Here is a 57,671-nt window from a genome sequence, read left to right as displayed (position 1 = left end):
GCGAACGCCTGCTCCAGTTGCCGGCGATCGAGAGCCGGCCGGCCCAGCGCGTCGAAACGCGCGAGTACCCGCGTGCTCTCTTCGTGGCTCAGCGCGTGCCCCATCGCGTCGATGTCCACGCTCTGCAGCATCGACTGCTGGAAGGCGACCATGCGCTCGAGGTCATGCTGGCGCTGCTCGGCCAGCCGCTGCGCGGCGCGTGTCTGCGCCAGCGCGAGCAGCGAGGCGGTGAGCCCGGCCAGCACCGCCGCCAGCACCATGCCGGCGGCGGCCAGCGGCCAGCGGTTGCGCTGGACGTAGCGACGCAGCCGGTACCACTGGCGCCCGCGACGGGCCTTGACCGGCCGCTGTGCCAGGTAGTGGCGCAGGTCCTGGGCAAACTCGGCCACGCTGGCGTAGCGCTGGCTGACCTGCCGTCGCAGCGCCTTGAGCACGATCGCGTCGACGTCGGCGGGAATCGGCTTCCTTGGCCGGCGCGGATCGGCCGGCGCGGCGCGCAGGCTCCGGCTGGGCGCCTCCATCTGGCCGCCGACGATGGCGTTGGACAACAGATGCGGCGTGACCAGGTGCTGGTAGGGCCGGCGTCCTGCGATCAGCTGGTACAGCACGACACCCAGCGAATAGACGTCCGCGCCGGTGGTCAGCGGCTGCTGCTCGATCTGCTCGGGGCTGGCGTAGGCCAGCGTCAGCGCGTGCGCCGCGGTAGCGGTGGCGAGGACCTGCCCACCGTCCTCGATCAGCCGCGCGATGCCGAAGTCCAGCAGCTTGGGCGAGCCGTCGGCGCCGACCAGGATGTTGGCCGGCTTGATGTCACGATGGATCACCAGGTTGCGGTGCGCGAACTCGACCGCGTCGCATACCTTGAGGAACAGCAGGATCCGCTCGTTGAGCGACAGCGCGTGCGCGTCGCACCACTCGTCGATGCGCCGTCCCTCGACGTACTCCATCGCCAGGAACGGCTGGCCGCCGTCCATCACGCCGCCATCGAGCAGGCGTGCGATGCCGGGGTGTTCCAGCCGCGCCAGCAGCCGGCGCTCCTGGCTGAAGCGCTCGTGCAGGATCGGCGAGCCTTGCGCGGACGCGTGCAGGAACTTCAGCGCGACCTGCTGGGTGAACCCCTCGTCGCAGCGCTCGGCCAGGTACACCATGCCCATGCCGCCCTCGCCAAGCAGGCGCAGGATGCGGTAGTTGCGCGGTGCGGTGGCCTGCGTCTGCTGGCCGCTGAGGTCGGGCGGCACGGCCGCCGGCGAAAACGGCAGCGTGGCGGTATGCGTGCGCTCGATCGCCTCGAGCATCCAGCGCACCTCGCGCTCGAGTTCGGCGTCCTCGCCCACATGCCCGTCGATGAGCGCATCGCGCGCGGACGCAGGCACGTCCATCGCCGCCATGGCGATGCGCTTGGCTTCGACGTAGCGATCGGTCAGCTGCCCTGCCATGCGATCCCCCGGTCCCGGACCGGGATTATGGCGCCGGTTTCACGTAGAAATCACATGTCGTGGCACGTAGGGCCGCCGGGCTGGTGGGTCTTCCCGCGGCCTCTGCGCCCAAAGGCGCCCCCATCCGCCTGTCGGCCCTTCTCCCGCATCCACGGCGGAAGGCGCGGGAGGGGGAGCCGTCGCGCCTTGCCCGATCCTTTTACCGCGTGGCGCGGTGGCACGTCGCAGGCTGTACCTTCCCCGTTTACGAGGATGTGCCCGGAGCGCGGACAGGGAGGCCCCGCGGCATGCTCAGACCTTGGCGAGGATCCGCACGTCGGCCGAACCGCCGGCGCGGAAGGCGACGGTGCGCGAGCCGATCCGCTCGAAGCCCAGGTCGATGGTGTCGCCGCCGACGTCCAGGCGGTGCAGGGTCAGCCGGTCAAGGCCCTCGGGCAGGCGCGGCCGGTCGATCCGCACTTCGCCGCGACAGCCGTCGACGGTCACGCCCAGGCAGGCCTGCAGCATCATGAAGACCGAACCGGCGGCCCACGCCTGCGGCAGACAGGCGACCGGGTAGGCGATCGGCGGCTCGCCGGTGGCGCGCGGGAAGCCACAGAAGAGTTCCGGCAGGCGCATGCCGAAGTGCACCGCCGCCTCGAAGGTTTCGCCGAGCAGGCGCACCGCGTCCTCGCGCTCGCCGTAATGGGCCATGCCGGCGGCGCAGATCGCCACGTCGTGCGGCCATACCGAGCCGTCGTGGTAGGACATCGGGTTGTAGCGCGCCTGCTGCATCGCCAGCGTGCGGACGCCCCAGCCGCTGTCGAACGGCGCGGAGCGGAACTGGCGGATCACCTTCTTCGCCCGCCACAGCTTGGGCAGGCCCACGTAGAGCAGGTGGCCGACGTTCGACGCACGCACGCGGCAAAGCGTGCCGTCGCCGTCGCGGGCGATGCCGTAATTGCACATCTCCTCGTCCCAGAAAAGCTCTTCGACCGCCTTGCGCATGGCCAGCGCCCGGTGGCGCCAGCCCGCTGCCGACTCGTCGTCGCCGCGCCGCTCGGCCAGGCGGGCCATGGCGATGAGTGCGGCATACACGTAGCCCTGCACTTCCACCAGCGCGATCGGCGCCGGCGGGATGCGTCCGTCGGCATGGAACACCGAGTCCTCGCTGTCCTTCCAGCCCTGGTTGAGCAGGCCGCCCTTCTCGCCCTGCGCGTAGGTGAGGAAGCCGTGCGGGTCGCGGTCGCAGGTGCGTTCGATCCAGCCCATCGCGGCGGTGAGCGCGGGCCACAGCTTGTCGATGAAGACGTCGTCGCCGGTGCGCTCGGCATACGCGCCGGCGAGCATCACGTACAGGGGCGTGGTGTCGACGCCGCCGTAGTAGCGACCGAAGGGCACTTCGCCCAGGTCCGCCATCTCGCTCTTGCGCGTCTCGTGCATGATCTTGCCCGGCGCCGAATCGCGGAAGGTCGAGGTCTCGTGCGCCTGGTGCTCGGCGAGGTAGCCCAGCACGCCGCGGGCCAGGCCCGTGTCCAGCCACAGCAACTGAAGCGCGGTGATGATGCCGTCGCGCCCGAACGGCGTGGCAAACCACGGAATCCCCGCGCATGGATAGGGTCCGGTCGGGAACTCGCTGGTCAGCAACGCGATATCGGCGCGCGAGCGCTCCAGCCATGCATTGAACAGCCGCGCGTTGCTGCGCGGGCGTGCGCCGTGGCCGCGGCGACGGCGCATCGCGCGGCGTGCCTTGGCGGCGGCGGCGCGGAAGCGCTGGCGACTGGGCTCGACGCGCTCCGGCCCGACTTCCACGTAGAGCTCGGTGTTGCTCAGCCGCGGCAGCGTCAGCGCAAGCTCGGCCGTGTTGCCGTCGAGCCGGTCCGGGGGAGTCGACAGGCAGATCACCGAACAGCGCGCGACGCCGTCCAGGCCGTCGTAGCGCAACGCGACGGAGCTCTCGCCGACCTCCGGCGGATGCAGCGTGCCGCGCTTGCGCCGTGGCGTGCCGCGCACCTCGAAGATGTCGCGGAAGTCGGCGGCGAAATGCAGCGTGAGCGTGACCTGCACTTCGCTGTCGCCGTAATTGACGCAGGCGATGCGCTCGTACATCCGCGCGTCCCAGAGGAAGCGCGTGCGCTGCAGGTGGATCACCCCCTGCGGCGTGGCGCGCTCACCCATCGGCGGCAGCGGCTTGTTGGACAGGTTGGCGGTGAACAGCACGTTGTCGTGGGAGATCGCCGCGCTGAGCAGCGAGGGCGGCTTGCCCCCCAGATCCAGCGCGAAGGCGGACAGCAGCCGCGTGTCGTTGTGGAACAGGCCGCTGGAATCGCCGCGGATGTCGCCGAAGGCATCGCAGACGACGAAGGTATCGCCGGACTTGAGCGAATATTGCCCGCGCGAGGTACCGGCCGAAGGGTTTTCGTCGTCTTGCGTCGCTTCGCTCATCGTGCCGCCTCCCAGGCCACCGGCCACGCCGGCAGCGCCGGCGCGACGCGGCAGCGTCGTTCGTAAAGATCCACGTAGTTGCTTGCCATGATCTCGGCCGAGAAACGCCGCTCGAAGCAGGCGCGCACCTCCCGCCGGTCGATCTGCGGGAGCCGGCGCACGGCCTCCACCGCCTCGGCCTCGCTTTCGACGATGAAGCCACTGAGGCCCTCGTCGACCACCTCGGGCACCGAGCCGCAGCGCCAGGCGATCACCGGCGTGCTGCAGGCCATCGCCTCGATCATCACCAGGCCGAATGGCTCGGGCCAGTCGATCGGGAACAGCAGCGCAGCGGCGTTTCCAAGGAAATCCTCCTTGTCCGCATCGCCGATCTCGCCGATGAACTCGACCAGCGGATCGTCCAGCAGCGGCTGGATCACCTCGTGGAAATAGGCGCGATCGGCCAGGTCGACCTTGGCGGCCATCTTCAGGGGGATGCCGCTGGCGCGCGCAATCGCGATGGCACGGTCGGGCCGCTTCTCCGGCGAGATGCGGCCCAGGAATGCGAGATAGCCGCCCCCCGGGTGCGGGTGCGGGCGATGCAGGTCCTCCGGCAGACCGTGGTGCACGGTGCCGGCCCAGTTGGCGAAGTGCAGCGGCTGGCGCTGATGGTGCGAGATCGAGACCAGCGGATAGTGCGGCCAGCGCCGGTACACCTCGGCCAGGTCCTTCAGGTCCAGCCGCCCGTGCAGCGTGGTCAGCGTGCGGCCGGCGCAATCCTCGAACATCGGAAAGTGGAGCATGTCGACGTGGAAGTGCAGCACGTCGAATTCATCCGCGCGCCGGCGCACCTCCTGCAGCATCGAAAGATGGGCGGCCAGCTCGGACTTCGCCGGCGTGGGGTCCAGCCGGATCGCCTGGTCGCGCACCGCGACCAGTTCGGCGCGGGTGCGCGCGTCGGCACTGGCGAACAGGGTGACCTCGTGGCCCAGCTCTACCAGCGTGTCGGTAAGCCAGGACACGATGCGTTCGGTGCCGCCATAAAGACGCGGCGGGACCGATTCGCAAAGCGGGGTGATCTGGGCGATGCGCATGGGGATCCTCGGCACCCGGGCCTTCCCGGCCATGGGCACGTTCAAGAACCTTGGGCACGCCGCATTCGCCGGATGCGCATCACGTACAGGCGCATCAATTACAATCGGCGGATGTCCCTGATCCAATTGCAGCGCGTCGATTTCAGCATCGGCGGTCCCCTTCTGCTTGCCGATGTCGACCTGTCGATCGAGCGCGGTGAACGCGTCTGCGTGGTCGGCCGCAATGGCGAGGGAAAGTCCACTCTGATGAAGTTGATCGCCGGGGAATTGCACCCGGACGACGGTGAAGTGAGGGTGCAGAACGGCACCGTCGTGGCGCGCATGGCGCAGGAAGTTCCGCAGTACACCGCCGGCTCGGTGTTCGACGTGGTGGCCGAAGGCCTGGGCGATCTGGGCCAGTTGCTGGCGCGTTACCATCATTTGCTGGCTGCTGGCGACCTCGAGGCGCTCGGCGAGGTGCAGCAGGCGATCGAGGCGCGCCAGGGCTGGGATCTTGACCGCCGGGTGAACGAGGTGATCGCGCGGCTGGAGCTGCCGGGCGAAACCGACTTCGCCGCCCTCTCCGGCGGAATGAAGCGCCGGGTCCTGCTGGCGCAGGCGCTGGTGCAGAAGCCCGACGTGCTGCTGCTGGACGAGCCGACCAACCACCTGGACATCGAGGCGATCGACTGGCTCGAGGGCTTCCTGAAGTCCTTCGATGGCTCGATCGTGTTCGTCACCCACGATCGCAGTTTCCTGCGTGCGCTGGCCACGCGCATCGTGGAGATCGACCGCGGCCAGCTCACCGACTGGCCGGGCGATTACGACAACTACCTGCGCCGGCGCGAGGAGCGCCTGCATGCCGAAGCGCAGGCCAACGCGCACTTCGACCGCAAGCTGGCGCAGGAAGAGGTATGGATTCGCCAGGGCATCAAGGCCCGGCGCACCCGCAACGAGGGCCGCGTGCGCGCGCTCAAGGCGATGCGCCGCGAGCGCGCCGAACGGCGCGAGCTCTCCGGCAACGCGAAGATGACGCTGGCCAGCGCGCAGGCCTCGGGCAAGAAGGTCGTCGAGCTGGACCACGTGCACCAGGCCTACGGCGGCCGCGTGCTGATCGACGATCTTTCGACCACGGTCATGCGCGGCGACCGCATCGGCATCATCGGCCCCAACGGCGCCGGCAAGAGCACGCTGCTCAAGATCATGCTCGGCGAACTCAAGCCTGACCGGGGCACGGTCGAGCTCGGCACCGGCATCCAGATCGCCTACTTCGACCAGCACCGCGTGCAGCTGGACGAGAGCCTCAACGCGCTGGACAACGTGGCGCAGGGCCGCGAATACATCGAGCTCGGCGGGCAGCGCAAGCACGTCATCGGCTACCTGCAGGATTTCCTGTTCTCGCCCGAGCGGGCACGTGCGCCAATCACCCGCCTTTCCGGCGGCGAGCGCAACCGCCTGCTGCTGGCCAAGCTGTTCGCCCAGCCGTCCAACCTGCTGGTGATGGACGAACCGACCAACGACCTGGACGTCGAAACGCTGGAGCTGCTCGAAGAGCTCCTGACCGAGTACACCGGCACGCTGCTGCTGGTCTCGCACGACCGCGCGTTTCTGGACAACGTGGTTTCGAGCACGCTGGTGCTCGAGGGCGAAGGACGGGTCGGCGAGTACGTGGGAGGCTACAGCGACTGGCTGCGCCAGCGCCCCGCGGTACCGACACCGGCACCGGCCCCGGCGACGAGCCCCCCGGCCCCGGCGGCCGCCGCTCCCGCCGCGCCGCCCCCGGCACGCCGCAAGCTCAGCTTCAAGGACCAGCGCGAGCTGGAGCAGTTGCCGGCACGCATCGAGCAGCTGGAGACGGACATCGCCGAGCGCACCTCGGCGATGAACGAGCCGGCGTTCTTCCAGCAGGACAGCGCCACCATCGTGCAGGCCAACGAAGCCCTCGCGAAGCTGCAGACCGAACTGGACGCCGCCTACGCCCGCTGGAGCGAGCTGGACGGCTGAGCGGGCACGCCGCAGGCACCGGCCTGAAGACCTCAACCGGTGTTCTGCAGTCCCTGCGAAACGCCGTTGACGCAGGCGACCAGCGCGCGCAGCAGGGCGTCGTCCCCGCTGCCGCCGGCGCGCCAGCGCGCGAGCAGGTCGACGGTGAGCAGGCTCATGGGGTCGACATAGGGGTTGCGCAGGCGGATCGACACGGCCAGGCGCGGGTTGTCGGACAGCAGCGTGCTGCCGCCCTTGAGCCTGCGCAGCCAATGGTGGGTGCGCTCGTATTCCTCGCGGATCAGCCCGAAGAACGGCGCGTGCAGCTCGCCGGCCAAGCGCGAGAACGCCTCGGCAATGTCCAGGTCGCACTTGGCCAGCACCATCGCCACGTCGTCCAGCGCGTTGGCGAAGAAGGGCCAGTCCCGCGCCATGTCGGCAAGGGCCTGTTCGCCAAAGGTGCCGGCGCCCTGCTCCAATGCGCTGCCGAGCCCGTACCAGCCGGTGATGATCGAGCGGCACTGGGTCCACGCGAACACCCACGGGATCGCGCGCAGGTCCTCGACGCCGCGCATGTTGCGCCGGCTGGCCGGACGCGATCCCAGGGTCATGCGCTCGACCACGTCGATCGGCGTGGCGGTGCGAAAGTAGTCGACGAAGCCCTCGCGCTCGACCAATGTGCGGTAGTGCCGGCGGCTGTGCGCGGCGAGCACCTCCATCTGCTCGCGCCAGCGGGCCTCGCGCGGCTCCTGCCCGCGCGGGCGCAGCGAGGCGCGCAGCACGGCGCTGACCGTCTGCTCCAGGTTGCGCAGGGCCAGCGCGCGGATGCCGTACTTGCGATGGATCACCTCGCCCTGCTCGGTCACCCGCAACACGCCGGCCACCGAACCGCGCGGCGAGGACATCAACGCCGGCGCGATGCGCGAGCCGCCGCGGCTGGCCGAGCCGCCGCGGCCGTGGAAGAAGGCCAGGTGGATGCCGGCTTCGTTCGCCACCTCGAGCAGTTCCACCTGCGCGCGTTGCAGCGCCCAGCGCGAGGCGAGCGTGCCGCCGTCCTTGCCGCTGTCGGAGTAGCCGAGCATGACCCACTGCCGATCGCCGCGGGCGCGCAGGTGGGCGCGGTAGACGGGGTCGTCGAGCAGGGCGCGGAGCGTGGCTGGGGCTTGCTTGAGGTCGTCGACGGTCTCGAACAGCGGAGCGATGTCCAGGGGTATCGCGTTCCCAGCTTCCTCTTCCCTCCGGGGAGAGGATTGAGGTGAGGGGCCGGGGCTTGCGGGGGAGCTCGCTGATGCAAACGCTTCCTCGCCGGTTCCCCGCGAGGTTGTCCCCTCATCCCGGTCCTCTCCCCGGAGGGGAGAGGTAGCAGAGGCGGGTGCTTCGTTGCCGGCTCCCCGCGAGGTTGTCCCCTCACCCCGGCCCTCTCCCCGGAAGGGAGAGGGCGCAGAGCCCCGCGCTTCGTTGCTGGCATCCGGCGAGAGTGGCCCCCGGCCAGAATTCCCTTCCCTGAGGGGAGCCGGCTGCACAAGCCCGCCGTAGCGCGCCAGCGCCAGCACCGCCAGCACGTCCGCCGCCGAGCGCGCCATGCTGATGATGTACAGCCCGACCGCCTCGCTGCCGTAGCGGCGGCGGGCGTCGCCCAGCGTGGCGAACACGTCGTAGAGCGCGATCACCGATTCGGCATGGCTGATCGCGAAGCGGTCCTTCCCGGCGGCATACGCCGACAGCGCGGCCGCCCGGTCGGCCGCCGCACGGCTGGCCCAATCGGCATCGTCGAGCAACGCCGCCAGTGCGTCGTCGTGCACACGCGAGTCCTGCCGTACGTCCAGCCGCGCGAGGTGGAAGCCGAAGGTGCGCACGCGCCAGACCAGCCGGCGCACGGCATAGGCACCGGCGTGCAGGCCGCAGTGGCCGAGCAGGCTGTCGTCGATCAATTGCAGGTCGTCCAGCAGCTCGGCTGCCGAGGCGTAGCCTTCCCCGCCATTTTCGCCGGTCGCCTCCAGCCGCGCGCCGATCAGCGTGAGCAGGCAGCGGTAGGGCATGTCCGCATGACGCGGGCGAATGCGCGCCGCGGCCTGCGGGAAGCGTTCGCGGTAGTCGGCCAGGCGCGCGGTCAGCGCGGGGTCGACGGCCACCCGACCGGCGGTCTGGCTGAGCAGTCGCGCCAGGCTGGCGACGTCGGCGATGTAGCGCTCCAGCACGTGCGCGCGCTGGGTCGCCAGCGCAGCGGCAATCGTATCGGCACCGACGTTCGGGTTGCCGTCCATGTCGCCACCGACCCAACTGGCGAAGCCGAGCAGCCGCGGCAGCGGAACGGCGATGCCGTAGACCGCCTGCAGCGCCCCGGCCAACGATTCGTAAAGCGCCGGCACGATGCGGTAGATCGGGTTGGACAGGTAGAAGCCGACGTGGTCGTGCTCGTCCTGCACGGTGGGACGCACCGGCGAGGCCTCGGCGGTCTGCCAGCCGGTGGACAGTGCCATGTAGATGCGGTCCTGGTCCTCGGCGCGCTCCTGCGGGGTGCGACTGGTGTCGAAGCCGTCGACCAGCGCGCCCACGATCGCCTGCTCCTTCTCCAGCAGCGAGCGGCGCATCGCCTCGGTGGGATGGGCGGTGAACACCGGCTCGATCCACAGCCGCGCAAGCCAGCCCAGCAGTTCTTCAGCGCCGACACCTTCGTGCCTGAGCCGGCCCAGCACGTCCAGCAGCGACTCGGGCTGCGGCGGGCCGCCCTCGCGCTGGTAGTCGCGGCGGCGGCGGATGCGGTGCACGCGCTCGGCGATATTGACCGCCTGGAAGTAGGTGGCGAAGGCGCGCGCCAGGGCTTCGGCCTGGTCGGTATCCAGACCTTCGAGCGCATGCGCCAGGGTGGACACGGGGTCGCCTTCGCGACGGCGGTGGATGGCCGCCTGGCGCACCGCTTCGACCCGCTCGAAGAAGCGCTCGCCACCCTGCTCGGCAAGCATCCGGCCGACCAACTGCCCGAGCCGGCCGACGTCCTCGCGCAGGGGGCCGTCGTGCGGCAGGTAGTCGGTGTCGCGGCTGGCTTCCATGGGCGGCTCTCCGGGAGGGGTCCCCAAGACTAGCGAATCGCCCGCCAAGCCCTTGTAGGAGGGGACCTGGTGCGCGGCCGCGGGCCTTCCGGTCGCGCACAGGGTGCGCTCCTACAGGATGCATCCGGGGACGGTATAATGAGCGACTTACGTGCCCGCCGAGGGGCGCTGCGACCGTCGTGGGACGGCCAGGCTCGGCATGGCATGCGCAACAACGGCGCTCACCCATGCGGACCTTTCGCCCGCAGTGGCAAAGGTTCCCCAAAGAACCGGAGACAAGCATGAACGCCGCCATCCAGGCCCACCCCGAACACGACTACAAGGTCCGCGACATCTCCCTGGCCGAGTTCGGCCGCAAGGAGCTGGACATCGCCGAGCACGAGATGCCCGGCCTGATGTCGATCCGCCGCAAGTACGCCCCGCAGGCCCCGCTCAAGGGCGTGCGCGTGACCGGCTCGCTGCACATGACGATCCAGACCGCGGTGCTGATCGAGACGCTCAAGGACATCGGCGCCGACGTCCGCTGGGCCTCGTGCAACATCTTTTCCACGCAGGACCACGCCGCCGCGGCGATCGCCGCCACCGGCACCCCGGTGTTCGCCTGGAAGGGCGAGACGCTGGAGGAGTACTGGGACTGCACGCTCGACGCGCTCTCCTTCCCCGACGGCAAGGGCGGCTTCCTGGGTCCGCAGCTGGTGGTGGACGACGGCGGCGACGTCACGCTGCTGATCCACAAGGGCTACGAGCTGGAGAACGGCAGCGACTGGGTGAATTCCCCCTCGGGCAGCCACGAGGAGCAGGTGATCAAGAACCTGCTCAAGCGCGTGCACAAGGAGCGCCCGGGCTACTGGCATACCGTGGTCAAGGACTGGAGGGGCGTCTCCGAAGAGACCACCACCGGCGTGCACCGCCTCTACCAGCTGGCGCAGGAAGGCAAGCTGCTGATCCCGGCGATCAACGTCAACGACTCGGTCACCAAGAGCAAGTTCGACAACCTGTACGGCTGCCGCGAGTCGCTGGCCGACGGCCTAAAGCGCGCGATGGACGTGATGCTCGCCGGCAAGGTCGCGGTGGTGTGCGGCTACGGCGACGTCGGCAAGGGCTGCGCCCACTCGCTGCGGGCCTACGGCGCGCGCGTGGTGGTCACCGAGATCGACCCGATCAACGCCCTGCAGGCGGCGATGGAAGGTTTCGAGGTCAACACCGTCGAGTCGACCCTCGGCCGCGGCGACATCTACGTCACCACCACCGGCAACAAGGACGTCATCCGCCTGGAGCACATGCAGGCGATGAAGGACCAGGCGATCGTCTGCAACATCGGCCACTTCGACAACGAGATCCAGGTCGACGCCCTGAACGCCTCCGGCGCCGAGCGCCTCAACATCAAGCCGCAGGTGGACAAGTACACCTTCAAGAACGGCAGCTCGATCTTCCTGCTGGCCGAAGGCCGGCTGGTGAACCTCGGCTGCGCCACCGGCCATCCGAGCTTCGTGATGTCCAACTCGTTCGCCAACCAGACGCTGGCACAGATCGACCTGTGGGCGAACAAGGACAGCTACGAGCCGAAGGTCTACATCCTGCCCAAGAAGCTGGACGAGGAAGTGGCGCGGCTGCATCTGGAAAAGATCGGCGTCAAGCTGACCACGCTGACCGCCGAGCAGGCCGCCTACCTCGGCGTCCCGGTGGAAGGCCCGTTCAAGGCGGATCATTACCGCTACTGAGCGCCCCTCCCCGGCACGTCCGGGAGAGTGGCACTCCACGAAGGAAGGGCCGCAGCGATGCGGCCCTTTTTTGTTTCCCGCGAGCCCCGGCCCCTCACCCCAACCCTCTCCCCGGAGGGGAGAGGGAGCAGAAGCAGGTTCCGGCAGCGTTTTCGTGTGCCGCGAGTCTGGCTCCCTCTCCCCTGCGGGGAGAGGGTTGGGGTGAGGGGCCACAACTTGCGCAAGTGTTGGCTGTGTCCTTGTGCGAGCTCCCCTGATGGGGCCGCCACACGACTGCACAAGGGCGCGCTAGAAGGCCATCTGCTCACGGAACTCGCGCGCCTGCCGGCGCGACAGCTCCACTTCGCTGCCGTCCTTCAGCGTCAGCACGTAGCCGTCGCCCACCGACGGCTCGACCGAACGCACCATGCGCAGGTTGACCAGTGTGTTGCGGTTGGCGCGGAAGAACAGCGCCGGGTCCAGCCGGGCCTCCAACGCGTTGAGGCTGCGCGCCAGCAGCACGCACTGGTCGCGGAACCACACGCGGGCGTAATTGCCGTCGACCACGATGCGCTGGATCTCGCCCAGCGTGACGAACCAGCAGCGCTCGCCTTCGCGCAGGAACACCCTGTCATCGGCGCCGAGCAGTTCACGCGCGGGCGGTGCCGGTGCCGCCGCGCCTGCGCGCTCCAGCGCTGCGCGCAGGCGCTCGGGCGCAACCGGCTTGACCAGGTAGTCCAGCGCATTTGCTTCGAAGGCGCGCACCGCGTATTGGTCGTAGGCGGTGGTGAAGACCACGGCGGGCAGCGGTTGCACGCCCTCTATCACGTCGAAGCCGCTGCCCGAAGGCAGCTGGATGTCCAGCAGCAACAGGTCCGGCCTGAGCGCGGCGATCGCCTCGCGCGCGGACGGCACGTCGTCGGCCTCGCCCACGCAGTTGGCGCCGGGGATGCCGGACAGCATGGTGCGCAGTTCCTGCCGCGCAAGGCGGGCGTCGTCCACGATCAGGATGCGCAGGCTCATTGGGCGATCTCCAGGCGGGCCAGGACGCGGCCTTCGTGCTCGGTCAGTTCGAAGCGGCCCTGGTGCCCGAGGTGCGTGCGCAGGTAGGCCAGCCCCACGCCGTGGCCGCGGTTGCCCGTGCCGAGCCGGCCGGGATTGGCCACCTCCAGCCGCAGCATGCCGTCCTCACAGCGCGCGCGCAGGTCCAGCTCGCCGCCGCCGGGCGTCACGGCGATGCCGTGGCGGATCGCGTTCTCCACCAGCAACTGCAGCGCCATCGGCGGCAGCCGCGCATCCAGCGCGGCGGGCGCGATCTGGCGGTTCACGCGCAGGCGTTGCTCGTAGTGCACCGCCTCGATCGCCAGGTAGTCATCGACTACCGCCAGTTCCTCGCCCAGGCGCACGCGCTCGCGGTCGTTCTGTTCCAGGGCATGGCGCAGGGTGTTCGACAGCCGGGTGACCATCTCGCGGGCGCGCTCGGTGTCTTCGTTGATCAGCGCGCGCAGGTTGTTCAGCGCGTTGAACACGAAGTGCGGGTTGAGCCGGGCGCGCAGCGCGTCGCGCTCCAGCGCGCTGCGCTCGGCCTCGGCGCGCAGTCGTGCGATCTCGCTGTGGCGGGCGCGTTCCAGTACCCGCGCACCGGCCCAGCCGGCGGTCCACAGACCCAGCACGATGGCGGCGTTGAACCAGTAGACCAGCACCGCGGCGGGGCGGTAGTCCAGCCGCCCGCCCGGCATCGCGACCCCGTGCAGCGCCACCGCGGGCACCATGACCAGCGCCACCAGCGCCTGCACCACCAGCGCACCGATCAGCACGCCGGCGAGCAGGCGGCCGCTCAGCGCCCAGCCGTCCCGTTGCAGCCACCCGCGCCGCAGGGCGAGCGTGCGCAGGCCGCCGGAGACCAGATAAAGCGCCAGCGCGATCGTCACGAACAGGAGCAGCACACCGGAACCGGACATGCCGTAGCCCGCGCCGAAGGCCAGGCTGATCGCCAGATAGATCGCCCACGGCACCAGGTTGATCCACCCGAACCACCGCCGTCCGTCGCGCACCGTCGTCCCCCGCTCGAGGGCCGCGCTCAGCGCGCAGCCGTGGTCTTGCCGTCGATGAAGCCGCGCAACTGCGCCTGCAGCCACTGCGGGTCGTCCCACATCAGGAAATGGTAGCCGGCCTGGCTCATCTCCACGCGCACGCCGTCGAGCTTCGCGTACTGGCTGCGGAACAGCTGGGCGGTCGACTCCCTGGTGGCGCCATAGGGCGCGTAGGCTGCCCACGAGGCGAGCACCAGCGTGGGCGCCTTGATCGCGCCAAGCGCCGGACGCAGGTCGGTGGTCATCATCTCGCCCATGGCTTCGGCCGTGGTGGCGCGGTCGCTGGCCATGCCCCAGCCCACGATCTGCGCCACGCGCGCGGGGGCATGCACCATGCCGCGCGCCGCCGCTTCGGCCTGGGCGCGGTACGCGACATCGTCTGCCTTGAGCAGCTGCGCGCGCAGGCCGGCGACCACCGGCTGCATGGCCTGCACAGTGGCAGCCGGGTTCTGCGCGGCGGGCAGGAACGGCAGTGCGTCGACGATCACCAGCTTGCCGATCGCCTGGGGCCGCGCGATCGCCATCTTCAGCGCGACCACGCCGCCGAGGCTGTGGCCGACCACCACCGGCTGCGCGAGGTGGTGCCGGTCGAGGTAATCGAGCAGGGCCTCGCTCATGTCGTCCAGGTAGTGCCCGCTGGCGATCGCCGGCTGTCCGGCGAAACCCGGCAGCTGGGCGATCAGACACTGCACATGGTCGCTCTGCAGCGCGGCGCAGGTCTCCTTCCAGGTGTCGGCGCCGCTGTTGAGGCCCGGGATCATCAGTACCGGCCGCCCTTTGCCCACCACCGTGACAGCCACGCCGTGGTCGGCGGCGTCGGCAGCGTGGGCGGCCAGGCTGGCGGCGCCAAGGGCGAGGGCCAGCGTGGCCAGGCGGATGCCGCGGCGGATCAGGGCAAGGCGGTACATGGCAGATCTCCTGTCGGGTCGGGATGGGAGAAGCCTGCGCGCCCGCGAACCCTCGCTGGCGAAAAACATGACGAGCGGTCAGCCGTGGCGATGAACGGTTGTGCAGGCGGGTCGGCGGGAGGGCGGCGGGCGGGCGACCAGCTTTGGTCATCTATCCTTTTATCGCGATGAACGGATAGAATGGCCGCCTGCCTGCAAGGACCTGTCGCCCATGCCCGCGATCAGCTTCGAATTCTTCCCGCCCAAGACCGATGAGCAGCGTGCGCAACTGGATCGCGCCGCGCAGACGTTGAAGGCGTACGCGCCGGACTATGTCTCGGTGACGTTCGGCGCGGGCGGCTCGACGCTGAGCTACACCGGCGACACGGTGGCGCGGCTGCACCGCGAACACGGACTGCCGGTAGCGCCACACCTCTCGTGCATGGGCGGTACGCGCGCCGAGATCTCCGCGCTGCTCGATGGCTACCGTGCCGCCGGGTACCGGCGCATCGTGGCACTGCGCGGCGACCTGCCCTCCGGCATGGCCTCGCCAGGCGACTTCCGTTACGCGGCCGAGCTGGTCGCGTTCATCCGCGAGCACTCCGGCGACCATTTCCAGATCGAAGTGGCCGCCTATCCGGAAGTCCATCCGCAGGCGGAGGATGCGCTGCGCGACCTGGTTCACTTCAAGGCCAAGATCGATGCGGGCGCCAATGGGGCGATCACGCAGTACTTCTTCAACCCGGATGCGTATTTCCGCTTCGTCGACGACGTGCGCCGGCTGGGCGTCGGCGTGCCGATCGTGCCGGGCATCATGCCCGTCACCAACTTCAGCCAGCTCAAGCGCTTCTCCGACGCCTGCGGCGCGGAGATCCCGCGCTGGATCGCCAAGCGCATGCAGGCCCACGGCGACGACGCCGAAGCGATCCGCGCGCTGGGTGCCGAGGTCGTCGCGCAATTGTGCCGGCGCCTGCTCGACGGTGGCGCGCCGGGGCTGCACTTCTACACGCTGAATCGCGCCAGGGCGACGCAAGCGGTCCTTGCGCAACTGCACTGAAGCTTCCGCATCGGGCCACTATGCTCGGGCGATGCTGCGCCTCGCCCTTTTGCTGTTGCTGGCCATCGCCGCCCTGCCCGCCCGCGGGCAGTCGCCGATCTACCACTGCATCGCCGCGGACGGCCATCCGGTGTTCACCGATCAACCCTGCGCCAATCTGCAGGCCACGCCTGCGCCCACGTCATCAGCGGCGGCCGAGGCGCCTTCGTTGCGCCCGCCCGCGGTCACATGCGCCGTCGACGTGGACCAGCTGCGCGGCGCGGTAATCGACGCGTTCGCCAACGCCGACGCCAACCGTCTGGCCGGACTGATCCTGTGGGGCGGTTACGGCGAGCACGCCGTAGTGGCCGACATCCGCGCACTGGCCGCCTTGATGCGGCGACCGCTGGTAGGCATCGACCTGCCACCCGACGGCAGTGGCTCGGAGCTGGTGGTGAGCACCGTGCCCGAGGACGGCAGCGACCAAGCCGACCAGACGCGCTTCGCGATCGAGCCACGCGCCGGCTGCCTGTGGCTGCGCCCGGAGTAGGCACGCGCGGGCAACGGCGCCCAACGGTTATCATGGGCGGTCCCCTGCAAGGAGAATCGCCATGGCGCAGCAGTACCCCGAGTGGATCTGGCAGAACGGCACGATCAAGCCGTGGCGCGAGGCCACCACCCACGTGATGTCGCATGCGCTGCATTACGGTTCGTCCGTGTTCGAAGGCATCCGCAGTTACGCCACGCCCGACGGCGCGGCGATCTTCCGCCTGACCGACCACCTCAAGCGCCTGTACCAGTCGGCGCGCATCTACGACATGGTGTTGCCCTACTCGCAGGACGAGCTGGCCGCGGCCTGCCGCGAGGTGATCAAGAAGAACGGCCTCACCGCCGCCTACCTGCGCCCGGTGGCCTACCGCGGTCTGGGTGGCTTCGGCCTTTCGGCCGAGACGCCGATCGACGTGGCCGTCGCTGCCTGGCCGATGGGTCCGTACCTCGGGCCGGAGGCGCTGGAACAGGGCATCACTGCCTGCGTATCGAGCTGGCAGCGCTTCGCCCCGAACACCATCCCGGCCGGCGCCAAGGCCGGCGGCAACTACCTGTCCGGCCAGCTGATCGCGCGCGAGGCGCGCCGGCTGGGCTTCGGCGAAGGCATCGCGCTGTCCAACACCGGCCTGCTCAGCGAAGGCGCGGGCGAGAACCTGTTCCTGGTCTTCGACGGCGTGCTGCACACCACGCCGGCCAGCGCCTCGATCCTGACCGGCATCACCCGCGACACGCTCAAGACGCTGGCGCACGAGGACGGCATCGAGGTGGTCGAGCGCGACCTGCCGCGCGAGTACCTGTACCTGGCCGACGAGGTGCTGATGTGCGGCACCGCGGCGGAGGTCACGCCGATCCGTTCGATCGACGGCAAGCAGGTCGGCAACGGCACCGCCGGCCGCGTGACGCGCCGGCTGCAGGAGCTGTACTTCGGCCTGTTCGATGGTCGCACCAACGACCAGTGGGGCTGGCTGGAACCGGTCTGAGCGACCACAGCGCCTCGCTGAAAAAAGGGCCGCAACGTGGCCCTTTTTTTATCCGATGTTCCCGCGAGCCCCGCCCCTCACCCCAACCCTCTCACCGGAGGGGAAAGGGAGCAGCTCTAGGCGGGTTCGAACACCAGGCTGGCGATGGCGCCGTTGGCGTCGCCGCGCGGACGCATCGAAACCTGCCATCCATACAGGTCGCACAGCCGCCGCACGATTGCCAGGCCGAGACCGGCGCCGCTGCCGCCGGCGCCCTCGCCGCGCACGCCGCGCTGGAACAGCCGTTCGGCATCCTCCGGCTTGATACCCGGGCCGGTGTCGATCACCTCGATGCGGCCGTTGCCTACCTCGACCTTCACCAGGCCTTCGAGCGTGTACTTGATCGCGTTGCCGATCAGGTTGGTGAGCGCGACGGAAAGCACCGAGGCCGGCGCGTTCACGCTCACCGCATCGCGGATGGTCAGCTCGATGTCCAGCGGCTTGTCGCGCATCTGGGGACGCTGGCTCTCGATCACGTCGGCGGCGACCTTGGCCACTTCCGTGGTCTCGCCACGGGTGGGACCGCGGCGTTCGGCGCGCGAGAGCAGCAACAGGGCCTCGATCAGCTCGGTGGCCTGGCGCGAGGCGCGCTCGATGCGCTTCAACCGCTCGCGCAGCTTGTCGGTCAAATCGGGCGAGCCCTGCAGCAGCTCGGTGGTGCTTGCGATCACCGCCAGCGGCGTGCGCAGTTCATGGCTGACGTCGGAGTTGAATTCGCGGTCGCGCTCGACCATCGCGGTAAGCCGGGCGGCGTATTCGTCCAGCGCCAGCGCCAGCTCGCCCACTTCGTCGTCGGCGAAATGCGATGCCAGCGGCTCGGCCTTGCCAGCCTTGCGGAAATCGCGCAGGCGCGCCGCCAGTTCGCTGACCGGCTTCAACACCTTGCGCGAGAGCCACAGGCCGATCGCAAGCGAGAGCAGGCCGAACAGGAACACCGCTGCGATCACGCTGATCAGCAATTGCTGCTTGCCCAGCTCCTCGCGCGTCACGTCGTAGCGGACGAAGCTGATGATGTGGTTTTCGCGATAGACCGCGAGCTTGTAGTGGTGCTGCTTGCCATCCTCGCCCTGCTCGAAGATGTCATGCACACCGGTATCCAGGCCCTGCCAGGCCAGCGGCGCCTTGTAGAGCGTGCGGTCGCTCTTGGTCATGCCGGTGATCAGCTGCGAACCGGGGCCCGGCGCGTTGGGATGCTCCTGGGCGTAATGGTTCGCGTACCGGGCGTCGTCGAGCAGGCTGGCGTTGACCAGCTGGTCCTCCACCCGCGTGCGGATGTTGAGCGCCGCAAAAGCAAACAACGCGCTGAGGCCGAAGCCGAACAGCGCGAAGGAGACGATCAGGCGGAACCGCAGCTTACGCCTGGACAGCATCCGGCTCGACCATGCGGTAACCGATGCCGTGGCGCGTGTGGATCAGCGGCTTGTCGAACGGCTTGTCGATCGCCGCGCGCAGGCCGTGGATGTGCACGCGCAGCGAATCGGAATCGGGCAGCTCCTCGCCCCACACGCGCTGCTCCAGGTCCTGGCGGGTGACCACCGAGGGGCTGGCCTCCATCAGCGCCTGCAGAAGCTTCAGGCCGATCGGGTTCAACTGGATCGACTTGCCGTCGCGGCTGACGGTGAGCGTGTCCAGGTTGTAGGTGAGGTCGGCGACCTTCAGCACGCGGCTCTGCGGGCCCTTGCCGCGGCGCGCCAGCACTTCCAGCCGCGCGGCCAGTTCCTGCAGCGCGAACGGCTTGGTCATGTAGTCGTCGGCGCCGGACTCGAAGCCGGTGAGCTTCTGTTCCAGCGCATCGCGCGCGGTCAGCATCAGCACCGGGGTCTGCTTGTGCGCCTCGTGGCGCAGCTTGCGCGCCACGTCCAGGCCGTCCATGCCCGGCAGGGTGAGGTCGAGCACGATCACGTCGAAGTCGTGCACCACGGCCAGGTGCAGGCCGGTCACGCCGTCGCCGGCGAAGTCGACCACGTGGCCGCGGTCTTCCAGGTAGTCGCCAATGTTGGTCGCGATATCGCTGTTGTCTTCGATCACAAGGACACGCATGCGCCACTCCAAAGGCCACTGGTCGATCAAGGCGGCAAGCTTAACAAGCTTGCCGTACGGGTGGCCGGCTGTGCCGGACCACGGGCAATAAAAAGGCCCAGATGCCCGACTCGTCGTCGCTGCACCTGGGCCCAAGCTTACTGCCCCGATACCGAATCTGCCGGTGTCGACCGAGCGGTCGCCGCCAACACATTGCAGTGGAGCCTTTATAGGGCCCGGGCGGTTACGGTGCGGTTAACCGCGTCTCATACGGCCGTTAACGGACGTGCCCGGCGCGCACGTTCTAGTGCAGCACGCGTGAAGAAAAGCTCAGGCGCGTGCCTGTTCTTCCAGGTGCCGGATGATGTGGCCGGAGACGTCCACGCCGGTGGCCGTCTCGATCCCCTCCAGGCCGGGCGAGGCATTGACCTCCAGCAGCAGGGGGCCGCGATCGGAGCGCAGCAGGTCCACGCCGGCGATGCCCAGCCCCAGCGCGCCGGCGGCGCGGATGGCGATGCGCTTCTCTTCCGCGCTCAGGGTGGCCTTCACCGCGGTGCCGCCGCGGTGCAGGTTGGCGCGGAAGTCGCCCGGGCTCGCCTCGCGCTGCATCGCCGCGATCACCTTCTTGCCGACCACGAAGCAGCGCAGGTCGCTGCCCTTGGCTTCGGCGATGAACTCCTGCACCAGGAAGTTGGCGTACAGGCCGCGGAAGGCCTCGATCACGCTCTGCGAGGCGCTGCGCTTCTCGGCCAGCACCACGCCGGTGCCCTGGCTGCCTTCGTTGAGCTTGATCACGTGCGGCGGCTCGCCAAGCATCGCGAGCACGTCGTTGGTGTCGTCAGGGTTGTCGCCGAACACCGTCACCGGCATGTCCAGCCCGTGCGAGGCGAGGATCTGCAGGCAGCGCAGCTTGTCGCGTGCGCGCAGCACCGCGTCGGACGAATTGGGCGTGTACACGCCCATCATCTCGAGCTGGCGCAACACGGCGGTGCCGTAGAAGGTGGTGGCGGTGCCGATCCGCGGGATCACCGCGTCGATGTCGCGCAGCGCCTTGCCCTTGTAACGCACCGACGCCTGCCCCGGCGCGATGCGCACGTAGCAGCGCAACGGGTCGAGCACGCGCACCACGTGGCTGCGTTCGCGCGCGGCCTCGACCAGGCGGCGGGTCGAGTAGAGCCGCGTATTGCGCGAGAGGATCGCGATCTTCATGGAAACTGGCCGTGGTGAGGTTCGTTGGCGACCCGTGCCACCGACTCGGCCGCAAAGGCCGGGCGCGGCCGTGGCTGGGTGTAGGAAAGCGAGGGGTCGACGGCGAAACGCCCGAGCAGTGCGCTGCGGCCCAGCAGCATCGGGAACAGCATGTGCCGGCGGTCGGTCAGGCTGATCTCGATCGGATAGCGTTCGCCCGCCAGCAGCACGTCGGTACGTACGAACCAGCGTTCGGTGCCGTGCCCGCCGGTGTCGGTGACCAGGCGCCGGCCCAGCGCAGGCGCCTCGCACTGCACGCTGCGCGGATGCAGGCGTCGGCCGACCGTCATCGAGAATCGCAGCCACGTCGCGCCATCGCGCGCGAAGGCTTCGAGCGTGTCCACGTGCAGGGAACTGGAACGGGCGCCGGTGTCGAGCTTGGCCTTGAGCATGTCGATGCCCAGTTGGGGCAGTGCCAGTCGTTCCCGCCAACCGAGGGTGATCACGTCTGTCATCGCTGCACGGATGGTGTGGGCAGAGCCGGAAAGCGTGGCGGGCCGGCCCCTCAAGGGGAGGTGAAGTCAACCCGGCCGTCCGGCCGGGTTGCGTGCAGGCTGGAGCGGGTGAAGGGAATCGAACCCTCGTCAGTAGCTTGGGAAGCTACAGCTCTACCATTGAGCTACACCCGCGTTCGCCGACGATGGTAACCCGGGAGGCGGGAGTTGGGGAACGGGGCGCCATGTCCCCGCCGGGCGCGCACTACCCGCACGGCGCATGAACCGCACATGGCGGCCGGCTGAACCGTGGGCGACCCGGCGCGCTGAGGGATGACACGCCAGCCCATAATCGAGTCATCGCCTCGTGACGTCAGCCGTTTCCATGGCGCGTACACGGCGGAGGGAAAGACCCATGCGTGCACTTTCGAAACTGCAGCTGTTCTGGCGCTCCTGCGCCGCCACCCTGCTGCTGTGCGGCGCCGGTGCCCTGCACGCGCAGGCGACCGACGACACCGCGGGCGATCCGCCCGACCGGGTCGCCCGCCTGTCCTACCTGGAAGGCGACGTGGGCCTGCTGCCCTCGGGCGCGCAGGCCTGGGGCGATGCCGGAATCAACCGCCCGCTGACCACCGGCGACCGGCTGTCCAGCAACAGCGGCGCGCGCGCCGAGCTGGAACTGGACGGCGCCGCGGTGCGCCTGGATGGCGGCACCGACGTGGGCTTCCTGCAGCTGGACGACCAGCTGGCGCAGCTGGAACTGACCCAGGGCACGCTCAACCTGACCGTGCGCCGGCTCGACGACGGCCAGAGCTACGAGATCGACACGCCCACCGTGGCGCTGGTGGTAGACCACCCGGGCAGTTACCGCGTCGACGTCGACCGCGACGGCCGGGGCACGCGGGTCACCGCGTTCGACGGCAGCGCCACGGTCTACGGCGAGAACGACGCGCAGCGGCTGGTGATCGCCGGGCGCAGCTACCGCTTCGCGGATTCGGCCCTGGCCGACGTCGACGTGGAAGATGTGGCCGGCGGCGACGACTTCGATGCCTGGTGCGACGAGCGCAGCCGCCGCTACGCCGACTCCGGATCGCGCCGCTACGTGTCCGAGGACGTGATCGGCTACCAGGACCTTGACCGCTACGGCGACTGGCGCAGCGACCCCGAGTACGGCCAGGTCTGGTACCCGTCGCAGGTCGACGCCGGCTGGGCGCCTTACCGGGACGGCCACTGGGCCTGGGTCGGCCCGTGGGGCTGGACCTGGGTGGACGACGCGCCCTGGGGCTTCGCGCCTTACCACTACGGCCGCTGGGCCTGGCGCAGCCGCGGCTGGTGCTGGGTGCCCGGCCCGATCGGCTGGCGCCCGGTGTACGCGCCGGCGCTGGTGGCCTTCGTGGGCGGCAGCCACTGGCGCGTGTCGGTGGGGGATGCACCGGTCGGCTGGTACCCGCTCGGCCCGGGCGACGTCTACGACCCGTGGTACCGCGGCAGCCGCCGCTACTACACCCAGGTCAACGTGACCAACATCCACGTGCACAACACGGTGATCGTCAACCGCGTCGACCGCCGCTACCGCGACTGGCACCGCGGCATCGCCCCGCCGGTGCGCGCGCTGCATGATGGTGGCCCGCGCGGCTTCACGGCGGTGCCGGGACGCGTGTTCGCCGGCGCCGACCGCGTGCAGCGGCATCGCCTGGACGTCGATCCGCGCAAGCTCGCCGGCGCCCGCCTGCTGACGCGCAACGCCGCGCCGAAGCCGACGCAGCACAGCTTCGCCCCGCCGCGCGGACCCAAGGCCCGGCCGCTGCCGGCACAGGGCTTCCGGCGCGAGGTGGTGGCGCGCCATGCACCCCGCGCGGAGCGCATGGCCGACCGCATCGACGCGGCCCGGCCCCGCGCGGCTTCGCCCTCGCACGTGCGCGTGCTGCGGCCGCATGCGCAGACACTGCCCGCGGTCGCGCATATCGCCCCGGCCCGTCGCGCAGACGCGCAGCCGGAAGTGCGCCGCGCACCGGTCCGCACCGACCTGCGCGGGACCCACGCCGACACACGGGATACTCGCGGCGACGCACGTGAAGCCCGTGGCGTGAACAACCCCGCGCGCATGCCCCCCCGCGAAGCCCCGTTGCGCCCGGGCGAGCTGCGCTCGGCGCGCTTCGTGCGCACCCCTCCCTCCCGCCCGGTGGCCGAACCCCGTCCGGGCGTGAGCTTCATTTCGACCGCCGAGGCCGACCGCGAACGCGCGGCGCGCGCCGCGCCGACGTTGCCGCAGGTGCCACGCTTCGAGCGCGCGAATGGGCCGCGAGCACCGGTGCGCCGACCGGAGGCGGACGCCGGCCCCCGCTTCCAGCGCGCGCCCGAGGCCGCGGTGCAGAACCGCATCGTGCGCGCTCCCCGGCCGGATGCACGTCGCGAACCTGCCTTCCGCAACGACGACCGCCCGGCGCAGCAGGCCAACATGCGCCGGCCGGATTTCGATCCGCCCTTGCGCGCACGGTCGGCCCCGCCGCCTCAACGCTTCCAGCGTCCGCCGGACTTCCGCCAGCGGCAGCCCGTGCCGCACGCCGCTCCGGTGCAGCGCGAAGCCGCGCCGGCGCCCCGGCAGGCCCCCGCCCGCTCGCAGGCACCGGCGCCGCAACCACGGCATGCATCGGCGCGGCGCTTCGATCCCGAACACTGACCTTTTGGCGGCGCCCTTGCGGCGCCGCCGCTACAATGCGCCCCCCGCGGCATGGCACGCCCGCCGCCATGCCATCGCACCCCAGGCGCATGCCGTGAACGACCAGCCCGAACACCCCGCCAGTTCCCCCTACCTGCGCCGCATCCGCAGCTTCGTGCTGCGCGAAGGCCGCATGACGCCTGCGCAGCAGCGCGCCTTCGATGCCCACTGGGCGCGCTTCGGCATCGATTACACCGGCGCGGTGCAGGACTTCGGCGCCCGCTTCGGCCGCGTCGCTCCACGCGTGCTGGAAATCGGCTTCGGCAATGGCGAGGCGCTGGCGTGGGCCAGCGAACACGATCCGGCGCGCGACTACATCGGCGTGGAGGTGCACGGCCCGGGCGTCGGCCGCCTGATGAACGCGCTGACCGCACGCGGGGCCGGCAACGTGCGCCTCTACAAGCACGACGCGGTGGAAGTCCTCGAACACGAGATCGCGCCGGACACGCTGGCCGAGGCGCGGATCTGGTTCCCCGACCCGTGGCACAAGAAGCGCCACAACAAGCGGCGCATCGTGCAGCCGGACTTCGTCGCGCTGCTCGCCTCGCGCATGGCGCCCGGCGGGCTGCTGCACCTGGCGACCGACTGGGAACCCTACGCCGAGCACATGCTGGAAGTGATGGAAGCCGCCCCCGCCTGGCGCAATGCCATCGCGCCGGGCCAGTACGCCGAGAAGCCGGCCTGGCGCATCGAGACCCATTTCGAGCGGCGCGGGCTGAAGCTCGGACACGGGGTGTGGGACCTGCTCTACCGCAGGGCCTGAGCCGCCGCCTTCGGTTCCGGGAAGCCTTCTGCAGAAACGTCAGCGTCACCCACGCAAGCGGTCGCCTGTCCGAAGGGGAAGCCGTTGCGGGGCCTGGGCTCGGATCTCCTCCGGAGAGCGTTGGGCCCGCAGGCTTTTTTGCAGGGAAGGGACCGGGGCATCCGGATGGAGTCCCCGGCTGAGCACTTCGTCCATCAGCTTCGCGCGAGCTCCGGCCGGCACTCCGCCCTCTCCCCGGAGCACAGACTTCCAACTCGTGCCGACGCGCGGGCCCCGCGATTCACCAGCCGCCGCAATGCCCCGCTTATACTTCGCCGACAGACAGGGACGGGCCCGGCCGCGTGAGGCATCCACTGCACAATCCCATCCGCTTCCACCACCAGCCCCTCCTGGACGCTAGCTAGTGGCCCTCGCGCTCACCCCCGAAATGATCCTGGTACTCGGGCTGGTGGGCTTCACCATGCTGATGCTGGTGCTGGAGTGGATCCGCGCCGACATGGTCGCGCTGCTGGTGGTGGTGGTGATCGGCCTGACCGGCCTGATCCCGTCCGAGCGCGTGTTCAACGGTTTCGCCGGCAACGCGGTGATCGCCATCATCGCGATCATGATCATGGGCGCGGGACTGGACCGCGCCGGCGTGCTCTCGCTGACCGCCAGCTTCGTGATGCGCATGGCGCGGGGCAAGGAATCACGCCTGGGCGTGGTGATCAACTCGGTGACGAGTCTGTTCAGCGCGGTGATCCCGAGCCAGGCGCTGGCCGCGCTGATGATCCCGGTGACCAGCCGCCTGTCCGCGCGCACCGGCGTGCCGATCTCGCGGCTGCTGCTGCCGATGGGTTTCTGCATCCTGACGGCGACCAACACCACGCTGATCGCCAACTCGCCGCTGATCGTCCTCAACGACCTGATCGCCAGCGCCAACGCCAACCTGCCGCCCGGCGCGCACACGATCCCGAAGTTCGGCCTGTTCAGCGTGACCCCGGTAGGTCTGGTGCTGGCGCTGCTGGGCATCACCTACTTCTGGCTGTTCACCCGCAAGCTGCTGCCCGAGCGCGAGGACGAGCGGCTGAAGGTGACCCCCGGCCGCACCGAGAGCTACTTCGCCGAGACCTACGGCATCGGCGGCGAGACCGCGGAACTGACCGTCACCGCGGAGAGCCCGCTGGTCGGCATGAGCATCGGCGAGGTCGAGCAACTGCACGGCGCGCCGCTGATCCTGGCGATCAAGAGCGGCAACGACGCGCGCATGGCGCCGCCGGTCGACTACGTGATCTGGGTCGGTTCCGTGCTCGGCGTGCTGGCGCCGCGCGAGGAGATCAACCACTTCGCCAACAACCAGCTGTGCAAGGTTTCCCCGCGCATGCGCCAGCTGGGCGAACTGTTCAACCCGACCCGCGCGGGCATCTCCGAGGCGGTGCTGCCGCCGTCCTCGCGCTTCCTCAAGCAGAACGTGGGCGACCTGCGCCTGCGCAAGCGCTACGGCATCTCGGTACTGGCGATCAACCGCGGCGACCAGGTATTCCGCGACGACGTGCGCGGGGTCAACCTGCGCGCCGGCGACACGCTGGTGCTGCACTCGAGCTGGCGCGACCTGGCCCTGGCGGCCGAGGACAAGGACCTGGTCGTCGTCACCGACATCCCCAAGGAAGAGCAGCGTCCCGGCAAGATCTGGCAGGCGGTGGGTTTCTTCCTGCTGGCCAAGTGCCTGGCGCTGTTCACCCACCTGGACCTGTCGGTGGCGATGATGACCGGCGCGATCGGCATGCTGCTGACCGGCGTGCTGAACATGGACGAGGCCTACAAGGCGGTGAACTGGAAGACGATCTTCGTCACCGCCTGCCTCATTCCGCTGGGTTGGTCGATGGACGCCACCGGCACCGCGGCCTGGCTTGCGCAGGAGGTGCTGGACAAGCTGGGCGGCGCCTCGCCGTGGGTGCTGCAGACGTGCCTGGCGGTACTCACCCTGCTGTTCTCGCAGGTGATGTCCAACGTGGGCGCGACGGTGATGATGGTGCCGATCGCGATCAGCGTGGCGGTGGCCACCGGTGGGAACCCTTCAGCCTACGCTCTGATCGTGGCGGTATCCTCGTCCAATACCTTCCTGCTCAGCTCGGGCCATCCGGCGCTGATGATGGTGGCCGGTCCCGGCGGCTACCGCGGCAAGGATTTCCTGCGCGTCGGCGTGCCGCTGACGCTGGCGATGCTGGTGGCCACGCTGGTGGTCATCAACCTGCTTTTCCACTGATTCTTCACTGAATCCGCAAGCGGCCGGGACAGGCCCGTGGCGCCTTCCTTGCAGGCAAAACACCCCTGCCTACTGTTGACGAGAATTGCACTGGGGCCTGCCTACTCTGTCCGGAAGCTCCTTCGCGGGAGCCAGGGAACGGGGATATCCGGTTATGCCTGCGCATGCAGGTGGTGCCGTGTCAGCGACGGGATAGCTACGTCTGCAGGCATGGCCTGATCAGGACGATGGGACTAGCCACTATGCAGTACTCCCGGATACTTATCGCTTGTCTGACGGCTGCCTGCGTTTCCGCGCTGGCGATCGCCATTCTCTATCGGTTCGCCGGGGCCTGGGGCCTGGTGGACCGCCCGAATGAACGCAAGCATCACGTGGGACACATCCCCTTGATCGGCGGACTGGCTGCCTTCATCGGCGTGCTTGCCGGCGCCGTGGTCGACGGGCAGGCGCCCCTGTTCACCAGCGTTTTGCTGGGCACGGGCGCGGTGCTCGCGGTGGTGGGTGCACTGGATGACCGCTTCGACCTGAGCGTCCGCGCGCGGCTGCTGGTGCAGACCGCGGCAGTGCTGGCGATGGTCGCGGTCACCGGCGTCCAGATCCACACGCTCGGCCACCTGTTCGGCCACGAGTTCGAGCTCGGGGTCTTCGGCATCCCGCTGACCGTGGTCGCGGTGATCGGCCTGCTCAATGCGTTCAACATGATGGACGGTATCGACGGCCTCGCCGGCATGCTGGCACTGGTCAGCATCGCCGCGATCATCCTGTACCAGGGCCAGCCGCAGTGGCCCGGCGTGATCGTGCTGGTGCTGCTGGCCGGCGCCCTGGTGCCTTACCTGGCCGCGAACCTCGGCCTGGTCGGCAAGAAGATTTTCCTGGGCGACGCCGGCAGCATGGTGGTGGGCTACATCCTGGCGTGGACGCTGATCCACCTGAGCCAGAGCGGGAACAACACCGAGCTGTCTACCATCGACGTACTCTGGTGCGTGGCGCTGCCGGTGCTCGACACGCTGCAGGTGGTGGTACGCCGCATCCGCGAAGGCAAGAGCCCGTTCAAGCCCGACCGGGGCCACATCCACCACATGATGCTGCGTGCCGGGCTGGGACCGCGTACCACGCTGGTCGCGCTGGTGATGCTGGCGATCCTGCTCGCGCTGACCGGCATGCTGACCCATTCACTGGCCCCCGGCAGCAACCTGCTCGCCTTCGGCGCGCTGACGGCTATCTACGTGACCGCGACCGGGCGCCTGTGGCAGAAGCAGCAGGCCGCACCTGCGGTTCCCCAGCCGCAGCCGCAGCCGCAGCCGCGAGCCACGCTGGAACCGGCGGAGCTGCCCAGCAACGTGGTGCGCCTGCGCTCGTCGGTCACCCTGCTGTCTCCCTACGGCAAGAACAGCCGGGGTCCCAAGCACGGGTCGGCCGCCAAATAGGGGGCGTTCGCGGCGCGTCCGTCCCGCCCCGCCCGGCCCCCGGCCGTCCCGCATCGAACCACATGCGGGGCGGCTGCCCTCGGCAAGCTCCGTTCCGTTCCGTCGCCGTGCGATCGGCAGCCACCCACGGGCACGCATGCACCCGCCCTTCCGTGACATTGCACGCTGCATCGACCACGCGCGCCCAACAATCACGTCATCCCTCTCTCATGGAAATCGCCAGAACGTGAGTTCGACCGCCCATCCGAAAACGCAGGACAGCTTGCCGCCCTGGCTGCAACAGCGGGACGGCGGACAACCCGGGGCGGGGAGCGATCACGGACACCCCGTCCCGCAGCAGGCAGCACGATGACGCGCAAGCTCAAAGCCTTCAGGGAACAGGTGTCGCCGCTGGTGATGGCGCTGCCTGACTGCGCCTTCTACCAGTACAAGTACCTGATGACGCACGGGCGGCCCTGCCACTTCGAGCAGCCGCGCCGATTCTCCGAAAAGATCTTCCACCGCATGCGCTATCCCTCGCCGCTGTTCTCGCGGCTGGCCGACAAGGTCGAGGTGCGCGGCTACGTGGCCAACGCAGTGGGCTCGCAGTACCTGGTGCCCGCCTACCTGATCGCCGAAAAAGTCGGGCCGGAAACCTTCGACTCGCTTCCCGGCAGCTTCGTGATGAAGGCCAACCACAGCTTCGGGCAGCTGCGCATCGTGCTGGACAAGCGCGACGAGGACCCGGTGGTACTGGCGCGCCTGGCCAACGAGTGGATGACATCGGAGTTCCCGATGCGGATGCGCGAGAAGCACTACCGCTACATCCGCCCGCGCATCATCTTCGAACATGCCCTGCTGACCGACGGCCGGCCCCCGGCCGACTTCAAGTTCAACGTGTTCAACCCGGGGGCGGGGCAGAAACCCTACGTGTTCATCCAGCACATGCAGGGCCGCTTCGAGCACCTGACCCAGGATCTCTACCTGGAGGACTGGCGCCCGGCACCCTTCCAGCTGCTGCACCAGAAGACCAGCGGCCGCATCGCGCCGCGGCCGGAGCAACTGGACGAGATGCTGCACGTGGCGCGCAAGCTGGCCGAACCGCTGGGCTATATGCGCGTGGACCTCTACCTGCACCAGGGCCGCGTCTACGTGGGCGAACTGACGCTCACGCCTGGCGCGGGCCGGTACGTGTTCGACCCGAAGGAGTGGGACGAAACCCTGGGTGCCAAGTTCGGCTGGCCTGAGCCCAGCCCCTACGGGAAAGACCTGCCGCCGACCGGGAGGAGCGCCACGGCGCCGCCGACGCATGTGGCCAGCACCCTCGATTGAGGCCACGATCAACCGGCCCCCGCCCCTCCGGGGAGGGCTCAAGAGCAGGTACACGCGGGTCAGATACCCGAGCCACCGGCTCCCTCTCCCCGCCGGGGAGAGGGTTGGGGTGAGGGGCCGCACTGGCCTCGGGCCCTGCTCGTCGAAGAAGCTCTGAAGAGCCCTTTCACCACCACCCGCACCACGAGCCCCGGCCCCTCACCCTGCCCCCAAGGGAAGGGTTCAAGAGCAGGTACACGCGCGTCAGATATACGAGCGACCCGTTCCCTCTCCCCTCCGGGGAGAGGATTGGGGTGAGGGGTCGCACTGGCCTCGGGCCCTGCTCGTCGAAGAAGCTCTGAAGAGCCTTTTCCCCACCACTGGCACCGCGAGCCCGGCCCCTCACCCCGCCCCCAGGGGAGGGGTTCAAGAGCAGATACACGCGCGTCAGATATACGAGCGACCCGCTCCCTCTCCCCTCCGGGGAGAGGGTTGGGGTGAGGGGTCGCACTGGCCTCGGGCCCTGCTCGCCGAAGAAGCTCTGAAGAGCCCTTTCACTCCCACCGGCACCACGAGCCCCGGCCCCTCACCCTTCCCCTAGGGGGAGGGGTCCAAGAGCATCAAAGGCGAGCTCTCGCTGGCGGCATGCCCACGAAAAAGCCCCCTCCCGGAACGGGAGGGGGCTCGGTACCGCAGGTCGGGTTGTAGTGGCCACAAGGGCCCGCGTCACTGCCCCAGCAGACCGTCGATGATCCGCTGCGCGAGCTCGTCCACCGAGGCACCCATGGTGTCCAGGTGCATCTCCGGATTTTCCGGACGCTCGTAGGGCGAGTCGATGCCGGTGAAGTTGCGGATCTGGCCGGCCTTCGCCTTCGCGTACAGGCCCTTCGGATCGCGCTGGGCACACACTTCCAGCGGCGTGTCGACGAACACCTCGCGGAACTCGCCGTTCTCGAACAGGCTGCGGGCCATGCCACGCTCGCTGCGGAACGGGCTGATGAAGGACACCATCACGATCAGGCCCGCATCGACCATCAGCTTGGCCACCTCCGCCACGCGGCGGATGTTCTCCACGCGGTCCTCGTCGGTGAACCCCAGGTCGCGATTGAGGCCATGGCGCACGTTGTCGCCATCGAGCATGTACGTGTGGTAGCCCATCGCGTGCAGGCGCTTCTCCACCACGTTGGCGATGGTGGATTTGCCGGAACCGGACAGGCCGGTGAACCACAGGCAAGCCGGCGTCTGGCCCTTGATGCGCGCACGCGCCACGCGATCGACGTCGGTGTGCTGCCAGTGGATGTTGTCGGCGCGGCGCAAGGCGAAGTTGAGCGTGCCGGCGGCCACCGTGGCATTGGTCTGGCGGTCGATCAGGATGAACGCGCCGAGTTCGCGGCAGTCCTCGTAGGACTCGAACGCGATCGCGTGGTCCAGGCTCAGGTTGCAGAAGCCCACCTCGTTGAGTTCCAGGCGCTTGGCGGCACGCTTCTCCTGCGTGTTCACGTCGACCCGGTGCTTGATCTCGGTCACCTGCGCGGTGACCATGCGCGCGCCGATCTTCATCCAGTACGGACGGCCCGGCAGCAGCGCAGAGGCGTCCATCCACAACAGGTGCGCGGCGAACTGGTCGGCCACCTGCGGCGGCGAGGAGATCGACGCGATCACGTCGCCGCGGCTGATGTCGCGCTCGTCCTCGAGCTGGATCGCCACGGCGTCGCCGGCGGCCGCGCGCGGCAGATCGCCGTCGGCGGTGACCAGGCGCGCCACCCGCGAGCGCACGCCGCTGGGCAGCGCGACGATCTCGTCGCCGGGCGCGATCGAACCGGCCACCACCTGGCCCGCGTAGCCGCGGAAGTTCTGGTTGGGACGACACACCCACTGCACCGGCATGCGGAAACCGAGCTTGCTGGTGACCCGCTCGACCTGCACGGTCTCCAGGTGCTCGAGCAGGCTCGGCCCGTTGTACCAGCCCATCACCTGCGAGCGGCTGGACACGTTCTCGCCCGCCAGCGCAGAGAGCGGGATCGCGGTGACGTTCTCGATGCCCATCTGCGCGGCGACCAGGCGGTAGTCGCTCTCGATGCGCTTGAACGTGCTCTGCGCGTAGTCCACCAGGTCCATCTTGTTGACCGCCAGCAGCACATGGCGGATGCCGAGCAGGCTGCAGATGTAGGTGTGGCGGCGCGTCTGCGTCATCAAACCCTTGCGCGCGTCGACCAGCACGACCGCCAGGTCCGCCGTGGAGGCGCCGGTGGCCATGTTGCGCGTGTACTGCTCGTGCCCCGGGCAGTCGGCGACGATGAACTTGCGCTTGTCCGTGCTGAAGAAGCGGTAGGCCACGTCGATCGTGATGCCCTGCTCGCGCTCGGCGGACAGGCCATCGACCAGCAGCGCGAAATCCAGTTCGCCGTTCTGCGTGCCGTGGCGCAGGCTGTCGCCCTCGAGCGCGGCCAGCTGGTCGTCGAACAGCAGCTTGGTGTCATACAGCAGGCGGCCGAGCAACGTGCTCTTGCCGTCGTCGACGCTGCCGCAGGTGATGAAGCGCAGCAGGCTCTTGGTCTCATGCCGCTGCAGGTAGTCGTTGATCGCGGTGACGGCGTTGTCCGGCGCGGAGTCGGTGATTTGCAGATCCATCAGAAATATCCTTCCTGCTTCTTCTTTTCCATGGAGGCCGAGGCGTCGTGGTCGATGATGCGACCCTGGCGCTCGGAGGTGCGCGCGATGAGCATTTCCTGGATCACCGCCGGCAGCGTGTCCGCCTCGGACTCGATCGCCGCGGTGAGCGGGTAGCAACCGAGCGTGCGGAAGCGCACCTTGCGCATCTGCGGCACTTCGCCCGGCTCCAGCGGCATGCGGTCGTCGTCGACCATGATCAGCTGGCCGTCACGCTCGACAGTCGGCCGTTCCTTGGCCAGATACAGCGAGGGCACCTCGATGTTCTCGCGGTAGATGTAGAGCCAGATGTCCAGCTCGGTCCAGTTCGACAGCGGGAACACGCGCACGCTCTCGCCCTTGTGGATGCGGGTGTTGTAGAGGCTCCACAGCTCCGGGCGCTGGCTCTTCGGATCCCAGCGGTGCTGCGCGTTGCGGAAGGAGAACACGCGCTCCTTGGCGCGGGACTTCTCCTCGTCGCGGCGGGCTCCGCCGATGGCCGCGTCGAACTTGTACTTGTCCAGCGCCTGCTTCAGGGCCTGGGTCTTCATGATGTCGGTGTGCACGCTGGCGCCGTGGCTGAACGGATTCACGCCCTGCGCCACGCCTTCCTGGTTGGTGTGCACGATCAGCCGGCAGCCGGTTTCCTTCGCGCGGCGATCGCGGAAGGCGATCATCTCGCGGAACTTCCAGGTGGTGTCCACGTGCATCATCGGGATCGGCGGCGGCGCCGGATAGAACGCCTTCTGCAGCAGGTGCAGCAGCACCGACGAGTCCTTGCCGACCGAGTAGAGCATCACCGGGTTGGCGAACTCCGCCGCCACCTCTCGCATGATGTGGATCGCCTCGGCCTCCAGGCGCTTCAGGTGCGAAGAGGCGGCAAGGCGCTGGAGGTCGGTATCCCGTGCCTGTTCGGTACGCGGGGCGTCGTGGTCTTGGGGCGTGGCGGCCAGGGTCATGGGCAGTCCTGTTGCAGTGGGGCGCCAAGAAGGCAACCGTGACGTTGCATCTTGGACAAGCGTTTGTGAAAGAAATCGGTAGCTTTACGTTATGCGATTCCGGAACAAGGGGCGCCCCGTACGCGACCGGGGCGGGCTCCCTTCACTGCCGGCATACGCCTTTTGAATGAATGCCGGCAGGCTGGGCAATTCTTTCAACGCCGGCGTGCAAGGGCTGTCAGAAGGGCGTGCCGGAGAGATGAAACGAACGTTGCCGAAAGCCGGCTCGGGAGCGTTCCCTCAGCCCCCCCGGGGGGACCGATTCGGGTGACTGGCGTGTGAACGCCCTACACCGGCGCGGTCGCGCGCCGGTCGCACGCCCCGGCGCCCGGAGCGAGGTAGCCGAACTTCTCGACGATCAGCCTCTCGCGCTCGGCGACCAGGGCCTCGGTCGGCGCGTCGTAGTAGAACTGCGCGCCGTGCTTCTTCGAGGACGTGTTGGTCTTCGGTCGCATGCGGATCTCCTCCACCGTGGCCGGCGGCACGGCGATACCGGCGCGCGCCAGCGCATCGAGCAGGTCCGACTCCAGCCGCTCGTTGCGGATGAACCCGTCGATGAAACAGTGCCGGCTTTCGTGCGCCGCCAGTTGTTCCGGCGTCTGGATGGATTTCAGCGCGCCCAGTCCGCCCTCGCGGCAGGTGAACAGCTTCATGTAGCGCCAGGTCAGCAGGCCGGCGACGCGGCTGGCCGGCCACTTCCAGTAGCCCTCGCCGACGTCGGGCCAGTATGTGGGATCGTGCAGCATGTGCAGCCATTGCCGGAACGCACCCGGATCGTTGGCGTCGCGGTAGGTGCGCCGCCATTGTTCCGCGTGGCGGTTCGGCCGGCTCTGCAGGAACTCGGCCAGGGTCTGCATCGGGTGCTTCTTCCAGCCGCGGCCACGGCCGCGCCAGCCGTCGGTGGTGACGTTGTAATAGACCGTGCCCTTGCCGTCGCAGCCGTAGGCCCAGTGCGAGACGTACCAGTCCCACGGGTTCCGGATCGAACCCAGGAAGAAGCGGTCGCCGGTGAACAGGTGCGACCCGGCCTGGTTGTGCTTGTCGATGAGTTCGCCGCCGACGATCTCCTTGAGCAGCTTGCGGATGTGGGTGCATCCGGTCTTCTGCAATTCCACGAAAACGATCCTGTCGGAAACGAACATATCGGCTCCATCGTTGGTTGTCTGCCCGCGGGCGGCGGCATCCGTGCACGCGGTCGGCGCGCCAGCGGTGACGCGCCACGAAACGCCGGGACGTTGCCATCGCGTTTGTCGCAGATCGGTGAATCGGCCACAGCATGCGCTGCAGGGCGGCAAGCGGGGTCAGCAGTTCACCGCTTTACGACAGACGCGGTGGCAACGTTCCCGCTACGGCGGTCGCCCCCATGCACGCGACGCGTTGCCGGCCAGGATGCTCGCCCGTGCGATCGCGCGGGCGCGCGTGCGTCGGCTGGCGCGGCGTCCGGATCAAGAAACTGGAGTCCCTATGTTCGTTTCCGACAGGATCGTCTTTCTCGAACTGCAGAAGACCGGATGCACGCACATCCGCAACCTGCTCAAGGAGATCGTCGGCGGCCGGCTGGTCATGCGCCATAACCAGGCCCCCGCGGACCTGTTCGCGGGCGACCGCTTCTTCCTTGGCTCGGTACGCGATCCGTGGGACTGGCATGTCTCCCTCTGGGCCTACTGCTGCGACGGGCGCGGCGACCTTTACAGCAACCTCAGCACGCCGGGCATCCGCCTGCGCGACCACGGCTGGAAGCGCGACTTCTTCTCGGTGCTGCGCCTGGTGATGGGCATGCGGCCGAACTGGCATGCCCAGGAGTGGAAGCGCACCTTCCGTGACGTCAACGATCCGGGAGCGTTCCGCGAATGGGTGCGCATGCTGCACGACCCGGGCTACTGGCGCGACATCGGCGAGGGGTACTGGAGCTTTCCGGTCAACCGCTTCGCCGGCCTGCTGACCTGGCGCTACATGCGCCTGTTCACCTGCCGCAAGAACCAGTTCGGTACGTTGCGGGCCGTGACCACGCCGGAGCAGCTGATCGAGCACGAGCAGCGGCACTGCTTCGTCGACCGCTTCATCCGCAACGAACACCTGGAGGCCGACCTGCTGGAGGCATTGCGGGCAGCGAACGTCGAGGTGCCCAGGGAAAAGGCCGCCGAGCTGATGGAGCGGCCCAAGACCAACACCTCGTCCAAGAAGCGCGGCCCGGGCTATTACTACGACGAGCAGACGGAAAAGCTCGTCGGCGACCGCGATCGGTTCATCGTGGAGAAGTTCGGCTATCTCGCGCCGAGCGCCCGGGCCGCCTGCGACCAGGCGCAACGGGCGCGGCAGCCGATCTGACACCACGGAGGAACCGGCCGCCCCGGCCGGGCTTCCAGGCTACGGCCGCATCACCCGCGTCGCCGGTACAACCAGACCATGTTTCCGGTGACGCAACCCACCGCCTCTGCGGAGGCACCCACCGGCAGGCATGCGTCGTCATGACGGTTCCAGAGCTCGAAATAGCGCCACCCCACGGCTTCCGGGTGGCGGTTCCGGCCCGGACAGGCGCGTCGCCGGATGACACGAAACCAGCCTTGCGTACCGTCCGCGGACGGCTTTCCGGAAGGACAGGAAGAGAGAGCGTCATGAAGATCCTCGCGCCCAAGAAGGCCATCAAGCGCCTGTTCAATTCGCTTCCCGACGCCGGGTTCTACCAGTACAAGTCCCTGCAGACGCACGGGCGGTTCTGCAATTTCCGCAATCCCAGGCGCTTTTCGGAAAAGATCTTCCACCGGATGCGCTATCCGGAGCCGGTGTTCACCACGCTGGCGGACAAGGTCGCGGTCAGGGAGTACGTCGCCCGCAGGGTCGGCCCCGAGTACGTGGTGCCTGCCTATCTGATCTGTGACCGGGTGACGCCGGACACCTTCGATGCGCTGCCCGCCTCGTTCGTGATGAAGACGAGCAACGGCTTCGGGCAGATCAGGATCGTCCGCGACAAGAGCCAGGAAGACCCCGCCCAGCTGGCCGCCCTCGCGAACGGCTGGCTTGCCGAAGGTGCGGCCACGCGCAGCCGCGAGAAGCACTACCTGGCGATCCCTCCGAGGATCCTGTTCGAAAAGCCGCTGCTGGAGGGCGGCAACGCGCCGGACGACTACAAGTTCAACGTGTTCAACGCGCCCGGGCGCGAGTGCTTCGTCTTCATCCAGCACATGCATGGCCGCTTCCGCGACCTCGAGCAGCAGCTCTACCTGGAGGACTGGTCGCCGGCACCCTTCGAGATGGACCTTCCCCTGTTGCGGCCCAGCACCGGCACGACGGAGAAGCCGCCGGCGCTGGCCGAGATGCTGGCCCTGGCCAAGAAGCTCGCGCAGCCGTTCGGCTACCTGCGGGTGGACTTCTACCTTCACCAGGGCAAGGTCTACGTAGGCGAGCTGACCGTCACGCCGGGTGCCGGCACCTACGTCTTCACGCCGAAGCACTGGGACAGGTCGCTGGGCGACCGGTTCGGCTGGCCGGAGGATCTGTCGGCAGCCGGTGCACAGCCGGCCGCCAGGGCCCGGCCATCGGCCAAGCCGGAAACCACGCGGTCCTGAAACGCAAGGCACCGTCCCCGCCGGGCGGGAACGGTGCCATGGATGGCCAGCTTGTCGCCGGCGCCGCGGCGCGTCCGCGGCGCCGGCGTGTCGTCAGGCGACGTGCACGCCCATGTGGGCGAGCTGCGCCTTGCCCTTTTTCAGGATCTTCTTGACGAGCGCGCGGTCGCCGGCCTTGTTCGCATGCGGGAACGGTATCGCCGGCATCGGCTTGCCCAGGAACGGCGCGAGCTTTTCCCAACCGTCGCCCTTGGCCAGCTCCATCACCAGCAGGTCGTCCGGACGATCGCGGAAGTACTCCAGCACGTCGCGGTTGTGCGTCTCGTAGCGGCGGATGTAGACCTCCTCGTTGCCTTGCGGGCAGCCGTGGGTGTCACCGTAGATCCACTTGCGCATCGCCGTCTCGCGCTCGCCGAAGTGCTTGAGCTGGCTGCGCATCCACGACTCGGTGCTGCGCACGGTCAGCACGAACTTGCTGCCCGGGTAACGCGCGTCGATCTCCTTGTAGAGGATCGGCCACGGGTTGTCCTGGAACGCGTCGTACTTCTGGACCAGCTCCCACGCCATCGTGCGGACGTTGCTGGCGATGTCCGGGTCCCGCACGCCGTTCGGCCCGGTCACCCGATAGCCGAGCACTTGCAGGGCCTCGGCGAGGCTGGTGGTTCCGGTCTTGTGGAAGCCGATGCAGAAAACTTTGGCCGTCACCTGGGATCTCCTTGTGTGCGGTACCGGGTACGCGCGGTGGTTGTGGGCGACGGCTACCGGTTGGCCCGTCGTTGCCCGTGGTTCGCCGCGGCCGCCGGCAGTTCCCTGGACCGCGGCCGCAACGCAGCAGACGTTGCCATCGGGGCCGTCGCCAGCGGGTGAATGGCCGCGCTTCCTGCCTCGCCTGCCGGATCAGGCGTAGCCGAACTTCGCCATGTGTCCGCCGCAGGTGCGCTCGATGATCGACAGGTTCCGCCTGCCGAAAAACGCCTCGGTCGAAAGGCTCCGGTGGCCATGATGGCCGGGCCGCCGGGCCAGCTTCTGGCGGACGTCGCCCCTGGGCTCCAGGCCGAGCAGGTCGGCCAGGTCGGCGATGAACCCGGCGCGGTCCTCGAGGAAATCCTCGTAGCGCACCAGGTGCACCGGCGTGCCCGCGGCGAAGTACGCATCGACGCCGCGCGCCCAGCGCTGGGCGAGCCGGCCGATGTAATTCGCGCGCCCGTCCAGGCCCAGGCCGCGACCATCCAGGATCGCGCGCCAGCCGCCTTCACGCTCGAGCGTACGGTGCTCGGCCGGCCCCAGGTGCTCGAGGTCGCCACGCATGTGCAGCCGGTCGAGGATGCCGCGGATGTTTTCCCGCGGGTCGCGCACGATGAAGACCTGCGGCGACTCGGGGAACACCTGCTGCAGCTCGCGGTACAGGAACGCAAAGTCTGGATCCTTCACGATCCGCGCGGAGAAGTACGCCGGGTACCGGCGCACGAACGCATCGAGCTGAAGGCTGCCTTCCAGCACGTCGGGCAGCAGGTAACCGTCACCGTCGCTGCGCAGCACGCGCCAGAAGGGATCGCTGCTGAGCGACAGGCCGGTCGCCTCGGCCAGCAGCGCTGCGATGGCGGTGGTGCCCGACTTGGGGCTGCCGCCGAAAATCACCGGCCGCGGGAAGACCGAAGCGGTGCGATGGCGGCAATAGCGGATGAGATCGGCCCCCGCCCGCCGCAGCGGACGCGACACGCTCGACCATGTTCCCTGCATGGTGTCCTCCTTGTCCGTTGCTCGCGCAACGGTCTGCCATGGACTACTGGTCGCCGCGCTTGCGCGAGCGCAACTCCTCGAGCACCGACATGAGGTCGCGCATGTGCGCCCGCCCGGACGGATCGATCATCCACGCACCGAAATACAGGCCACCGTAGATCAGCGCGTCCAGGAACACCCAACGCGCGGGCCATTCACCCGTGGTGGAGTGGATGCCCCACAGCACCAGCGCCGCGCCGATCGAGGTGGCGGCCGGCCGTGCCAGCGTCTTGGCGGTCGTCCACAGGTCCACCGGCGTCCCGCGGTAGGCGTTGTGCAGCCAGGGCACCACGAGCAGTACGCGGGTGGCGCTGAAGGACAGCGCGATGCCGAGCGCGCCCCACGGCAAGCCGATGAAGAACGCCGCCACGGTGATCGGCGTGGAGATGCCCTGCCAGAACAGCCGCCGGTCGGTCCGGCCCAGCGAGCTGTAGACCCAGTTGCCGGCGATGTTGAAGGTGCCGATGAAGGCGGCGATGCCCAGCGCCTGGAACAGCGGCACGGTGGGCAACCACTTCGGCCCCAGCGCCAGCTCGATGACCTGCCTTGCATCCACCTGCAGGAAGCACACGATGGGCATGCCGACGAACACGATCGCGCCCAGCGCCCGGTAGTAGAACCGGCAGAACCGTTTCGGCTGGTGCTGCAACCGGCTCAGCGCCGGCAGCATGACCGACGAGAGCGGTGCGTTGATCTGCTGGATCGGCAGCAACAGCATGCGGTAGGCCAGCGTGTAGAAGCCCAGGGCGGCATCGGAGATGTAGCGGCCGATCAGCACGTTGTCCACGTTGCGGTTGGCGAAGTTCAGGATGCTCGACGCGCTCTGGTTGGCGCCGAGCTTGACCATCGGCCGCACGCCGCTGCCGCGGCGCGGCAGGCCCGGCACCCAGCGGCAGAAACCGTAGAGCATCACCAGCGTGACCAGCGCCATCGTGTATTGCTGGATGACGAACGCCCAGTAGCCGGCGCCCATCCAGGCGCTGACGACCGCGGCCGCGAACCCGGCAATCAGCGCGACCAGATCGCCGCTGACCTTCTGCATGAAGCGCATCTGCCGCTGCAGCAAGGCGCGGTGCTGCACGCCCAGGCTGCTGATCAGCACTACGCCGGCCATGGCCAGTCCGAGGGCCAGCACGCGCGGGTCGTTGTAGAACCACGCCATCGCGGGACTGAGCGCGGCGACCAGCCCGGCCGCGGTGAGCCCCAGTAGTGCATTGAGCCAGAACAGCGTGCTGACCTGGCCGTGGTTGATCTCGGCCTGCTGCACCGTCGCCAGCGACAGCCCGCCCGTCTGGATGGTCGTGATGAAACCGGTCAGCGCGATGGTCTTGCCATAGACGCCGAAGTCCGACGGCAACAGCAGCCGTGCCAGCACCGCCATGCCGCCGACCTGCAGCAGCAGGCGCGCCGCCTGGCTGGAGATGGTCACCGCCGCGCCCCGGACACTGCGCTTGCGCAGGTCCCGCTGCAGGTGCTCGGTCTCGAACAGGGGATGGCGGGCGGCGCTGACGTGCGTGTCGGTCATGGTCGGATCGGAGGCGGGCTCGACCGTGGGTCGGGGCCGCGAACGTTGGAGGGAATGGCGTGAACCGGCCGTATAGCGGCGGTCCCGTGCCGGAGGGTCGCCGTTGCGCGGCATCGGGGCTCCTATCGCTGCGCGATACGCCGGTAGACCGAACTGGTGCTGGCCTTCACGCGCGAAGCGATCCGGGTGCCCAGGAAGGAGGCCAGCAACGCGCTGCGCGCGTTGTAGCCACGGTTGTGGAAGCCGAACTCACGCGCCTTGGCACTCCATCGCGCCCCCGAGGCGCTGTCGCCGTAGGCGTAGGCGACCCAGGCGGTCTTGCAGCAGAACCGTCCGAGCGCAAACCGCTGGTCCTCGCCCGCGCCGCTGGCCAGCCGCGAGCGCACCCAGCCCTCGATCTGCTCGAACACCACGTCGGCCGCGTACATCACGTCCTTGATCTGCGCCTTGGTCACGCGGTGGGGCGAGTTGTGCTGCCAGTAGACGCCGTTGCCCTGGCTGGAGATCGCCACCTTCAGGCCGCGGATCAGCCCGCGGATCATCAACTCGCCGTCCTGGTCCTTGCGCAGCCGTTCGTCCCAGGCGCCGATCGAGCGGATCGCGTCGGTGCGCCAGGCGATACAGCAGGGCGGGAAGAACGCGTGCATGACCCAGTGGAAGATGCGCTCGCCGTTGTCCAGCGCCGGCGGCTGCCTCAGCATGCCGCGCTCGCGGCCCTCGCCGTCGTACACCCAGGGGCCGATCGCCACGTCCGCGCGCTCACGCTCGAGCGCCTCGACCAGGCCGGTGAGCAGGCCGTTCTCGACGTAGTCGTCCGCGTCCAGGAACATCACGTATTCGGTCTCGACCTGGGCCAGGCCCAGGTTGCGCGCGTGTGGCGCGCCGCCGTTCTGCTGCAGCGAGAACAGCCGCGCGCCGGTGGCCTGGACCACCTCGCCGGTGCCGTCGAGCACGCCATCCTCGACCACGATGACATTGCGTTCGGCAACGCCCTCGGCGATCGCGGAGCGGATCGTGCGCTCGACCCAGCGCTCCGAGCGGTAAGCGGGAACCACCACGCTGAGGTTCATGCTCGCCTCGGGACTGTTGCCATGCTTGCGGTCGATCGGATCCATCTAGCCAAGCCCTTCAAGTCGTTCGGATGCAGGCCGGTCCGCGCTTTCGCAAGCGGCAGGCGCGGCGCCTGCGGACGCGCCCCGCAGGGGCGTCCGCGCGACCTGTTTCGCCCGCCGGATGATTGAGGTTTTGCCGTGAAATCGCCGTTCAAGAACCGCAAGCAGGCGGGAGGGCCAGGCCTACAGCGCTGCGGCAAGAGGGCTGGGTGAAGGGTCGGGGCTCCCGCGGAGGGCGGTTGTCCGGAAACGGGGCCCGCGATAGCCGCACGGCGCGCCTGCGCATCGGCGCGTCACCCCGGCGCGCAACGGGGAGAGAAAGGGCGGGACGTGCGGTGCGGCGCCCCCTGGCCTGCCTCTCTCTCCGTCGGGGAGAGGGCGCCGATGTCTCCTCAGTAGTGATAACCGAGCAAGCGCATCTCGTCGCCGAAGGTGCGGTCGACCCAGTCGCGCTCTTCCTCGCCAAGCACCTCGCGATAGCCGCGTGCGTCGCTGCGCTTCCTCACCTTGGTATGGGGGAGCTCCAGCGGTTCGGGCAGCCCGATGATCCTGCGCACCTCCTCGAGTTCCTCGTTGATCGACTCGAAGCGGCAGATGCGATCGACCGCCACCTTGCCGTCCAGCGTGTACACCTCGTAGCCGCGCTTCTTGAGCATCATCGCCCGCGGGGTGCGGATGAAGCGGGACAAGGGCAGCTGGGAGGATGCAGACCGGTGGGCCCAGTGGTAATAGGAAATCAGGCGATCGTAGGGGTTGCGCTCGAAACAGAACTTGAAATAGCTGTTCCACACCTCCGGGCCGACGAAGTCGCGTACTTCCCGGCCGGTCATGTGGTTGTAGAAGCGCGACCGGCGCTTGCCCTTGAACACCAGCTCGGCGACGTCGCGAAGCCCGTACTCGTACCAGGGGGCGAGGTGGTGCTGCGGCCCCCGGTAGCCCAGCGACTGCCGGGTTTCCTCGTCCACGGGGGAGATCGGGGTGATGATGTCGTCCGGACCGCAGAACTTGGACAGCGCGATCTCGATCGACGTGCCGGCCGTCTTGTTCGTCTTGAGAAAGATGAACTTGTGCTTGTGGGAAACGATCATGGCAGTCTTCCTAACTGGCCCGCAGGAGTGAATGCCACGTCCCGCAGTCTCCTGCAGGCGCGCGGCAAGGCCCGTACATTCTTTCGACAGGAACGTGGAGGAAGCGTCTGCATCGCGCGCTTTCGTGCCGTCACCACTCAGCTCCGGTCGGCATCCCACGGCCAGCCGGCGACGGCACGGACCGCGATGCCCGGCGGTGCGGCGTCGGAGTTGTTCGCGAAGCGAGCCCGCGAGCGTCGGCCTCTTCCCGCCCGCTCAGGCGGGAGCGTGGCGGCGGCGCAGGCCGCGCACGACGGTGCGCCGCATCTTGTTGACCAGGCCGATGGTGCTGGCGAACACGTATTCATGCCGGCTGAGCAGCCCCTGGCGCACCAGCTTGCGGCGCAGGTCGCGCCGACCGCGGTGGATCGCGTCGAAGTCGTCGCTCAGGCCCACCTCGCCGTTCTCGCGCCGGTTCCATATCGCCAGCACCTGGTCGATCTTGGCGCAGCGGTAGCCCGACAGCACGATCTGGGACCACAGCAGGTAATCCTCGGAGCGGCGGAATTCCTCGTCGAAGCGGAACGGAAGATCGCGCCGCAGGACCACCGAGGCGGTCGGGAAGGGATTGCGCACCAGCAGGGTTCCGCGCCCCACGATGTCCACGCCGGCGGGCACCTGCGGCGGCGGCAGTACCGTGCCGCGTGGCCGCACCAGCATCTGGTGGGCGATGAGCGCGATCTCGGGGTCGGCCTCCAGCGCGGCCATCTGCAGTTCCAGCTTGCGCGGGCCCCAGCTGTCGTCGGCATCGAGAAAGGCGATGTAGGGCTGCTGCGCCTGCTGCCAGCCGGTATTGCGCGCGTGCGAGGGCCCGCGGTTGGCAGGCAGCGCGATCACCCGGATCCAGTCGGTGCCATAGGCCGCGGCGACGCGATGCAGGGCGTCGAGGGTGCCGTCGCCGCTGGCGTCCTCCACCAACAGCACTTCCGCCGGCCGCAACGTCTGGGCGGCGATCGAGGCCACCGCATCGTCGATGGTTTCCGCGCAGCGGTAGCACGGGACGACCACGCTCACCGGCGCAAGCGCCCTCGGAGGCGTCACCCGGGCCCGGGCGTTCCCCTCCAGGACGGCTTGAGCTTCATGCCCCTTGTTCATGACCGACCTCGACCGTGCGGAAATTTAACGACCTAGGATCGGCCGGTCCGGATCAATGCATCGTCAATGAAGGGGTCAGGCGGGCGATTCAAAAAAAAGGGGCAGCCAGAGGCTGCCCCGGGAGTACCCAGCCGGTGATGCTTAGCGGGTGTAGGAGTTGTACTTCGCGTTCGAGTAGAGGTTGCTGTACACGGTGATGTTGTAGCAGCCCTTGCTGAACTGGATGTCGCGGCTCAGCGAACCGCCTTCCTTGGTCGCGGACATGTAGCGGGTGCTGTTGTACTTGAGCGTGTTGCCGGTGATCAGCCAGTCGTGCGAAGTGCCGCTGGGGCGTACGCCCGCCAGGCCGTTCTCGGTCATGAAGTTGCCGGTGACCGTGACGCCCGGGGCACCGATGCCCATCACGCCGAAACCGTAGTTGCCCTTCATGGTGTTGCCGACGATGGCGATGTCGGAGATGTTGGCGTGCAGCTCGATGCCATTGCCGTGGTTGTCGGCGAACGTGTTGTTCTCCAGGCGGATGGCGTTGGTCTCGCCTTCGGTCATCGGCTCGATGTCGATGCCGGCTTCCGGCAGCGTGCCGTTGGTGCCCTGGAAGGTGCTGTTGACGATGTACACGTGCTGCGACGGGCCGATCGACAGGCCCTGGCGGCGGTTGTTGCTCGACACGATGCCGTCGACGGTCACGTAGTCCGAACGCACGTGGACCTTGTTGACGTCCTTGGCGCCGATCCACACGCCGTCGCCCCAGAAGTTGGAGAGGTTGATGTTCTTCAGGACCACGTTGGTGGCGGCGGTGACGTTAATGCCGTAGCCCCACTCGCCGGTGTCGCCCAGGTGCCTGGCGCGGTCGCCGATGAGGTTGCCGCCGACCACGCGCACGTCGGTCGCGTTGTAGATCTGGATGACCATGTAGCGGCTGGCGCTGGTCGGGATCACCTCCAGCGTGGCAGCCGGGTCCATCAGCAGGCGGGTGTGCGAGCGCAGCTTGATCGGCTTGCTGGCATTGACCATGTAGTGGCCGGCCGGGACGAACACCGTACCGCCGGTGGCGGGCAGCGCATCGACCGCGGCCTGGATGGCGGCGGTGTCGTCATGCACGCCGTCGCCCAGGGCGCCCTTGGTACGCACGTCGACGGTCATGGTCTTGCCGATGACCGGCTTGGGCATGGCGGTCCACCAGTCGGCGGCGAACGACGGCGCGGCGACGGCGGAAAGGGCCAGCGCGGCGAAGGCCAGCATCAACGGCTTCTTCACGAAGCGCGTCGCGGCGACGGCGGTGCGGGCGGACGCGGCAAGCTTCTGATTCTCAACGGAGGTGTTCATGATCGGCGGGATCTCGGGCGTTTTGTCGGGAGGGCTTCATCACGCGAAGCTCACGCAAAAAATGCGCGATCGTCACGTACCCAAGCAAGCTCGACAGGAGGGCCCGAGTGATCGATTCATGACCACGTTGGCAAAATGTCTAGAAAACGTGCAGAAGCCTGTCGTGACAGGCGAGAACCCCGTCACACAAGGGGTGAAGGGCATGCGGCCAGGCCGCTGCCTGTTCCCCATGTCACCGCGCAGGCGCGTTGGCGACAGCCGAAAGAAAGCCGCCGGGACCGGGTGCGACGGCATGTACGAAAAAAGGGCGCCGTATTGCTACGGCGCCCTGGTTGTCCGCCTTGCGATTGCGGCTAGTTGCCGGCCTCGACGCTCAGCGATTTGATATGGATGGTGTGCCCCTTGTTCGGCTTGCTGCGACCGTTCGCGCGCACGAAGGAAATGCTGAGCGTGTCCAGATCCGTGGGCCACACGTCACGCAAGGCCTCGCTCAGCGGGAACACGAAGCGCACCGGCTTGCCCGTCGCCGCCGGCATCCCCTTCATTCCCTGCATCCCCTTGCCCTGCATGGCCGCCTGCATCTGCGCCACGCCGATCTCGAAGGACCCCAGCATGCCCAGCAGGTAGCTGCGTTCGGGCTGGTTCACGCCCGCCTGCCGGGGCAGGTTGACGAAGACCTTGTAGAAGTACCCGCCCCTGGCGCCCAGCGCGGTCAGCTGCACGCCATCGAGCACCAGCCGCAGGGGATCGGCCGACGCGTCCGCCTGCACGGTCTTCGGTTGCAGCAGCAGCGAGCGCACCTGGCCGGCGTCCTGCGTGGTCAGTGCCACGTCGACGGTGATCGAATGTTCGTCCAGCACCAGCGACTGGGATACCCCGAGCGGGGTCGATTGCACGGTCGCAGGCCGCAACGGGGCCGTGCCCGGCGACCGGAAGGAAGACAGCGTGGTCGCGCTCGCGGTCGCGGTGGACGTGCTCGGCGGCGGCTCGGAGGGTGGCAGCGCCGTCGGCATGCTCTCGTTCTCGTACACGTAGAACATGTACCGGGATGGGTTCCTCGCCCAGACGCGCGGCACCTGGTCGACGGCGTCGCCGTACTGGAACGAGCCGTCCCAGTAGTTCTGATACGCCCGCGGCATGTGACGCCCGTTGCCCGCTTCGAACCAGGCCAGCCAAAGCCGGTCGATGTTGGCGTGGTGGACCCAGAACAGTGGATCGCGGGGCGAAATCGCCACATCGCCCATCGCCCCGCCGATAAGGTTGTGGACCGGGTTGTGCGGGGCGGTTTCGAGCTTCGACTCGAAGGCGTTGCCGCTGCCGCGCTGGAAGTTGATCACGTCGTCGGCGAAAGGATCCAGGCTGAGCGCCTCGGTAACGTCGGCGCCGGTGCGTTCCTTGCGCCACAGTGGCGAGGATGTGTCCAGGAACTCCGGCGGGATCTGCGGGTGGCTGTAGTAGTCCCAGTACGGCAACACCATGTCGGGAATGCCGGAGACGGCGCGAAGGTTCTCCTCGAAACGGTAAAGCAGGCCACGGTGCCAGGCGAGGAAGTACGGGCTGTGGTGGGGGCAGAAGTTGACATGGACGTCCACCCAGTAGCCCCAGTTCGCGGGCGTCGTCGTGCCGCGGTTGGCGCGCATTGCGCCGATGGCGTTGACGAAGGGCTCGTACAGCGGCCCGGTGCAGAACGTCTGCCAGCTGGGCCGGGTGCGCACGACGGTGTCGGCGGACCTGACCACGCCCGGCACCAGCGGCAGCAGCGCAAGGGAAGCGGACGATTGAAGAAAACGCCTTCTTGAAATCATGGTGTCCTCCATGGGGCAAGCGAGTCTCGTGGATCAACGCGCCCGGATTGCCCGGCACGGATGTGGGGACGAGACCTCAACGCAGAGATGCAATGTTCGGCGCGGCTACAGTGATCCGGGAAGCCGCTGTGGAGGTGCCGTCCTAGGCACCTATTCAGTGAATAGCGAGGCACGTCAATCGGGGGTCTAGGAAGTGCCCCCTCCTTGCATACATCCGCATCAGGGGGGCGTGTGCCTGGTCCACGGCGCGACGGCTCTTCACGGGCCGCCCATCGATGCCGCTGCCCATCCAATCACACGAGCGCCCCCGAGCAGGCAGATCGCCCGGCAGCCCTTGCGCGCCAAGGGTCCGGGCCGCACGGGCCCGCTCGACTTCCATGAACCGAAGCCAATGGTCGAGCTTGTTAGCCCCGTGAAGGACTTGCATCTTCCACGTCGCTTCCATGTGACGAGCGAGTCAACCTCCTGATGACCTATCAACACGACACCCAGTCCTCGGCCAAGCCGGGCACCACCAAGCGGAATTTCTCCATGAAAAAATCCCTGATGATCGCTATCGCTTCGCTGACGCTGTCTGCCGTGGCACTCCCTGCTGCCGCATCCAACTGGTGGGACGCCAGCCCGAACATCTCGATCGGTTCGGCGAGCGTGAACGTGAAGAACAAGGGCGCACTGGGCAACGGTTCGCACGACGACACCGCTGCCATCCAGTCCGCCATCAATTCGCTGCCGAGCAGCGGCGGCACGGTCGTCGTCCCGGCCGGCCGCTACATGATCAACGCGCTCAAGCCGCTCACCCTGCACTCGCATACGCGCCTGCAGCTCGATCCGAGTGCCGAGCTGAAGGTCATCCCGAACAGCGCCAGCCGCTACTGGGTGGTCAAGGTCTTCGAGGTCAACAACGTCGAGATCGTGGGCGGCAAGATGACCGGCGACCGTGCCCAGCACAAGGGCAGTACCGGCGAGTGGGGCTACGGCATCAACATCTCCGGTTCGAGCAATGTGCTGGTGCGCAACGTCAACCTGTCTGAGTTCTGGGGTGACGGCATGTGGATCGGCGCCGTCAAGTCCGGCGGCAAGCTGACCCGCTCCAATTACGTCACCGTCAACAACGTCACTTCCTCGCACAACCGTCGCCAGGGCCTGTCGATCGGCCCGGCGCAGCACGTCTACATCGTCAACAGCACCTTCAAGAACACCCAGGGCACGCTGCCCGAGGCCGGCATCGACATCGAGCCGCAGGACCAGGGCCCGGCCGACACCATCCGCCTGGAGAACAACACATTCTCCGGCAATGCGGGCAACGGCATCGAGCTGCACTACAACATTTCGCAGATCACCATCACCGGCAACACGCTCAGCGGTAACGACGGCTTCGGCATGCTGGCGATCAGCGCGCCCTACCTCACCATCGCCAACAACTACGCCACGCGCAACGGTCTGGCCGGCGTCGGCCTGAGCGGCAAGACGCACCACTCGTCGGTGAAGGGCAACAAGCTGCAGTACAACAGCACTCACTACATGTCGCCCACCCGCTCCGGCGGCGCGGACAACCGCGACATCAAGATTGGCCAGAACACCTACGCCAACACCATCTCGGGCAACCAGCTGACCCCCAACTGAGCATCGGCCGGACACGGCCTTCGCCTCACGACCAACGCCGGGCAGCGATGCCCGGCGTTTTTTTGCCCTGTCGCCCTCCAGACCGTCCACACCGTGCCCGCCCCTTGTAGGAGCGCACCTGTGCGCGACCGCCCGGAGCGGCGAACCCACGGTCGCGCACAGGTGCGCTCCTACAGAGAGGCCTTCGCGGACCGCGGGTGCGGTCGTCATAGCGAGGATCGCGCCTGGGGTCGGCGCGAAGGCCAAGCTCCACGTCAAGAATGCGTCTGCAAGCCCCGGCAACAGCGCACGACCGCAAGGTGTGACGTCGGTCGCCCGATTGTGTCGTCTGCGGTCGATGGGCCCTTCCCGGCGTTCACTTTTAACCCATTGATCGCGCTCATTAAACGAAATGCTTACGAGCCAGCCACACGTCCCCTGTGGCCCCGGCGGCGCTTGCCCGAATTTTCATGAATAGAGCCCAATGGTCGAGCTTGTTAGCCCGCGTGAAGGTCCTGCATGGTGCGTGTCACTTCCACGTGACGAGAGGGTCAAAACCTGATGATGCATTTGCACGACACCCAGTCCTCGGCCAAGCCGGCCACCGCCAAGCGCTCGTTCTACGCAAAGCCCCTGGTGGTTGCCGCTTCGCTGGCACTGTCTGCCGTGGCACTTCCTGCTGCTGCTGCTTCCTGGTGGGACGCCACCCCCAACATCTCGATCGGTTCGCGCACCGTCAACGTCAAGAACTTCGGCGCGCGCGGCAACGGTTCGCATAACGACACCGCCGCCATCCAGAAGGCGATCGACTCGCTGCCCAATAGCGGCGGCACCGTCTTCGTGCCGGCCGGCCGCTACATGATCGATGCGACCAAGGCGCTCAAGCTGCATTCCCATACGCGCCTCAAGCTCGATCCCAGCGCCGAGCTGCGGGTCATCCCCAACGGCGCCAGCCGGTACCACGTCGTGAAGGTCTTCAACGTCAGCAACGTCGAAATCGTTGGCGGCAAGATCACCGGCGACCGGGCCAGGCACAAGGGCAACCGCGGCGAGTGGGGCTACGGCATCAACATCTCCGGCTCCGACCACGTGCTGGTGCGCAACGTGAAGCTTTCTGAATTCTGGGGCGACGGCATGTGGATCGGCGCCACCGGCAAGAACAGCCGCCTGGACCGCTCCAACTATGTGACGATCAACAACGTCACCTCCTCGCACAACCGCCGCCAGGGCCTGTCGATCGGTCCGGTGCAGCACCTCTACATCGTCAACAGCACCTTCAAGGACACCAAGGGCACGCTGCCCGAGGCCGGCATCGACTTCGAGCCGCAGGAGCAGGGTCCGGTGGACACCGTTCGCCTGCAGAACAACGTGGTTTCCGGCAACAACGGCAACGGCATCGAAATGCACGCGCACGTATCCAACGTGACCTTTGCCGGCAACACGTTCGCCGGCAACCGCGGTTTCGGCGTGATGTCGATCAACGCCCACCATATGGACTTCAACGGCAACCACGCCACCAAGAACGGCCTGGCGGGCCTGCGCATGAGCGCCAAGACCCACAACGTGACCATCCGCAACAACAAGCTGCAGTACAACAGCACCCGCTACATGTCGGCCAGCAGCGCCGGTGGCGGCACCAGCCGCGACATCCAGCTCAGCAAGAAGTCGTACGCGATCACGCAGTCCAACAACACGCTTTCGCCCAAGCGGAAGTAACCCGCGTCACTGGCAGCCGCCAGGCTGTCGCGTGAACGCACGACCTCGCGCCGGGGCAGCCATGCTGCCCCCGGCGCTTTCGTTTGCGTGCAGAAGAAGGACCACGGGCAGCTTCGGCTTTTGTCGCGTGCGCGGCGGTCGCACACGGGTGCGCTCCACAGAGAACCTTGGCTGGCGCAGAAGACGAGGCCTTGCATCGGTGCAAGGCCTTGCGACTGGCGCCCGACGTCGGTAGCGGAAGCGTCGCGCCCTACGAGGCCGAGCCGGCCAGCGAACCGCCGGGCAGGTCCGTGCCCAGCAGGCGCTCGTAGACGTCGAGCGTGCGCTGGATCACCGCGCGCTCGTCGAACTCGCCCACCGCCTTCTCGCGCGCCTTCGCACCCAGCCGCGCCAGCAGCTCGCGGTCGTCGTCGAGGCGTGCGACCAGCGCCGCCAGCGCGGAGGCATTGCGCGGGGGCACCACCAAGCCGTCCATGCCGTGCCGGGTGACCACCTCGCGGCACCCGGGCTGGTCGGTAGTGATCAGTGCCAGGCCTGCCGCGGCGCCTTCGATCAGGCTCTTGGGGACGCCCTCGCGGTAGTAGCTGGGCAGCGCCATCACATCGATGGTGGACAGCAATGCGGGCATGTCCTCGACGTGGCCCAGCCAGGTGATCACGCCTTCCTCCGCCCACCGCTCAACCTGCTCGTCGCTCACCGAGCGGGGGTTGCCCGGATCGGGGGCGCCGGCCAGCACGAACTCGACGTCGCGCCCCTGCGCCTTGAGCTGGCGGGCCGCCTCGACGTATTCGCCGATGCCCTTTTCCCACAGCAGGCGCGCGGCGAGCAGCACGCGCAGGCGGCCGTCGCGGCCGGACATCGAGCTGGGCCGGAACCGCGAGGTGTCCACCCCGGAACTGCGGATCACGTGGATGCGCTCGCGCGCGACCAGCCGCGAGCGGTGGAAGATCGCCGCGTCGTCCGGGTTCTGCAGCACCAGCAGCGAGCGGCGATGGTCGAGCGTGCCGCGCATCAGCGCCTGCACCATCGGGCGCAGGCAGCGCGCCTTGAGGTCGTTGCTGGTGAACACGTAACCCATGCCCGCCACCGCGTTGACGGTGGCCGGCACGCCGGCGATGCGCGCGGCGGCGCCGCCGTAGACCGCGCACTTGACGGTGAAGTTGTGCAGCAGGTCCGGCTTCTCGCGACGCAGAACGCGCACCAGGTGCTTGAGCGTCACCGCCTCGCGCAGCGGATTGAGGCTGGCGCGGTCCATCGGCAATGTGACCCAGCGGAACCCGCGTGCGGCGAAACGCCCGCCGAACGGGCCCGGCGGCGAGAGCATCACCACCTCGTGGCCGTCCGCCTGCAGCCGCTGCGCGGTGGACAGGCGGAAGTTGTACAGATACCAGTCGGTGTTGGCGTAGAAGATGAATTTCATGTGCTTGGATTCCCTTGCTGTTGCGCTCCTGGGCGCGTGGTGCGCTAGAACCGGTTGCCCGACACGTGCACGTTGGACGTCTTGTCGCCAATGTGCAGCTGCGCCGGGTGCGCGCCGCTTCCGCCGGAGACCATGGACTTGAGGGCGCGGCGCAGCGAATGCGCGCTGTTGGAGGTCAAGGTGTTGTCGGTGACCTTCACGTCGCTGGTCTGGCCGGCGAGCTTGACCCCGTTCATGCCGTTGTCGGTGATGACGTTGTCGTCCACCCACAGGTCGTTCATCTGCGCGGCCAGCACGCCGTAGCCGCTGTTGTCGCGAATCGTGCAGCGGCGGATCACCACGCCGGACACGTTGTGGTGGATCTCCACGCCGCAGCCCTTGTTGCCGGTCAGCGTGCAACCTTCGATCAGCACGTCGCTGACGTCGCCCTGCCCCATCGGTTCCAGGTCGATGCCTGACTGCGGCTTGGTGCCGTGGGTGTTGCTGAAGGTGCTGTTGAGGATTCGCACCCGCTGGCACGGGCCCAGCGACAGGCCCTGGCGGCGGTTGTTGGTACTCACCACGTTCTGCACGGTGACGTCGGTGGAGATGTCGGCCTTGGCGCCGCGGCCGAACGCGCCGATCCACATGCCGTCGCCCCAGCAATCGGAGATGCGGGTGCCGTCGACCAGCACGTTGTGCGAGGCCTGGATGTTGATGCCGTAGCCCCACTCGCCCTTGTCGCCGCGATGCTGGCCGCGCTCGCCGACCACGCGCCCGCCGATGATCTGCACGTTGCTCGCCCGCCACACGCGGATCACGTGATAGCGCTTGAGCGTGTTGGGCAACGCCGTGAGCTGCGCGTCGGGCGCCATTTCCAGCCGCACGTTCGAGCGCAGGCTGATCGCGCGCCCGGCGTCGATCATGTAGTTGCCCGCCGGCACGCGCACGGTGCCGCCGGTGGCCGCGATGGCGTCGATCGCGGCCTGGATGGCGCCGGTGTCGTCGGCCTTGCCGTCGCCGCGCGCGCCCTTGGAGCGCACGTCGATCTGGTTGGCTGCGGCCGCTGCGGTGGCCATGCGCGGCAGCGCCGGCAGCAGCGTGGCGGCCCCCAGCGCCAGGGCGCGCTGCAGGAACAGGCGGCGCGCGTTGGCGTCGCCGCCGCTCATGCGTCCGGCCCCTGCGCCGGCGCGTCGGCGCGGCTGAGCAGCCACGGCAGCACGACCGCCAGCAGGTAGAACTTGGAAGCGAAGAACTTGTTGCCCATGCGGCCGCGATAGTCCTCCAGCCAGCGGGCGGCGCCGGGGACGAGGTCACGCGCTTCGACGGCGAACGCGTGCACCTGCTCGAAGCGCTCCGCGGCCAGCCCGCACAGGTCGAAACGGAAGCAGCCCTTGGCACGCACGTACGGCAGCTCGCCGAAGCGGCGCGCGATGTGCTTGCGCACCAGCGGCTTGTTGTGGCCCTCGCGGTCGATCAGCAACGCGTCGGGCACCTCGCGGTAGACCCACTCGGCCAGTTGCGCGTCGCAGAAGGGATAGGCCTGGCGCAGGCCGAGCGCGCTGGTGGTGTACTGCCCCTTGGGGAAGCCCGCGCCCGCCTCGACGATGGCCAGCGTGACGCGCTTGCGCGCCTCGATGGTGCGGGCGTTGGCCAGTTCTTCCTGGAACACGCGCAGGCGTTGGCGCGACTGCGCCGCCGCCGGTCGTCCGAGCAGGCGGTCGACTTCGGCATCGCTGAAGCGCGAGCCGGGGAAGTAGCGCTCGAACGGGTCCATGCCCAGCGTGGCCAGCACGAAACAGGCGACGAAGCTGCGGCTGACCGGACCGGCCTCGAACAGCTTCGCCGGTACCGGCAGATCCCTGGCCATGCGGAACAGCGTGCTCTTGCGCGCGTCCACCGGCGTGCCGAAATAGATGTCCGAACCGAGCCCGTCGATCACCCCGTCGCCGCCGGACCCGGCGATCTCGGTAGTCAGGTCGGCGTAGGAGAGCATCGCGAAATCGGCCGACAGCAGCGGCAGGCGCGGCACCATCGCAAGGTAGCGGTCATAGGCGCGACCCGGATCGCACACCAGCGCCTCGTGGCGAAGGCCGAGCTGGCGCGCGACGGCGCGCGCGGACTCGACCTCGTCCTCCTCGCGCCCGCCCAGGTAGGTCAGGCAGGTGGTGTCCGGCCGCGCCTCGGCCACGGCGATGGCCAGCGAGCTGGAATCCTTGCCGCCGCTCTGCAGCATCCAGGGCACGTGCATGCCGGCCGTGGAGCGGGTGACCGCCTCGCACAGCAGGCGGTGGTAAGTCCTGAGCAGCGCGTCCTCGTCCGCCGCCTGTTCGCTGGGGCGCCGGGGCGCTGGCGACGAGCGGAAGGGGAAGCGGTATTCGGGGGCCGCATGCAGGTCGAGCCCGGGATCGAAGCCGATCACCGCTACCCTCACGTCGCGATAGATCGTGTGTGGCGGATAGACGAAGGCGTTGCGCAGCACGTCGGCAATGGACACCGGATCGAGCGGCCTGCCGCCGGCCCCCGACAGCGGCGCGAAGTCCGCGTCGTACCGGTAAGGCGAGGCCTGGAGCTTGATGCGGGGATCGGCATCCTGCACGGCGGTGGCGGTCGACATGATGGTGACTTCCTTTACAGACGCCTCGGGCGGGCGTTGGATGACTGGCGAGGGCATCGCTGTCTGCTACGGCAGCGCGCGGTGCGGGCCCGCGGGGCTACTGATAGCAAGCGCGGTGCAGGCGACGGGTGAACCGCGGCGTGGCTGCGCCCGGCGATCGCGGGCGCCGGTCACAGCACGACACCGTGGGTCACGTAGTAACAGAACACGCCGGCGGCGCCGACCAGCCCCATGCGCAGCACGACCGGGTTGCGCAGTGGCGAGAAGCGGCTGTCGCAGCAGATCGCCGCCAGGATCAGCGACACCGACAGCCACGCCGGCAACAGGTAGCGGTTGGAGAAGTTGCCCCAGCCCACCGCGAAGAACGGCAGCATCAACACCAGGTAGACGGCGGTGCTCTGGTTGATGCGCTCGCGCACCGGCTCGCGCACCAGCGGCGCGATCACCCACGGCAGCACGTACCAGAACAGCGAGAACACCGCGAAGTCCAGGCGCACGCCCGCCTTGTACGAGGCGCTGGCGTCATAGGCCATCACCATGGTGTAGACGCTGGGCACGATCGCGCGCACCAGCACCATGGTCACGCCGCTGCAGTACGCCAGGAACGCCAGGATGCCGGCCACGCGCAGCAGCTTGGTGTTGAGCAGCAGTACCGGCGCGAAGAACAGATACAGCAACGCCGAATAATGGAACCCGGTCGCCAGCAGCCCCCACAGGATGAACGCGCGCCACTGGCGCTGGTAGAACGCCAGCAGCGCGGTGAACACCAGCAGCGAGGAGAGGCCCTGGCGCATGACGTTGATCGTCGCGTTGGACATCACCGGCGAGATGAACAGGAACAGCAGCGAGGCGGCCAGGAAGGTGGTGTAGGCGGTCTCGCTCTCCAGGAACGCGTGGTAGCGGCGGGTCGCCACCAGGGCGGTGCCCATCATCACGAGGAACATCATGCCCTCGTAGGCGGTGAAGCTCATCCCGGTGGCGGCCAGGGCCACGCTCAGGTAGTAGAAGACCGGCTCGAACCGGCTTTCCACTTCGCCGTGGTGGATCAGGCTCTCGTAGAAGCTGGCATAGACCGACGTGTCGGTGCCGATGTTGCCGCGGGTGGCCACCGCGAAGTCGACGAAGACGATGACCGCCGCCACCAGCATCAGTCCGAGCACGATGCGGGCATTGGTGTTGGTGGGGCTGTCGGTCAGCGCGACGGTCTGGTTCATGGTCGTGGAGTTCATCGTCAGCTCGCCTGGTCGGCATGGGTGGCGCGCGCGCCCGCGGGGCGCGTGCCGGCCGAGAACCGGCGCGCGTAGGTGATGACGCGCCGGCGCGCGTGGCGGACCACGCCCAGCACGGCGGCCACGCGCATCCGCGTGCCGCCGATCAGGCCCTGTTCGTGGAGTGCGCGGCGCACGTCGATCGCGGCGGCGTACATCGCCTCCATGTCGCCACTGAGGCCGCCGGCGCCGAACGGCGGCTTGTGCCAGGACGCCAGCACCGGCTCGATCCGTGCGCAGCGGTAGCCGGAGAGCAGGATCTGCGCCCACAGCATGAAGTCCTCCGCGCGGCGGCGGCGCTCGTCGAAGCGGAACGGCAGGTCGCGACGCAGCACCATCGAGGCGGTGGGGAACGGGCTGCCCAGCAGCGGCAGGCGGTTGGGCAACACGCGTACCGCGACCGGACGACGGAACGCGGGCGGCGGATCGGTGCGTGCCTGCACGTTCATGCCATGCGCCAGCAGGGCGATGCCCGGATCGCCCGCGAGCACGTCCATCTGGATGGCCAGCTTCTCCGGATGCCAGGTGTCGTCGGCATCCAGGAACGCGATGTACGGCTGGCGTGCCTGCTCCCAGCCACGGTTGCGCGCCGCGCTGGGCCCGCCGTTGCGCGGCAGCGTGAACACGCGCACCCAGCCGTCCGGGTATTCGGCGGCGACCTGGTAGAGGCGCTCGAGCGTGCCGTCACCGCTGCAGTCGTCGACCAGCAGCACTTCGGCCGGCGGCAGCTTTTGCGCGGCGACCGAGGCCACCGCCGGGCCGATCGTGTCGACGCAGCGGTAGCAGGGCACTACCACGCTCACCGGCGCGACCTTGCTGTCGGGAGCGAGCATCGGGCGCGCGGGGTTGTCTGCGGTCAGGGTCTGCATGGGGGCTCCCGGTATCAGCACAGGCAGTCGTGGATGCGTGCGGCGGCCGCGCGTGCCGCGCCCTGCCATTCGGCGGTGCGCTGTTCGAGCAGGCTGCGCAGCGTGTCCTCGCGCGCCACCATGTGCTCGAGCGCCTCGCGCAGCGTGGTGGCGGAGAGGTTGCGCGCCTGCAGCACCATTTCCTGGTTGCCGAACATGTCGCGGTTGATGCCGCAGGCCTTGACGCTGTAGGCGATCGACACGGTGGGCACGCCGCTGGACAGCGCCGAGATCACCGGATGCGCGCGCGCGCCGATGAAGAAGCGCAGGTAGCTGATGACGTACTTGGTCTGCACCGCGTTGAAGTCGTTGGGCATCATCTTGACCGAGTCGCCCAGGTCGGCCAGCCGCGCCAGCAACGGTTCCATGTACGCCGCATCGCCGCCGCGCGGGTCCTCGCGCAGCGGGTCGGCGTGCGGGATCAGCAGCACGCCCAGCTGGTATTCCTTCACCGCGTGGCGGATGAACGCGGCCAGCTCGGCGTAGAGGTCCTTGTCCTGGCGCTTGTGGCGCTCGATCAGCCGGCTCACGTTGAGGCCCAGCACGTGGCCCTCCCCGCTTGGCCAGAACGGCGCGAGGTCGACCGGCTCCTTGCCGAGCATGAACGAGGGTTCGGCCATGCGGATCACGTTGCGCAGGCCGAGCTTGTGGACCAGGTAGTCGTGGCTCATCGACTCGCCGGCGGCCACGAAGTGCATGCGCGCCAGGTGGCGGGTGACCGGCTCGACGAACTCCGGCTCGCGCTCGAACGGGCCGACCGAGGCGCCCCACAGCATCACCGGCTTGCCCATGTCCATGGCCCAGCCGTCCACGCTCATGATCGGCGAGGGGATGCGGTAATCGAGCGAGTAGTTGTCGCCACCCACGGCGAGGACCGCATCGACCGACTCGAGCTGCCGACGCAGCCAGCGTGGCATCGGGAACGGCCAGCCGGCGCGCTTGATCAGCGGCAGCGGCAGGCTTTGCAGCTGCACCCAGTAGCGGGTCGGCGGCGGCAGGTAGGCACGCACCAGGCGCACCCCGTCTTCGGCGGCAGTCGGCCACTGCGCACTGTCGCGCGCGATGTTGACCGAGGGCACCAGCACCTCGACGTCGCCGAATTGTTCCTTCAGCAGGGCGACCGTACTGCGCACGATGGCCTCGCAACCGCGGTTGCGAAACGTGCGCTGTCCGGAGAGGTAGAAGCGTTTCACGGGAGCGTCCTGGCGTGTGGGTGCGATGGAGGGGCGGATGGATGACCTGGGCCCGCGGCGGCGCGGCAGCGTCCGGATGCCGTTTCGCGCGGCGGCATCGCCTGTCGGCCGCGATTCGCGCGGCCGACGGGCGATCCCGGGCTCAGGCCGTGGCTGCAGGCCGCAGCACGGCCGCCGACGGCACCGGCACCGAGGCGAGCGAACGTCCGCGGCCAATGCCGTAATAGGCCAGCCCCGCTTCCTCCACCTGCGCCGGGTCGTACAGGTTGCGCCCGTCGAAGATCGCCGGATCCTTCAGCGCGCCACGGATGCGTGCGAAGTCCGGCGCGCGGAACGCCTTCCACTCGGTCACGATCGCCAGCACGTCGGCACCTTCCAGCGCCTCGTACGCGTCCTCGCACAAGGTCAGGTCCGCCCGCTCGCCGTAGATGCGCGTGGTCTCCGCGCGCGCCTCCGGATCGAACGCGCGTGCCTTCGCGCCGGCCGCCCACAGCATCTCCATCAGCCGGCGGCTGGAGGCCTCGCGCATGTCGTCGGTGTTGGGCTTGAACGCCAGCCCCCACAACGCCACGGTCTTGCCCTTGAGCGCGCCGCCGTAGTGCCGCTCGATCA

At 68.5% G+C, this 57,671-nt stretch carries 43 protein-coding genes, 1 tRNA gene and 1 riboswitch (1 of these 45 running past the window's edge); of the genes, 14 read left to right on the top strand and 30 right to left on the bottom strand.

Annotated features, from left to right (window positions below; translation table 11 throughout):
* The 3 genes from ACFWZU_RS02650 to ACFWZU_RS02640 form a co-directional block, all read right to left on the bottom strand.
* Positions 1 to 1,436: the 5' portion of a protein kinase domain-containing protein gene (locus ACFWZU_RS02650; protein ID WP_439699862.1), read on the bottom strand. Its footprint begins 1,423 nt before the window's first position; only the first 1,436 of its 2,859 coding nucleotides appear in the window; its start codon is at positions 1,434 to 1,436; its stop codon lies off the left edge, out of view.
* 291 nt (positions 1,437 to 1,727) lie between these two features.
* Entirely contained in the window at positions 1,728 to 3,860 is a 2,133-nt protein-coding gene (locus ACFWZU_RS02645) for an amylo-alpha-1,6-glucosidase (protein ID WP_439699861.1), read from the bottom strand.
* Positions 3,857 to 4,933 carry a glycosyltransferase family 4 protein gene (locus ACFWZU_RS02640; protein WP_439699860.1) on the bottom strand — a complete coding sequence of 359 codons (1,077 nt, stop codon included), beginning with the start codon at positions 4,931 to 4,933 and terminating at the stop codon, positions 3,857 to 3,859. Before ACFWZU_RS02640 ends, ACFWZU_RS02645 begins: the two co-directional genes overlap by 4 nt.
* A gap of 111 nt (positions 4,934 to 5,044) precedes the next feature.
* On the opposite strand from ACFWZU_RS02640, the gene ACFWZU_RS02635 reads away from it, so the two are divergent.
* Positions 5,045 to 6,916: an ATP-binding cassette domain-containing protein gene (locus ACFWZU_RS02635; RefSeq protein ID WP_439699859.1), complete on the top strand. Its 1,872-nt coding sequence runs from the start codon at positions 5,045 to 5,047 to the stop codon at positions 6,914 to 6,916.
* A gap of 32 nt (positions 6,917 to 6,948) precedes the next feature.
* Here ACFWZU_RS02635 and ACFWZU_RS02630 read toward each other — a convergent pair whose 3' ends face one another.
* Positions 6,949 to 9,945 (bottom strand): phosphoenolpyruvate carboxylase, encoded by a 2,997-nt coding sequence (locus tag ACFWZU_RS02630; protein WP_439699858.1) that lies wholly within the window; start codon positions 9,943 to 9,945, stop codon positions 6,949 to 6,951.
* Positions 9,946 to 10,099: 154 nt separating this feature from the next.
* A riboswitch (S-adenosyl-L-homocysteine riboswitch) is annotated at positions 10,100 to 10,175 on the top strand.
* A 51-nt stretch (positions 10,176 to 10,226) separates the two neighbouring features.
* Between ACFWZU_RS02630 and ahcY the strand changes: the two genes are divergently transcribed.
* Positions 10,227 to 11,666, top strand: coding sequence for an adenosylhomocysteinase (gene ahcY, locus ACFWZU_RS02625; RefSeq protein WP_439699857.1), 1,440 nt, complete (start codon positions 10,227 to 10,229; stop codon positions 11,664 to 11,666).
* 288 nt (positions 11,667 to 11,954) lie between these two features.
* Here ahcY and ACFWZU_RS02620 read toward each other — a convergent pair whose 3' ends face one another.
* From ACFWZU_RS02620 to ACFWZU_RS02610, 3 genes are read right to left on the bottom strand one after another with little or no spacing between them, the layout of a single operon-like run.
* Positions 11,955 to 12,668 (bottom strand): LytR/AlgR family response regulator transcription factor, encoded by a 714-nt coding sequence (locus tag ACFWZU_RS02620; protein ID WP_439699856.1) that lies wholly within the window; start codon positions 12,666 to 12,668, stop codon positions 11,955 to 11,957.
* A complete protein-coding gene (locus tag ACFWZU_RS02615; RefSeq protein ID WP_439699855.1) occupies positions 12,665 to 13,699 on the bottom strand; it encodes a sensor histidine kinase in 1,035 nt (344 codons plus the stop codon). Before ACFWZU_RS02615 ends, ACFWZU_RS02620 begins: the two co-directional genes overlap by 4 nt.
* 26 nt (positions 13,700 to 13,725) lie before the next feature.
* A complete protein-coding gene (locus tag ACFWZU_RS02610; RefSeq protein WP_439699854.1) occupies positions 13,726 to 14,646 on the bottom strand; it encodes an alpha/beta fold hydrolase in 921 nt (306 codons plus the stop codon).
* Positions 14,647 to 14,857: 211 nt separating this feature from the next.
* Between ACFWZU_RS02610 and metF the strand changes: the two genes are divergently transcribed.
* The 3 genes from metF (at position 14,858) to ACFWZU_RS02595 (ending at position 17,190) form a co-directional block, all read left to right on the top strand.
* Positions 14,858 to 15,682, top strand: coding sequence for a methylenetetrahydrofolate reductase [NAD(P)H] (metF, locus tag ACFWZU_RS02605; protein WP_439699853.1), 825 nt, complete (start codon positions 14,858 to 14,860; stop codon positions 15,680 to 15,682).
* A gap of 31 nt (positions 15,683 to 15,713) precedes the next feature.
* Positions 15,714 to 16,211 (top strand): DUF4124 domain-containing protein, encoded by a 498-nt coding sequence (locus ACFWZU_RS02600; RefSeq protein WP_439699852.1) that lies wholly within the window; start codon positions 15,714 to 15,716, stop codon positions 16,209 to 16,211.
* A gap of 61 nt (positions 16,212 to 16,272) precedes the next feature.
* Positions 16,273 to 17,190, top strand: a complete 918-nt coding sequence (locus ACFWZU_RS02595; RefSeq protein ID WP_439699851.1) for a branched-chain amino acid transaminase — start codon at positions 16,273 to 16,275, stop codon at positions 17,188 to 17,190.
* A gap of 116 nt (positions 17,191 to 17,306) precedes the next feature.
* Here the strand turns inward: ACFWZU_RS02595 and ACFWZU_RS02590 are convergent, their stop codons facing one another.
* The 5 genes from ACFWZU_RS02590 to ACFWZU_RS02570 form a co-directional block, all read right to left on the bottom strand.
* Positions 17,307 to 18,599 (bottom strand): sensor histidine kinase, encoded by a 1,293-nt coding sequence (locus ACFWZU_RS02590; protein WP_439699850.1) that lies wholly within the window; start codon positions 18,597 to 18,599, stop codon positions 17,307 to 17,309.
* Entirely contained in the window at positions 18,583 to 19,269 is a 687-nt protein-coding gene (locus tag ACFWZU_RS02585; RefSeq protein ID WP_091340102.1) for a response regulator transcription factor, read from the bottom strand. The genes ACFWZU_RS02590 and ACFWZU_RS02585 overlap by 17 nt, the downstream gene beginning before the upstream one ends.
* Positions 19,270 to 19,578: 309 nt before the next feature.
* Positions 19,579 to 20,457 carry a 30S ribosomal protein S6--L-glutamate ligase gene (rimK, locus tag ACFWZU_RS02580; protein ID WP_439699849.1) on the bottom strand — a complete coding sequence of 293 codons (879 nt, stop codon included), beginning with the start codon at positions 20,455 to 20,457 and terminating at the stop codon, positions 19,579 to 19,581.
* Positions 20,454 to 20,951, bottom strand: coding sequence for an ATP-dependent zinc protease family protein (locus ACFWZU_RS02575; protein ID WP_439699848.1), 498 nt, complete (start codon positions 20,949 to 20,951; stop codon positions 20,454 to 20,456). Before ACFWZU_RS02575 ends, rimK begins: the two co-directional genes overlap by 4 nt.
* Positions 20,952 to 21,051: 100 nt before the next feature.
* A tRNA-Gly gene (locus ACFWZU_RS02570) sits at positions 21,052 to 21,125 on the bottom strand.
* Positions 21,126 to 21,345: 220 nt separating this feature from the next.
* On the opposite strand from ACFWZU_RS02570, the gene ACFWZU_RS02565 reads away from it, so the two are divergent.
* The 5 genes from ACFWZU_RS02565 to ACFWZU_RS02545 all read left to right on the top strand — a co-directional run bounded on the left by ACFWZU_RS02565 (position 21,346) and on the right by ACFWZU_RS02545 (position 29,395).
* On the top strand, positions 21,346 to 23,610 hold the full coding sequence (locus ACFWZU_RS02565; RefSeq protein ID WP_439699847.1) for a DUF6600 domain-containing protein: 2,265 nt from the start codon (positions 21,346 to 21,348) through the stop codon (positions 23,608 to 23,610).
* 94 nt (positions 23,611 to 23,704) lie between these two features.
* Positions 23,705 to 24,412 carry a tRNA (guanosine(46)-N7)-methyltransferase TrmB gene (gene trmB / locus ACFWZU_RS02560; protein WP_439699846.1) on the top strand — a complete coding sequence of 236 codons (708 nt, stop codon included), beginning with the start codon at positions 23,705 to 23,707 and terminating at the stop codon, positions 24,410 to 24,412.
* Between the two features lie 427 nt (positions 24,413 to 24,839).
* Positions 24,840 to 26,657 carry an SLC13 family permease gene (locus ACFWZU_RS02555; protein WP_439700166.1) on the top strand — a complete coding sequence of 606 codons (1,818 nt, stop codon included), beginning with the start codon at positions 24,840 to 24,842 and terminating at the stop codon, positions 26,655 to 26,657.
* Positions 26,658 to 26,884: 227 nt separating this feature from the next.
* Complete coding sequence (locus ACFWZU_RS02550; RefSeq protein WP_439699845.1) at positions 26,885 to 28,084, top strand: MraY family glycosyltransferase; 1,200 nt, start codon at positions 26,885 to 26,887, stop codon at positions 28,082 to 28,084.
* Between the two features lie 348 nt (positions 28,085 to 28,432).
* Positions 28,433 to 29,395, top strand: coding sequence for an ATP-grasp fold amidoligase family protein (locus ACFWZU_RS02545; protein WP_439699844.1), 963 nt, complete (start codon positions 28,433 to 28,435; stop codon positions 29,393 to 29,395).
* Positions 29,396 to 30,100: 705 nt separating this feature from the next.
* Here ACFWZU_RS02545 and cysN read toward each other — a convergent pair.
* The 3 genes from cysN to ACFWZU_RS02530 all read right to left on the bottom strand — a co-directional run bounded on the left by cysN (position 30,101) and on the right by ACFWZU_RS02530 (position 34,163).
* A complete protein-coding gene (gene cysN / locus ACFWZU_RS02540) occupies positions 30,101 to 32,005 on the bottom strand; it encodes a sulfate adenylyltransferase subunit CysN (protein WP_439699843.1) in 1,905 nt (634 codons plus the stop codon).
* Positions 32,005 to 32,982 carry a sulfate adenylyltransferase subunit CysD gene (gene cysD, locus ACFWZU_RS02535; RefSeq protein WP_439699842.1) on the bottom strand — a complete coding sequence of 326 codons (978 nt, stop codon included), beginning with the start codon at positions 32,980 to 32,982 and terminating at the stop codon, positions 32,005 to 32,007. Before cysD ends, cysN begins: the two co-directional genes overlap by 1 nt.
* Before the next feature lie 326 nt (positions 32,983 to 33,308).
* Positions 33,309 to 34,163, bottom strand: a complete 855-nt coding sequence (locus ACFWZU_RS02530; protein WP_439699841.1) for a hypothetical protein — start codon at positions 34,161 to 34,163, stop codon at positions 33,309 to 33,311.
* A 322-nt stretch (positions 34,164 to 34,485) separates the two neighbouring features.
* On the opposite strand from ACFWZU_RS02530, the gene ACFWZU_RS02525 reads away from it, so the two are divergent.
* Positions 34,486 to 35,349: a hypothetical protein gene (locus ACFWZU_RS02525; RefSeq protein WP_439699840.1), complete on the top strand. Its 864-nt coding sequence runs from the start codon at positions 34,486 to 34,488 to the stop codon at positions 35,347 to 35,349.
* Positions 35,350 to 35,636: 287 nt separating this feature from the next.
* Positions 35,637 to 36,587 (top strand): ATP-grasp fold amidoligase family protein, encoded by a 951-nt coding sequence (locus tag ACFWZU_RS02520; RefSeq protein WP_439699839.1) that lies wholly within the window; start codon positions 35,637 to 35,639, stop codon positions 36,585 to 36,587.
* A gap of 93 nt (positions 36,588 to 36,680) precedes the next feature.
* Here the strand turns inward: ACFWZU_RS02520 and ACFWZU_RS02515 are convergent, their stop codons facing one another.
* The 8 genes from ACFWZU_RS02515 to ACFWZU_RS02480 form a co-directional block, all read right to left on the bottom strand.
* On the bottom strand, positions 36,681 to 37,292 hold the full coding sequence (locus tag ACFWZU_RS02515) for a sulfotransferase family protein (protein WP_439699838.1): 612 nt from the start codon (positions 37,290 to 37,292) through the stop codon (positions 36,681 to 36,683).
* Positions 37,293 to 37,484: 192 nt separating this feature from the next.
* Positions 37,485 to 38,327 (bottom strand): hypothetical protein, encoded by an 843-nt coding sequence (locus tag ACFWZU_RS02510; protein ID WP_439699837.1) that lies wholly within the window; start codon positions 38,325 to 38,327, stop codon positions 37,485 to 37,487.
* Between the two features lie 43 nt (positions 38,328 to 38,370).
* Positions 38,371 to 39,891 (bottom strand): lipopolysaccharide biosynthesis protein, encoded by a 1,521-nt coding sequence (locus ACFWZU_RS02505; protein WP_439699836.1) that lies wholly within the window; start codon positions 39,889 to 39,891, stop codon positions 38,371 to 38,373.
* A gap of 122 nt (positions 39,892 to 40,013) precedes the next feature.
* The gene (locus tag ACFWZU_RS02500; RefSeq protein WP_439699835.1) at positions 40,014 to 41,006 is read right to left on the bottom strand and encodes a glycosyltransferase family 2 protein; all 993 of its coding nucleotides are present in this window, start codon (positions 41,004 to 41,006) and stop codon (positions 40,014 to 40,016) included.
* Between the two features lie 389 nt (positions 41,007 to 41,395).
* The gene (locus tag ACFWZU_RS02495; RefSeq protein WP_439699834.1) at positions 41,396 to 42,091 is read right to left on the bottom strand and encodes a sulfotransferase family 2 domain-containing protein; all 696 of its coding nucleotides are present in this window, start codon (positions 42,089 to 42,091) and stop codon (positions 41,396 to 41,398) included.
* Between the two features lie 255 nt (positions 42,092 to 42,346).
* Complete coding sequence (locus tag ACFWZU_RS02490) at positions 42,347 to 43,144, bottom strand: glycosyltransferase family 2 protein (RefSeq protein ID WP_439699833.1); 798 nt, start codon at positions 43,142 to 43,144, stop codon at positions 42,347 to 42,349.
* A 222-nt stretch (positions 43,145 to 43,366) separates the two neighbouring features.
* Positions 43,367 to 44,551 (bottom strand): glycosyl hydrolase family 28-related protein, encoded by a 1,185-nt coding sequence (locus ACFWZU_RS02485; protein ID WP_439699832.1) that lies wholly within the window; start codon positions 44,549 to 44,551, stop codon positions 43,367 to 43,369.
* Between the two features lie 353 nt (positions 44,552 to 44,904).
* Positions 44,905 to 46,356, bottom strand: a complete 1,452-nt coding sequence (locus ACFWZU_RS02480; RefSeq protein ID WP_439699831.1) for a tyrosinase family protein — start codon at positions 46,354 to 46,356, stop codon at positions 44,905 to 44,907.
* A 468-nt stretch (positions 46,357 to 46,824) separates the two neighbouring features.
* Between ACFWZU_RS02480 and ACFWZU_RS02475 the strand changes: the two genes are divergently transcribed.
* A complete protein-coding gene (locus tag ACFWZU_RS02475) occupies positions 46,825 to 47,979 on the top strand; it encodes a right-handed parallel beta-helix repeat-containing protein (RefSeq protein ID WP_439699830.1) in 1,155 nt (384 codons plus the stop codon).
* 540 nt (positions 47,980 to 48,519) lie between these two features.
* The gene (locus ACFWZU_RS02470; RefSeq protein ID WP_439699829.1) at positions 48,520 to 49,674 is read left to right on the top strand and encodes a right-handed parallel beta-helix repeat-containing protein; all 1,155 of its coding nucleotides are present in this window, start codon (positions 48,520 to 48,522) and stop codon (positions 49,672 to 49,674) included.
* A gap of 250 nt (positions 49,675 to 49,924) precedes the next feature.
* On the opposite strand, the gene ACFWZU_RS02465 is transcribed toward ACFWZU_RS02470, so the two are convergent.
* The 7 genes from ACFWZU_RS02465 to ACFWZU_RS02435 all read right to left on the bottom strand — a co-directional run.
* Positions 49,925 to 51,094 carry a glycosyltransferase family 4 protein gene (locus tag ACFWZU_RS02465; RefSeq protein WP_439699828.1) on the bottom strand — a complete coding sequence of 390 codons (1,170 nt, stop codon included), beginning with the start codon at positions 51,092 to 51,094 and terminating at the stop codon, positions 49,925 to 49,927.
* A 44-nt stretch (positions 51,095 to 51,138) separates the two neighbouring features.
* Positions 51,139 to 52,242 carry a right-handed parallel beta-helix repeat-containing protein gene (locus ACFWZU_RS02460; RefSeq protein ID WP_439699827.1) on the bottom strand — a complete coding sequence of 368 codons (1,104 nt, stop codon included), beginning with the start codon at positions 52,240 to 52,242 and terminating at the stop codon, positions 51,139 to 51,141.
* The gene (locus ACFWZU_RS02455; RefSeq protein ID WP_439699826.1) at positions 52,239 to 53,690 is read right to left on the bottom strand and encodes an asparagine synthase-related protein; all 1,452 of its coding nucleotides are present in this window, start codon (positions 53,688 to 53,690) and stop codon (positions 52,239 to 52,241) included. The genes ACFWZU_RS02460 and ACFWZU_RS02455 overlap by 4 nt, the downstream gene beginning before the upstream one ends.
* A 170-nt stretch (positions 53,691 to 53,860) precedes the next feature.
* Complete coding sequence (locus tag ACFWZU_RS02450) at positions 53,861 to 54,919, bottom strand: EpsG family protein (RefSeq protein WP_439699825.1); 1,059 nt, start codon at positions 54,917 to 54,919, stop codon at positions 53,861 to 53,863.
* Positions 54,920 to 54,921: 2 nt separating this feature from the next.
* Positions 54,922 to 55,827 carry a glycosyltransferase family 2 protein gene (locus ACFWZU_RS02445; protein WP_439699824.1) on the bottom strand — a complete coding sequence of 302 codons (906 nt, stop codon included), beginning with the start codon at positions 55,825 to 55,827 and terminating at the stop codon, positions 54,922 to 54,924.
* A 14-nt stretch (positions 55,828 to 55,841) separates the two neighbouring features.
* The gene (locus ACFWZU_RS02440; RefSeq protein WP_439699823.1) at positions 55,842 to 57,059 is read right to left on the bottom strand and encodes a polysaccharide pyruvyl transferase family protein; all 1,218 of its coding nucleotides are present in this window, start codon (positions 57,057 to 57,059) and stop codon (positions 55,842 to 55,844) included.
* 142 nt (positions 57,060 to 57,201) lie between these two features.
* A partial coding sequence (locus ACFWZU_RS02435) for a UDP binding domain-containing protein (RefSeq protein ID WP_439699822.1) occupies positions 57,202 to 57,671 on the bottom strand: 470 nt, incomplete at its 5' end.

Origin of the sequence: Frateuria sp. GZRR33, from assembly GCF_051900425.1 — a bacterium.
Classification (GTDB): Bacteria; Pseudomonadota; Gammaproteobacteria; order Xanthomonadales; family Rhodanobacteraceae; genus Frateuria_A.
Note: the sequence above shows the minus strand (reverse complement) of the source record. Positions and strands in the feature narration are given on the sequence as shown.

Bases quoted from the DNA above. Each gene is read 5' to 3' on its own strand.
- ACFWZU_RS02455 (WP_439699826.1), bottom strand. From the start codon at position 53,690: ATGTCGACCGCCACCGCCGTGCAGGATGCCGATCCCCGCATCAAGCTC.
- ACFWZU_RS02530 (WP_439699841.1), bottom strand. From the start codon at position 34,163: ATGTTCGTTTCCGACAGGATCGTTTTCGTGGAATTGCAGAAGACCGGA.
- ACFWZU_RS02495 (WP_439699834.1), bottom strand. From the start codon at position 42,091: ATGATCGTTTCCCACAAGCACAAGTTCATCTTTCTCAAGACGAACAAG.
- ACFWZU_RS02635 (WP_439699859.1), top strand. From the start codon at position 5,045: ATGTCCCTGATCCAATTGCAGCGCGTCGATTTCAGCATCGGCGGTCCC.
- ACFWZU_RS02590 (WP_439699850.1), bottom strand. From the start codon at position 18,599: ATGCTGTCCAGGCGTAAGCTGCGGTTCCGCCTGATCGTCTCCTTCGCG.
- ACFWZU_RS02545 (WP_439699844.1), top strand. From the start codon at position 28,433: ATGACGCGCAAGCTCAAAGCCTTCAGGGAACAGGTGTCGCCGCTGGTG.
- ACFWZU_RS02555 (WP_439700166.1), top strand. From the start codon at position 24,840: ATGATCCTGGTACTCGGGCTGGTGGGCTTCACCATGCTGATGCTGGTG.
- ACFWZU_RS02600 (WP_439699852.1), top strand. From the start codon at position 15,714: ATGCTGCGCCTCGCCCTTTTGCTGTTGCTGGCCATCGCCGCCCTGCCC.
- ACFWZU_RS02520 (WP_439699839.1), top strand. From the start codon at position 35,637: ATGAAGATCCTCGCGCCCAAGAAGGCCATCAAGCGCCTGTTCAATTCG.
- ACFWZU_RS02450 (WP_439699825.1), bottom strand. From the start codon at position 54,919: ATGAACTCCACGACCATGAACCAGACCGTCGCGCTGACCGACAGCCCC.
- ACFWZU_RS02575 (WP_439699848.1), bottom strand. From the start codon at position 20,951: ATGACAGACGTGATCACCCTCGGTTGGCGGGAACGACTGGCACTGCCC.
- ACFWZU_RS02485 (WP_439699832.1), bottom strand. From the start codon at position 44,551: ATGAACACCTCCGTTGAGAATCAGAAGCTTGCCGCGTCCGCCCGCACC.
- ACFWZU_RS02460 (WP_439699827.1), bottom strand. From the start codon at position 52,242: ATGAGCGGCGGCGACGCCAACGCGCGCCGCCTGTTCCTGCAGCGCGCC.
- ACFWZU_RS02510 (WP_439699837.1), bottom strand. From the start codon at position 38,327: ATGCAGGGAACATGGTCGAGCGTGTCGCGTCCGCTGCGGCGGGCGGGG.
- ACFWZU_RS02470 (WP_439699829.1), top strand. From the start codon at position 48,520: ATGATGCATTTGCACGACACCCAGTCCTCGGCCAAGCCGGCCACCGCC.
- metF (WP_439699853.1), top strand. From the start codon at position 14,858: ATGCCCGCGATCAGCTTCGAATTCTTCCCGCCCAAGACCGATGAGCAG.
- ACFWZU_RS02610 (WP_439699854.1), bottom strand. From the start codon at position 14,646: ATGTACCGCCTTGCCCTGATCCGCCGCGGCATCCGCCTGGCCACGCTG.
- ACFWZU_RS02565 (WP_439699847.1), top strand. From the start codon at position 21,346: ATGCGTGCACTTTCGAAACTGCAGCTGTTCTGGCGCTCCTGCGCCGCC.
- ACFWZU_RS02640 (WP_439699860.1), bottom strand. From the start codon at position 4,933: ATGCGCATCGCCCAGATCACCCCGCTTTGCGAATCGGTCCCGCCGCGT.
- ACFWZU_RS02500 (WP_439699835.1), bottom strand. From the start codon at position 41,006: ATGGATCCGATCGACCGCAAGCATGGCAACAGTCCCGAGGCGAGCATG.
- ACFWZU_RS02525 (WP_439699840.1), top strand. From the start codon at position 34,486: ATGTTCGTTTCCGACAGGATCGTCTTTCTCGAACTGCAGAAGACCGGA.
- ACFWZU_RS02630 (WP_439699858.1), bottom strand. From the start codon at position 9,945: ATGGAAGCCAGCCGCGACACCGACTACCTGCCGCACGACGGCCCCCTG.
- ACFWZU_RS02585 (WP_091340102.1), bottom strand. From the start codon at position 19,269: ATGCGTGTCCTTGTGATCGAAGACAACAGCGATATCGCGACCAACATT.
- ACFWZU_RS02645 (WP_439699861.1), bottom strand. From the start codon at position 3,860: ATGAGCGAAGCGACGCAAGACGACGAAAACCCTTCGGCCGGTACCTCG.
- ACFWZU_RS02595 (WP_439699851.1), top strand. From the start codon at position 16,273: ATGGCGCAGCAGTACCCCGAGTGGATCTGGCAGAACGGCACGATCAAG.
- rimK (WP_439699849.1), bottom strand. From the start codon at position 20,457: ATGAAGATCGCGATCCTCTCGCGCAATACGCGGCTCTACTCGACCCGC.
- cysD (WP_439699842.1), bottom strand. From the start codon at position 32,982: ATGACCCTGGCCGCCACGCCCCAAGACCACGACGCCCCGCGTACCGAA.
- ACFWZU_RS02620 (WP_439699856.1), bottom strand. From the start codon at position 12,668: ATGAGCCTGCGCATCCTGATCGTGGACGACGCCCGCCTTGCGCGGCAG.
- ACFWZU_RS02505 (WP_439699836.1), bottom strand. From the start codon at position 39,891: ATGACCGACACGCACGTCAGCGCCGCCCGCCATCCCCTGTTCGAGACC.
- ACFWZU_RS02445 (WP_439699824.1), bottom strand. From the start codon at position 55,827: ATGCAGACCCTGACCGCAGACAACCCCGCGCGCCCGATGCTCGCTCCC.
- ACFWZU_RS02480 (WP_439699831.1), bottom strand. From the start codon at position 46,356: ATGATTTCAAGAAGGCGTTTTCTTCAATCGTCCGCTTCCCTTGCGCTG.
- ACFWZU_RS02550 (WP_439699845.1), top strand. From the start codon at position 26,885: ATGGGACTAGCCACTATGCAGTACTCCCGGATACTTATCGCTTGTCTG.
- ACFWZU_RS02475 (WP_439699830.1), top strand. From the start codon at position 46,825: ATGACCTATCAACACGACACCCAGTCCTCGGCCAAGCCGGGCACCACC.
- ACFWZU_RS02465 (WP_439699828.1), bottom strand. From the start codon at position 51,094: ATGAAATTCATCTTCTACGCCAACACCGACTGGTATCTGTACAACTTC.
- cysN (WP_439699843.1), bottom strand. From the start codon at position 32,005: ATGGATCTGCAAATCACCGACTCCGCGCCGGACAACGCCGTCACCGCG.
- ahcY (WP_439699857.1), top strand. From the start codon at position 10,227: ATGAACGCCGCCATCCAGGCCCACCCCGAACACGACTACAAGGTCCGC.